The organism is Pseudoxanthomonas sangjuensis (genome assembly GCF_010211755.1).
Classification (GTDB): Bacteria; Pseudomonadota; Gammaproteobacteria; order Xanthomonadales; family Xanthomonadaceae; genus Pseudoxanthomonas_A; species Pseudoxanthomonas_A sangjuensis.
In genome coordinates, this window is record NZ_PDWR01000003.1 from 111,476 (window position 1) to 167,892 (window position 56,417).

General features: G+C 69.9%; 50 protein-coding genes and 2 tRNA genes (2 of these 52 running past the window's edge). 29 read left to right on the forward strand and 23 right to left on the reverse strand.

Annotated features, from left to right (window positions below; genetic code table 11):
- Positions 1-847, forward strand: the 3' portion of a protein-coding gene (locus CSC71_RS02460; protein ID WP_162372758.1) for a PhoH family protein. The gene continues 557 nt to the left of window position 1, outside the view; 847 of the gene's 1,404 nt are visible here — the last part of the coding sequence; its start codon lies off the left edge, out of view; the stop codon is at positions 845-847.
- Positions 848-924: 77 nt separating this feature from the next.
- On the forward strand, positions 925-1,173 hold the full coding sequence (locus CSC71_RS02465) for a hypothetical protein (protein ID WP_162372759.1): 249 nt from the start codon (positions 925-927) through the stop codon (positions 1,171-1,173).
- Between the two features lie 230 nt (positions 1,174-1,403).
- Here the strand turns inward: CSC71_RS02465 and CSC71_RS02470 are convergent, their stop codons facing one another.
- Positions 1,404-1,742, reverse strand: coding sequence for a hypothetical protein (locus CSC71_RS02470; RefSeq protein WP_162372760.1), 339 nt, complete (start codon positions 1,740-1,742; stop codon positions 1,404-1,406).
- Between the two features lie 214 nt (positions 1,743-1,956).
- Between CSC71_RS02470 and CSC71_RS02475 the strand changes: the two genes are divergently transcribed.
- The 5 genes from CSC71_RS02475 to CSC71_RS02495 are packed head-to-tail and all read left to right on the forward strand — an operon-like array spanning position 1,957 to position 6,330.
- Complete coding sequence (locus CSC71_RS02475; RefSeq protein WP_246191931.1) at positions 1,957-2,190, forward strand: helix-turn-helix domain-containing protein; 234 nt, start codon at positions 1,957-1,959, stop codon at positions 2,188-2,190.
- Positions 2,187-2,879, forward strand: coding sequence for a YoaK family protein (locus tag CSC71_RS02480; RefSeq protein ID WP_162372762.1), 693 nt, complete (start codon positions 2,187-2,189; stop codon positions 2,877-2,879). The genes CSC71_RS02475 and CSC71_RS02480 overlap by 4 nt, the downstream gene beginning before the upstream one ends.
- Positions 2,880-2,922: 43 nt before the next feature.
- On the forward strand, positions 2,923-4,650 hold the full coding sequence (locus tag CSC71_RS02485; protein WP_162372763.1) for a SulP family inorganic anion transporter: 1,728 nt from the start codon (positions 2,923-2,925) through the stop codon (positions 4,648-4,650).
- 31 nt (positions 4,651-4,681) lie between these two features.
- The gene (thiD, locus tag CSC71_RS02490) at positions 4,682-5,500 is read left to right on the forward strand and encodes a bifunctional hydroxymethylpyrimidine kinase/phosphomethylpyrimidine kinase (protein WP_162372764.1); all 819 of its coding nucleotides are present in this window, start codon (positions 4,682-4,684) and stop codon (positions 5,498-5,500) included.
- Positions 5,497-6,330, forward strand: a complete 834-nt coding sequence (locus tag CSC71_RS02495) for an alpha/beta hydrolase family protein (RefSeq protein ID WP_162372765.1) — start codon at positions 5,497-5,499, stop codon at positions 6,328-6,330. Before thiD ends, CSC71_RS02495 begins: the two co-directional genes overlap by 4 nt.
- Before the next feature lies 1 nt (position 6,331).
- Here the strand turns inward: CSC71_RS02495 and galE are convergent, their stop codons facing one another.
- The gene (gene galE, locus CSC71_RS02500; protein WP_162372766.1) at positions 6,332-7,351 is read right to left on the reverse strand and encodes a UDP-glucose 4-epimerase GalE; all 1,020 of its coding nucleotides are present in this window, start codon (positions 7,349-7,351) and stop codon (positions 6,332-6,334) included.
- Positions 7,352-7,546: 195 nt separating this feature from the next.
- Between galE and tviB the strand changes: the two genes are divergently transcribed.
- The 8 genes from tviB to CSC71_RS02540 all read left to right on the forward strand — a co-directional run bounded on the left by tviB (position 7,547) and on the right by CSC71_RS02540 (position 18,533).
- A complete protein-coding gene (gene tviB / locus CSC71_RS02505; protein ID WP_281351919.1) occupies positions 7,547-8,839 on the forward strand; it encodes a Vi polysaccharide biosynthesis UDP-N-acetylglucosamine C-6 dehydrogenase TviB in 1,293 nt (430 codons plus the stop codon).
- A 39-nt stretch (positions 8,840-8,878) separates the two neighbouring features.
- Entirely contained in the window at positions 8,879-9,886 is a 1,008-nt protein-coding gene (locus tag CSC71_RS02510; RefSeq protein ID WP_162372767.1) for an NAD-dependent epimerase, read from the forward strand.
- Between the two features lie 96 nt (positions 9,887-9,982).
- Positions 9,983-10,603, forward strand: a complete 621-nt coding sequence (locus CSC71_RS02515) for an XrtA/PEP-CTERM system exopolysaccharide export protein (protein ID WP_162372768.1) — start codon at positions 9,983-9,985, stop codon at positions 10,601-10,603.
- A 2-nt stretch (positions 10,604-10,605) separates the two neighbouring features.
- Entirely contained in the window at positions 10,606-12,198 is a 1,593-nt protein-coding gene (locus CSC71_RS02520; protein WP_162372769.1) for an XrtA system polysaccharide chain length determinant, read from the forward strand.
- An 85-nt stretch (positions 12,199-12,283) separates the two neighbouring features.
- Positions 12,284-12,991 (forward strand): P-loop NTPase family protein, encoded by a 708-nt coding sequence (locus tag CSC71_RS02525; protein ID WP_246191932.1) that lies wholly within the window; start codon positions 12,284-12,286, stop codon positions 12,989-12,991.
- A 19-nt stretch (positions 12,992-13,010) separates the two neighbouring features.
- Positions 13,011-14,342, forward strand: a complete 1,332-nt coding sequence (locus tag CSC71_RS02530; protein WP_162372771.1) for an outer membrane beta-barrel protein — start codon at positions 13,011-13,013, stop codon at positions 14,340-14,342.
- Positions 14,343-14,353: 11 nt separating this feature from the next.
- Positions 14,354-16,210, forward strand: coding sequence for a hypothetical protein (locus CSC71_RS02535; RefSeq protein WP_162372772.1), 1,857 nt, complete (start codon positions 14,354-14,356; stop codon positions 16,208-16,210).
- Positions 16,211-16,490: 280 nt separating this feature from the next.
- A complete protein-coding gene (locus CSC71_RS02540) occupies positions 16,491-18,533 on the forward strand; it encodes a heparinase II/III family protein (RefSeq protein WP_162372773.1) in 2,043 nt (680 codons plus the stop codon).
- Positions 18,534-18,581: 48 nt separating this feature from the next.
- Here the strand turns inward: CSC71_RS02540 and CSC71_RS02545 are convergent, their stop codons facing one another.
- The 8 genes from CSC71_RS02545 to CSC71_RS02580 are packed head-to-tail and all read right to left on the reverse strand — an operon-like array spanning position 18,582 to position 27,667.
- Positions 18,582-19,376: a glycosyltransferase family 2 protein gene (locus CSC71_RS02545; protein ID WP_162372774.1), complete on the reverse strand. Its 795-nt coding sequence runs from the start codon at positions 19,374-19,376 to the stop codon at positions 18,582-18,584.
- Positions 19,373-20,584 carry a hypothetical protein gene (locus tag CSC71_RS02550; RefSeq protein WP_246191933.1) on the reverse strand — a complete coding sequence of 404 codons (1,212 nt, stop codon included), beginning with the start codon at positions 20,582-20,584 and terminating at the stop codon, positions 19,373-19,375. Before CSC71_RS02550 ends, CSC71_RS02545 begins: the two co-directional genes overlap by 4 nt.
- 2 nt (positions 20,585-20,586) lie before the next feature.
- Complete coding sequence (locus CSC71_RS02555) at positions 20,587-21,228, reverse strand: polysaccharide deacetylase family protein (RefSeq protein ID WP_162372775.1); 642 nt, start codon at positions 21,226-21,228, stop codon at positions 20,587-20,589.
- Positions 21,225-22,361, reverse strand: coding sequence for a glycosyltransferase (locus CSC71_RS02560; RefSeq protein WP_162372776.1), 1,137 nt, complete (start codon positions 22,359-22,361; stop codon positions 21,225-21,227). Before CSC71_RS02560 ends, CSC71_RS02555 begins: the two co-directional genes overlap by 4 nt.
- A gap of 9 nt (positions 22,362-22,370) precedes the next feature.
- Positions 22,371-23,714 (reverse strand): phenylacetate--CoA ligase family protein, encoded by a 1,344-nt coding sequence (locus CSC71_RS02565; protein ID WP_162372777.1) that lies wholly within the window; start codon positions 23,712-23,714, stop codon positions 22,371-22,373.
- Positions 23,711-25,267 (reverse strand): oligosaccharide flippase family protein, encoded by a 1,557-nt coding sequence (locus CSC71_RS02570; protein ID WP_162372778.1) that lies wholly within the window; start codon positions 25,265-25,267, stop codon positions 23,711-23,713. Before CSC71_RS02570 ends, CSC71_RS02565 begins: the two co-directional genes overlap by 4 nt.
- Complete coding sequence (locus CSC71_RS02575) at positions 25,264-26,547, reverse strand: O-antigen ligase family protein (RefSeq protein ID WP_246191934.1); 1,284 nt, start codon at positions 26,545-26,547, stop codon at positions 25,264-25,266. The genes CSC71_RS02570 and CSC71_RS02575 overlap by 4 nt, the downstream gene beginning before the upstream one ends.
- A 34-nt stretch (positions 26,548-26,581) precedes the next feature.
- On the reverse strand, positions 26,582-27,667 hold the full coding sequence (locus CSC71_RS02580; RefSeq protein WP_162372780.1) for a polysaccharide deacetylase family protein: 1,086 nt from the start codon (positions 27,665-27,667) through the stop codon (positions 26,582-26,584).
- Between the two features lie 226 nt (positions 27,668-27,893).
- Here CSC71_RS02580 and CSC71_RS02585 point away from each other — a divergent pair, with 226 nt between their 5' ends.
- From CSC71_RS02585 to CSC71_RS02610, 6 genes are all read left to right on the forward strand, one after another.
- Complete coding sequence (locus CSC71_RS02585) at positions 27,894-28,559, forward strand: J domain-containing protein (protein ID WP_162372781.1); 666 nt, start codon at positions 27,894-27,896, stop codon at positions 28,557-28,559.
- 58 nt (positions 28,560-28,617) lie between these two features.
- The gene (locus CSC71_RS02590) at positions 28,618-29,229 is read left to right on the forward strand and encodes a class I SAM-dependent methyltransferase (protein ID WP_162372782.1); all 612 of its coding nucleotides are present in this window, start codon (positions 28,618-28,620) and stop codon (positions 29,227-29,229) included.
- Entirely contained in the window at positions 29,222-30,409 is a 1,188-nt protein-coding gene (locus tag CSC71_RS02595; protein ID WP_162372783.1) for a glycosyltransferase, read from the forward strand. The genes CSC71_RS02590 and CSC71_RS02595 overlap by 8 nt, the downstream gene beginning before the upstream one ends.
- A 2-nt stretch (positions 30,410-30,411) precedes the next feature.
- Positions 30,412-32,484 (forward strand): NAD-dependent epimerase/dehydratase family protein, encoded by a 2,073-nt coding sequence (locus tag CSC71_RS02600; protein ID WP_162372784.1) that lies wholly within the window; start codon positions 30,412-30,414, stop codon positions 32,482-32,484.
- Between the two features lie 120 nt (positions 32,485-32,604).
- Positions 32,605-33,726 carry a GNAT family N-acetyltransferase gene (locus CSC71_RS02605; protein ID WP_211367826.1) on the forward strand — a complete coding sequence of 374 codons (1,122 nt, stop codon included), beginning with the start codon at positions 32,605-32,607 and terminating at the stop codon, positions 33,724-33,726.
- Positions 33,723-34,823 (forward strand): GNAT family N-acetyltransferase, encoded by a 1,101-nt coding sequence (locus CSC71_RS02610; RefSeq protein ID WP_162372786.1) that lies wholly within the window; start codon positions 33,723-33,725, stop codon positions 34,821-34,823. Before CSC71_RS02605 ends, CSC71_RS02610 begins: the two co-directional genes overlap by 4 nt.
- 10 nt (positions 34,824-34,833) lie before the next feature.
- On the opposite strand, the gene CSC71_RS02615 is transcribed toward CSC71_RS02610, so the two are convergent.
- Together CSC71_RS02615 and CSC71_RS02620 are read right to left on the reverse strand one after the other, a co-directional pair.
- On the reverse strand, positions 34,834-35,460 hold the full coding sequence (locus CSC71_RS02615) for a hypothetical protein (RefSeq protein WP_162372787.1): 627 nt from the start codon (positions 35,458-35,460) through the stop codon (positions 34,834-34,836).
- Between the two features lie 46 nt (positions 35,461-35,506).
- The gene (locus tag CSC71_RS02620; RefSeq protein WP_211367828.1) at positions 35,507-36,538 is read right to left on the reverse strand and encodes an acyltransferase family protein; all 1,032 of its coding nucleotides are present in this window, start codon (positions 36,536-36,538) and stop codon (positions 35,507-35,509) included.
- 100 nt (positions 36,539-36,638) lie between these two features.
- Between CSC71_RS02620 and CSC71_RS02625 the strand changes: the two genes are divergently transcribed.
- The 3 genes from CSC71_RS02625 to CSC71_RS02635 are packed head-to-tail and all read left to right on the forward strand — an operon-like array spanning position 36,639 to position 40,812.
- Positions 36,639-37,823: a glycosyltransferase gene (locus CSC71_RS02625; protein WP_162372789.1), complete on the forward strand. Its 1,185-nt coding sequence runs from the start codon at positions 36,639-36,641 to the stop codon at positions 37,821-37,823.
- Between the two features lie 25 nt (positions 37,824-37,848).
- Positions 37,849-39,843 carry an asparagine synthase (glutamine-hydrolyzing) gene (gene asnB / locus CSC71_RS02630; protein ID WP_162372790.1) on the forward strand — a complete coding sequence of 665 codons (1,995 nt, stop codon included), beginning with the start codon at positions 37,849-37,851 and terminating at the stop codon, positions 39,841-39,843.
- Positions 39,844-39,870: 27 nt separating this feature from the next.
- Positions 39,871-40,812 carry a class I SAM-dependent methyltransferase gene (locus CSC71_RS02635; protein ID WP_162372791.1) on the forward strand — a complete coding sequence of 314 codons (942 nt, stop codon included), beginning with the start codon at positions 39,871-39,873 and terminating at the stop codon, positions 40,810-40,812.
- On the opposite strand, the gene CSC71_RS02640 is transcribed toward CSC71_RS02635, so the two are convergent.
- Entirely contained in the window at positions 40,809-41,984 is a 1,176-nt protein-coding gene (locus CSC71_RS02640) for a PQQ-dependent sugar dehydrogenase (protein WP_162372792.1), read from the reverse strand. The genes CSC71_RS02635 and CSC71_RS02640 overlap by 4 nt on opposite strands.
- 161 nt (positions 41,985-42,145) lie before the next feature.
- On the opposite strand from CSC71_RS02640, the gene CSC71_RS02645 reads away from it, so the two are divergent.
- Genes CSC71_RS02645 through CSC71_RS02660 form a run of 4 tightly spaced genes read left to right on the forward strand, consistent with a single transcriptional unit; the run spans position 42,146 to position 45,963 of the window.
- Entirely contained in the window at positions 42,146-42,394 is a 249-nt protein-coding gene (locus tag CSC71_RS02645; RefSeq protein ID WP_162372793.1) for an acyl carrier protein, read from the forward strand.
- Between the two features lie 12 nt (positions 42,395-42,406).
- Positions 42,407-43,915, forward strand: a complete 1,509-nt coding sequence (locus CSC71_RS02650; RefSeq protein ID WP_162372794.1) for a class I adenylate-forming enzyme family protein — start codon at positions 42,407-42,409, stop codon at positions 43,913-43,915.
- Complete coding sequence (gene nadE, locus CSC71_RS02655) at positions 43,912-44,910, forward strand: NAD(+) synthase (RefSeq protein ID WP_162372795.1); 999 nt, start codon at positions 43,912-43,914, stop codon at positions 44,908-44,910. Before CSC71_RS02650 ends, nadE begins: the two co-directional genes overlap by 4 nt.
- Before the next feature lie 3 nt (positions 44,911-44,913).
- Positions 44,914-45,963, forward strand: coding sequence for a GNAT family N-acetyltransferase (locus tag CSC71_RS02660; RefSeq protein WP_162372796.1), 1,050 nt, complete (start codon positions 44,914-44,916; stop codon positions 45,961-45,963).
- A 154-nt stretch (positions 45,964-46,117) separates the two neighbouring features.
- Here the strand turns inward: CSC71_RS02660 and CSC71_RS02665 are convergent, their stop codons facing one another.
- Complete coding sequence (locus tag CSC71_RS02665; RefSeq protein ID WP_162372797.1) at positions 46,118-47,167, reverse strand: polysaccharide deacetylase family protein; 1,050 nt, start codon at positions 47,165-47,167, stop codon at positions 46,118-46,120.
- Here CSC71_RS02665 and CSC71_RS02670 point away from each other — a divergent pair.
- On the forward strand, positions 47,139-48,050 hold the full coding sequence (locus CSC71_RS02670) for a glycosyltransferase family A protein (protein WP_162372798.1): 912 nt from the start codon (positions 47,139-47,141) through the stop codon (positions 48,048-48,050). The two genes, CSC71_RS02665 and CSC71_RS02670, sit on opposite strands and share 29 nt — an antisense overlap.
- Positions 48,051-48,076: 26 nt before the next feature.
- Here CSC71_RS02670 and CSC71_RS02675 read toward each other — a convergent pair whose 3' ends face one another.
- The 9 genes from CSC71_RS02675 to CSC71_RS02715 form a co-directional block, all read right to left on the reverse strand.
- Positions 48,077-49,474, reverse strand: coding sequence for a TIGR03013 family XrtA/PEP-CTERM system glycosyltransferase (locus CSC71_RS02675; RefSeq protein ID WP_281351921.1), 1,398 nt, complete (start codon positions 49,472-49,474; stop codon positions 48,077-48,079).
- 277 nt (positions 49,475-49,751) lie between these two features.
- Positions 49,752-51,398 carry a right-handed parallel beta-helix repeat-containing protein gene (locus CSC71_RS02680; RefSeq protein WP_162372799.1) on the reverse strand — a complete coding sequence of 549 codons (1,647 nt, stop codon included), beginning with the start codon at positions 51,396-51,398 and terminating at the stop codon, positions 49,752-49,754.
- 317 nt (positions 51,399-51,715) lie between these two features.
- Positions 51,716-51,792: transfer RNA gene (locus tag CSC71_RS02685), tRNA-Arg, on the reverse strand.
- A 66-nt stretch (positions 51,793-51,858) separates the two neighbouring features.
- A tRNA-Ser gene (locus tag CSC71_RS02690) sits at positions 51,859-51,951 on the reverse strand.
- Positions 51,952-52,073: 122 nt separating this feature from the next.
- Complete coding sequence (gene csrA / locus CSC71_RS02695; protein WP_162372800.1) at positions 52,074-52,286, reverse strand: carbon storage regulator CsrA; 213 nt, start codon at positions 52,284-52,286, stop codon at positions 52,074-52,076.
- A 185-nt stretch (positions 52,287-52,471) separates the two neighbouring features.
- Entirely contained in the window at positions 52,472-55,126 is a 2,655-nt protein-coding gene (gene alaS / locus CSC71_RS02700; RefSeq protein WP_162372801.1) for an alanine--tRNA ligase, read from the reverse strand.
- A gap of 160 nt (positions 55,127-55,286) precedes the next feature.
- On the reverse strand, positions 55,287-55,808 hold the full coding sequence (recX, locus tag CSC71_RS02705; RefSeq protein ID WP_162372802.1) for a recombination regulator RecX: 522 nt from the start codon (positions 55,806-55,808) through the stop codon (positions 55,287-55,289).
- Positions 55,805-56,209, reverse strand: coding sequence for a TfoX/Sxy family protein (locus CSC71_RS02710; RefSeq protein ID WP_162372803.1), 405 nt, complete (start codon positions 56,207-56,209; stop codon positions 55,805-55,807). Before CSC71_RS02710 ends, recX begins: the two co-directional genes overlap by 4 nt.
- Positions 56,210-56,220: 11 nt before the next feature.
- Positions 56,221-56,417 carry the final stretch of an MmcQ/YjbR family DNA-binding protein gene (locus tag CSC71_RS02715; protein WP_162372804.1) on the reverse strand. Its footprint extends 199 nt past the window's final position, so only the last 197 of its 396 coding nucleotides appear in the window; its start codon lies off the right edge, out of view — the gene reads right to left on this strand; the stop codon is at positions 56,221-56,223.

Genomic DNA, 56,417 nt, shown 5'->3' on the forward strand with positions numbered 1-56,417 from the left:
CGACCTGAAGTCGTGGACCGACAAGGGCGGGCGCACCAGCTACGAAGTCGCGGTCGGCAAGGACGAGGAGTGGCACCCGAACCAGTACCTGTACCTGCCGGGCGAGGACGAGGTGGAATTGCGCGTGGTCCGGGTCACGCCGGACGGCAAGGCGACGCTGGCCCTGGTCGACGATTTCCGCAGCGGCCAGCACGCGGTCTGGGGCATCACCGCGCGCAATCGCGAGCAGAACTTCGCGCTGAACGCGCTGATGGACCCGGAAATCGACTTCGTCAGCCTGCTCGGCACCGCCGGCACCGGCAAGACCCTGCTGGCGCTGGCCGCGGGACTGGCGCAGACGATGGACCAGCAGCGCTACCGCGAGATCATCATGACCCGCGCCACGGTCAGCGTCGGCGAGGACATCGGCTTCCTGCCCGGCACCGAGGAGGAAAAGATGACGCCGTGGATGGGCGCGCTGACCGACAACCTGGAGGTGCTGACCCACAACCAGGAAGGCGGCGCATGGGGCCGTGCGGCGACCAACGACCTGCTGGCGAGCCGCATCAAGATCCGTTCGATGAACTTCATGCGCGGCCGCACCTTCCTGTCGCGCTACCTGATCCTCGACGAGGCGCAGAACCTGACGCCGAAGCAGATGAAGACGCTGATCACCCGCGCCGGCCCCGGCACGAAGATCGTGTGCCTGGGCAACGTGGAACAGATCGACACGCCGTACCTGACCGAAACGACTTCGGGCCTGACCTACGCGGTGGACCGCTTCAAGAACTGGTCGCACAGCGCGCACGTGACGCTGCGTCGCGGCGAGCGGTCGCGGCTGGCGGATTACGCGTCGGAAGTGCTCTGACCGCCATCGTCGGCAAGGCGGGGAAATCCACGCCGTACTTTCGGGTCTTGCTCTCCGGCACCGGGATTTCATGCCGCATGGGAGATGATTCGGATCCGGCCATCGGCTTTTTTACGACGCGTGATGTGCACGCTGCAAACATCGAGTCAGCCGAGCGATTGGCGACAGATCAGGTGCTCACTCATTGGAAACCCGGCGGCGAATACGCAGCCGTCAATCAAGGTGGCATTCCATCGATCGCCATTGAGGAGTCATTCCAGATTGGCCTTCTTCGCGGCATTTTTGGCCGGAAACCGTCCGGATACACCTTCTACCTGCACGAATAGTGCGTAGCAACGCAGCCGGATAAGCGGGACGCCCTCTGGATTTCCAGCCGGATCTCAACCATTCCCGCCGCATGACGGAAAGTCCCTGGTGCGGCCGATAGCCTTGTCCCAGTCACGGAAGTCGCGGTCGACGATGCTCTCGCTACGCCGGACATGGCGGCAAGCGTGGCCCCAACCTATAAAGCTTTCTCGGGAGCGACAACCTTGCGTTGAGCTGGTTGTTCGTCGACTCAAATTCCCAGCTTCTCCGCGCACATCGTGTCGGCGATCTCTTCCGTACCCAGGATCGTCACGTACGGCTTGCCGTCGTCCTTCTTGCTGACCGTGCCGTAGAAACGCGTGGTGTTGGCGTAGCCGCAGACATGTTGCACCTTGCCCGACGGTTGGCCCTTGTCCTGGCCCACCACCACCTCGCGCAACTTCGCCGTGCCGCCATTGGCGTACTGCGCTTTCAGTGTTTCGCGGATGCTGCGGTATTCCGCGTCGGTCGCCGGCCGCACCGTCGCCGCGCCCGCGGCGGACAGCAACGATGCGAACAGGAAACAGGCCTGCGTCGTCCAGTGTTCCATGCGTTTCTCCATGGCAGCTACGAAGCGCCCGCCACGCTAGCCGGGCGACCGTGAGTCGACCGTCCATGCCGCGCCCCGCGGTTCATGCCACATTTCCTCAAATGATGCTTGAAACATCAATTTGACGGTGTGGTGATTGCATCTGCATGCCTCACGGGTACAAAATCCGGTCAGCAGACAGCCTTCCGCCGTACCGATGATCACCGCTGCGCAAATGCGGGCCGCCCGCGCCCTGCTCGGCATCGACCAGCGCCAGCTGGCCGAGATGGCCGGCGTGTCCCTGCCCACGATCCAGCGCATGGAAACCAGCAAGGGCCATGTGCGCGGCGTGGTCGGCACCCTGACCAAGATCGTCGAGGCGCTCGATGCTGCCGGCGTCGAACTGATCGGCAACGAGCAGCCCAGCCAGGGCCGCGGCCGCGGCGTGCGCATGAAGGAACCGGCATGACCGCGCCGGTGCGCCTGCCGCGCTGGGTCTGGATCGGCGTCATCACCCTCGCCTGCATCGCCGGCATGGTCAACGCGGTCGGCTACCTCGGCTTCGAACACCAGGCGGTCAGCCACATGAGCGGCACCACCACCCTGCTCGGCGTCGCCCTGGCCCGCGGCGACTGGCGCGGCGTCGCCGACCTGTGGGGCGTGCTGATCGCCTTCAGCCTGGGCGCCATGGTCAGCGGCCTGATCATCCAGGACAGCACCCTGCGCCTCGGCCGTCGTTACGGCGTGGTCCTGACCATCGAGGCCGGCCTGTTGCTGCTGTCGATCCCGCTGTTCGTGCGCGACCAGATCTGGGGCGCGCTGCTCGCCGCGATGGCCTGCGGCCTGCAGAACGCGATGGTCACCACCTACAGCGGCGCGATCGTGCGCACCACCCACCTGACCGGCATGTTCACCGACCTCGGCATCGGCCTGGGCCATTTCATCCGCCGCATGGACCTGCCGGTGCGCCGGCTGATGCTCAGCGGCCTGATCATCAGCGGCTTCCTCGCCGGCGGCATGCTCGGCGCCTGGCTGTTCCGCGCCCTGCACTACTACGCGCTGCTGATCCCCGCCGCGTTGACCGGCCTGACCGGGATCGGCTACGTGGCCTACCGCCACTGGACGCTGCTTCGCCTGCGCGAGGGCGCGCCCGCATGAGCGCCCGCTGAGCCGCCAACCGAACCGATCCGGAGACCGTCGCATGTCGCAAATCCTGCCGCGTGACTACTGGAAGATGTTCGAGCCGAAGCTGCTCACCGTGCTGCGCGAAGGCTACAGCGCCGCCGATTTCCGCCGCGACCTGGTCGCCGGCATCACCGTCGCCGTGGTCGCGCTGCCGCTGGCCATGGCGCTGGCGATCGCCTCCGGCACCACGCCCGAGAAGGGCCTGCACACCGCGATCATCGCCGGCTTCCTGATCTCCGCGTTCGGCGGATCGCGGGTGCAGATCGGCGGGCCGACCGCGGCGTTCATCCCGGTGGTGTTCGTCGTCATCGAGAAGTTCGGCTACGGCGGCCTGATCCTGTGCACCCTGCTCGCCGGGCTGATGCTGATCGGCGCCGGGCTGATGCGGCTGGGCACGCTGATGAAGTACATGCCGCAACCGGTGATCACCGGCTTCACCGCCGGTATCGCGGTCAGCATCTTCTCCAGCCAGGTCAAGGATGCGCTGGGCCTGCGGATGGGCGCGGTGCCGGCCGAGTTCTTCGAACGCTGGCGGGCGCTCCTGAGCCACTTCGACACCGCGCAGCTCGCCCCGATCTTCATCACCGGGCTCGGCCTGCTGCTGATCGGCGTGCTGCGCCATTACCGGCCGAACTGGCCGTCGTTCCTGATCGCGCTGCTGGCCTGCACGCTGTCGGCGCTGGCCTTCTCGCTGCCGGTGGAAACCATCGGCAGCAAGTTCGGCGACCTGCCATCGGCGCTGCCGGGCTTCGACTTCCCGCGCATCCCGTTCGAGCGCACCTTCGAGTTGCTGCCCAGTTCGTTCACCATCGCCTTCCTCGCCGGCGTCGAATCGCTGCTGTCGGCGGTGGTCGCCGACGGCATGACCGGCGGCCGCCACCGCTCCAACGGCGAACTGGTCGCGCAGGGCGTGGCCAACGTCGGCTCGGCGCTGTTCGGCGGCCTGCCCGCGACCGGCGCGATCGCGCGCACCGCGACCAACATCCGCTCGGGCGGGCGCACCCCAGTCGCCGGCATGCTGCACGCCGGCTTCCTGCTGGTGTTCATGCTGCTGCTGGCGCCGCTGATGCGCTACATCCCGCTGGCCGCGCTGGCCGCGGTGTTGCTGGTGGTGGCCTGGAACATGAGCGAGGTGGAGAATTTCAGGAACACCATGTCGGCGCCGAAGGGCGACCGGCTGGTGCTGCTGCTGACCTTCTTCCTGACCGTGTTCTTCGACCTGACCGTGGCGATCCAGGCCGGCATCGTGGTGGCGGCCTTCGTCTTCATGTTCCGCATGGCCGAGGCGGTGGAAGTCAGCTCGGGCGTACGCATCATCGACGACGACCTGCAGAACACCGACCCGGCGCGCGCCGCCGACGCCAACCAGCGCGCGCAGTTGCCGAAGGGCGTGGAGGCCTACCAGATCAGCGGGCCGCTGTTCTTCGGCGCGGCCAACCGCCTGGACAACCTGCTCGACCAGTTCCTCGCGCCGCCGAAGGTGTTCATCCTGCGCATGCGGCTGGTGCCGGTGATCGACGCCAGCGGCGTGCACGCGCTGAAGAAGCTGGCCGAGCGCTGCGAGCGCAAGGGCATCGTGCTGGTGATTTCCGGCCTGCAGGAACAGCCGAACCGGGTGATCGCCAACATGCAGCTGGCGCACCATGCCGGCGAGGTGCGCTTCGCCTCCGACTTCGAGCACGCGGTCCGGCTGGCCCGCGCGATCGCCGACCACCCGGTCACGGAACGGAGCGCCGCCGACTGACCGGACGCCGCAATCCGGGCACAATGGCGGGATGCCGCAACTCCCGCATCCCGCAGTCACGTCCGCGCTGACGATCGCCGGCTCCGATTCCGGCGGCGGCGCCGGAATCCAGGCCGACCTGAAGACCTTCGCCGCGCACGGCGTGCACGGGCTGTCCGCGATCGCCGCGCTGACCGCGCAGCACACCCGCGGGGTCGTCGCCGTGCACGTGCCGCCCGCGGCGTTCCTGCGCGCGCAGATCGACGCCTGCTTCGACGATTTCGACATCGGCGCGGTCAAGCTGGGCATGCTGGCGACCGCGGAGATCATCGATGCCGTCGCCGACGCGCTGGAGCATTACCGCCCGCGCTTCATCGTGCTCGATCCGGTGATGGTCGCCACTTCCGGCGCCAAGCTGCTCGAGGACAGCGCGCTGGATGCGATGCGCGCGCGGCTGCTGCCGCTGGCCAGCGTGGCCACGCCGAACATCCCCGAGGCCGAACTGCTGCTCGGCCACGCCATCGACGACCTCGCCGCGATGCGTTCGGCGGCAGGCGAGCTGCTCGCACTGGGCGCGCGGTCCGTGCTGCTGAAGGGCGGGCACCTGCGCGGCGACGGCGACGTGGTCGACATCGTCGCCGATGCGCAGGGCCGGCACGAGATCGCGCACCCGCGCCTGCGGCTCGAAGCCCACGGCACCGGCTGCACGCTGGCTTCCGCCGTCGCCGCCAACCTGTGCCTCGGCAGCGGCCTGCGCGACGCCTGCACCGCCGCCGCCGGCTACGTGCATCGCGCGCTGCGGTCGGGTTACCGTCCCGGCCGCGGCGACGTGCTCGTACTCGATCATTTCGGAGCTTCTCCCCGTCGATGACCACGCAAACCGAAATCCCGCTGTCCGCCGACGACGGCCACCGATGGAACCTGCTCGCCGTCGTGCCCGGACAGCCGCGGGCCGCATTGCTGTGGCTGCCGGCGCTGGGCGTGGCGGCGAAGCACTACCTGCCGTTCGCGCAGGCGCTGGCCGGGCGCGGCATCGCCGTCTACCTGCACGAATGGCGCGGCAACGGCAGCAGCAGCCTGCGCCCGGACAAGGCGCACGACTGGGGCTACCGCGAAATCCTCACCCTCGACCTGCCGCACAGCAGCGAAGCGCTGATGCAGGCGCAGCCCGGCGTCGCCCATTACATCGGCGGGCACAGTCTGGGCGGGCAGCTGGCGTGCTGCCACGCCGCGCTGCACGCCAGCGCGTTCCAGCAACTGTGGCTGGTCGCCAGCGGCACGCCGTACTGGCGCACCTTCCCGGCGCCGCGGCGCTGGCTGCTGCCGCCGACCTACCAGTTCATGGCCTGGCTGGCGAAATTCCGCGGCCGCCTCAACGGTCGCCGCCTCGGCTTCGGCGGCATGGAGGCGCGCAGCCTGATCCGCGACTGGGCGCGGGTCGGCCTGAGCGGGCGCTATGCCGCCGCCGGCCTGGACGTCGACATCGAAGCGGCGCTGTCGCGGCTCGCCATTCCCACGCACAGCGTGCTGTTCGCGAAGGACTGGCTGGCGCCGCGCGATTCGCTGGTCGGGCTGACCTCGAAACTGGCGCGCGCGCAATCGAAGACGATCGGCCTCAACGCCGCACAACTGGGCACGCGCGCCGACCACCTCGCGTGGATGAAGCAGCCCGACAGCGTGGTCGACTGCCTGCTCGAATGAACTATGCGGCGGCGTAGCCGTCCGGATTCATCGACTGCCAGCGCCATGCGTCGCGGCACATCGCGTCGACGTCGAACCGCGCCTTCCAGCCGAGCAGCCGCTGCGCCAGGGTCGGGTCGGCGTAAACCTCGGCCACGTCGCCGGCGCGGCGCCCGACGATCCGGTACGGGATCTCTCGGCCGGAAGCCTGCGCGAACGCGCGCACCAGCTCCAGCACGCTGACGCCGCGGCCGGTGCCGAGGTTCACGGTCAGGCTGCGGTCCTCGTGCTGCAGGAAATCCAGCGCGTCGGCGTGCGCGCGCGCCAGGTCCATCACGTGGATGTAGTCGCGCACGCCGGTGCCGTCCGGGGTCGGCCAGTCGCCGCCGAACACATCGAGGCAGTCGCGCCGGCCCACCGCGACCTGGCAAATGTACGGCATCAGGTTGTTCGGCACGCCGCACGGGTCTTCGCCGATCAGCCCGGATTCGTGCGCGCCGACCGGGTTGAAGTAGCGCAGGTTGACCGCGCGGAACGACGGCTCGGCTGCGCAAAGGTCGCCGATCAGCTGTTCCATCACCAGCTTGCTGCGGCCGTAGGGATTGGTCGCGCGCAACGGCGCGTCCTCGCCCACCGGCACCCGCTCCGGGTCGCCGTAGACCGTGGCCGACGAACTGAACACCAGCCGCCGCACGCCGGCGCGGCGCATCGCCTGCAGCAGGGTGATGGTGCCGCCGATGTTGTTCTCGAAGTAGTCGAGCGGGCGTTCGCAGGATTCGCCGACCGCCTTCAGCGCGGCGAAGTGCATCACCGCATCGATCGGTCGATCGCCGGCGAACAGGCGGTCGAGCGCGACCCGGTCGCGGATGTCGATGCGGTGGAATTCGAACGGCCGGCCGACCACCCGCTGCAGCCGCTGCAACGCCTGCGGCGAACTGTTGCACAGATTGTCGGCGACCACGACTTCATGGCCGCGCCCGGCCAGCACCACGCCGGTGTGTCCGCCGATGTATCCCGCCCCGCCGCACAGCAGTATCCGCATCCCCGCGACCCCGAACGTCAGCCCCCGCAGACCACCGCGATCGGCGGCGATCACCCGGGTAAACGCGAAGCCGGGGCATCGCCGGACACGCCCGCCTTCGCCAGTGCGTTGTCCTGTCGGCCGTCGTTTACGCGTTTCCCGGCTTGCACCCGCTAGACTCTTGGCGGCGCTTCCAACACAGGGGACGATAGCCTGATGAATTCCGCTGCACTGCCTGGGCTCGACCAGGCCCGGATCGCCGTGATCGGCCTCGGTTACGTCGGCCTGCCGCTCGCCGCCGCCTTCGGCCGGCACTACCCCACCCTCGGCTTCGACATCAACGCCCAGCGCATCGCCGAACTGCGCCGCGGCCACGACCACACCCTCGAGGTATCGGAAGAGGAACTGCGCGGCGCCGCGCAACTGCAATTCAGCGACGACCCGGAAGCGCTGAAGGGCTGCAACGTCTTCATCGTCACCGTGCCGACGCCGATCGACGAATACAAGCGCCCCGACCTGCGCCCGCTGGAATCGGCCAGCCGCACCGTCGGCCGCGCGATCGGCAGGGGCGGCGTGGCGGTCTACGAATCCACCGTCTACCCCGGCGCCACCGAGGAAGTGTGCGTGCCGATCATCGAGCGCGAATCCGGCCTGAAGTTCAACTCCGACTTCTACGCCGGCTACAGCCCGGAGCGGATCAACCCCGGCGACAAGCAGCACCGCCTCGAAACCATCACCAAGGTGACGTCCGGTTCCACGCCGGAAGCCGCCGACTTCGTCGACCGGCTGTACGGGTCGGTGGTTTCCGCCGGCACCCACAAGGCCTCGAGCATCCGCGTGGCCGAGGCCGCCAAGGTCATCGAGAACACCCAGCGCGACGTCAACATCGCCCTGATCAACGAACTGGCGCTGATCTTCCACCGCCTCGGCATCGACACCCACGAGGTGCTGGAGGCGGCCGGGACCAAGTGGAACTTCCTGCCGTTCCGCCCCGGCCTGGTCGGCGGCCACTGCATCGGCGTGGACCCGTACTACCTGACCCACAAGGCGCAGCAGATCGGCTACCACCCGGACGTGATTCTGGCCGGGCGCCGCATCAACGACGGCATGGGCGCGCACGTGGCGCGGCGCACGGTCAAGCTGATGCAGAGGCGCGGCATCCAGACCGCCAACGCCGACGTGCTGATCCTCGGGCTGGCGTTCAAGGAGAACTGCCCGGACCTGCGCAACACCCGCGTGGTCGACATCGTCGCCGAATTGCGCAGCTACAACGCCAACGTGCACATCCACGACCCGTGGGTGAGCCCGGACGAAGCGCTGGCGGAATACGGCCTGCCGCTGGTCGGTGCGCCCGAGCCCGGCAAGTACGACGCGATCGTGCTGGCGGTATCGCATCGCGAGTTCGTCCAGCTGGGCGCGGACGGCATTCGCGGCTACGGCAAGCCCGGCGCGGTACTATTCGACGTCAAGCGCGCATTGCCGCGCGCCACGGTCGACGACACCCTGTAGCGTCGCCGCCGCCCCCGCCCCGAATCGTCGAAGGTCAACATGCGCGTACTGGTCACCGGCGCCGCCGGCTTCATCGGCTTCCACCTCAGCCAGCACCTGCTGGCGCGCGGCGACGAGGTGCTGGGTTACGACGACCTCAACGCCTACTACGACCCGACGCTGAAGCAGGCGCGGCTCGACCAGTTGCTGCCGCAACCCGGTTTCCGCTTCGTGCGGGCTTCGCTGGAAGACGACGCGGCGCTGCAGGCCGCGTTCGAGTCGTTCGGGCCGCAGCGCGTGGTCAACCTGGCCGCGCAGGCCGGCGTCCGCTATTCGCTGGAGAACCCGCGCGCCTACATCGACAGCAACATCGTCGGCTTCCTCAACGTGCTCGAGGCCTGCCGCCACCGCGGCGTCGAGCACCTCGTGTATGCGTCCTCGAGCTCGGTCTACGGCGCCAACCGCAAGCTGCCGTTCGCGGTCGAGGACAGCGTGGACCACCCGGTCAGCCTGTACGCGGCCAGCAAGAAGGCCAACGAGCTGATGGCGCACACCTACAGCCACCTGTACGGCCTGCCGACCACCGGCCTGCGCTTCTTCACCGTGTACGGCCCGTGGGGCCGGCCGGACATGGCGCTGTTCCTGTTCACGAAGAAGATCCTGGCCGGCCAGCCGATCGACGTGTTCAACCACGGCAGGCACAGCCGCGACTTCACCTACGTCGACGACATCGTCGAAGGCGTCATCCGCACCCTCGACCGCGTACCCGGCCCCGATCCGGACTACGACCCGCTGGATCCCAATCCCGGCACGTCCAGCGCCCCGTACCGGGTCTACAACATCGGCAACCACAAGCCGGTGCAGCTGTTGCGCTACATCGAAGTGCTGGAGCAATGCCTGGGCCGCAAGGCGCAGATGAACCTGTTGCCGATGCAACCCGGCGACGTGCCCGACACCGAGGCCGACGTGTCCGCCCTGCAGCGCGACACCGGCTATTCGCCGGACACGGGCATCGAAACCGGCGTGCGCCGCTTCGTCGACTGGTACCGGGCGTTCTACCGGGCCTGAACTCCGCTGCGATTGCGCGATCGCGTTCGCGGCTGTCCGGATTTCCCCGCCGCCCGCGTTAGACGGGGCAAGTATCACCCACAGGGGGATTGCCCGATGAATCGCTTCCTTGCCGGCCTGGCCGTGCCGTTCCTGGCCCTGCTGTTGTCCGCCTGCGCCGGCGGATCCGCCTTGCAGGCGCCGCCGCCGCCGCAATCCACGGTCGCCGTCGATGCCTACCAGATCGGTGTCGACGACATCGTCCAGGTCACGGTGTGGCGCAACCCCGAACTCGGCATCACCGCGCCGGTGCGCCCCGACGGCAAGATCTCGGTGCCGCTGGTGGGCGACGTCGACGCGGGCGGGCGCACGCCGCAGGAAGTGGCCGACGACATCAAGCAGAAGCTGGCCACCTACGTGCGCGACCCGCAGGTCGCGGTGATCCTGACCGACCTGCGCAGCCACGAATACCTGTCGCGCGTGCGCGTGACCGGCGCGGTCCGCCAGCCGGTTTCGCTGCCCTATCGCCCCGGCATGACCGTGCTCGACGCGGTGCTGGCCGCCGGCGGCGTGACCGAATTCGCCGCCGCCGACCGCGCCGAACTGCACCGCAAGAACGCCGGCGAAGTCCGCGCCTATGCGGTACGCCTGGACCGCATCCTCAACGACGGCGATCTGGGCACCAACCACACGGTCTCGCCCGGCGACGTCATCACCGTGCCCGAACGGACGTTCTGAGGATGAACAACAACAATCTCCCGGTGCGCCGCGCTGCCGCCGCCGCGCCGAAAAGCAGCGCCATCGCGCTGACCCCGAACGAACTGGTTCCGATCCTGATCGGCGAAGCCAGGCGCCACCGCCTGGCCATGGCCTGCATCTTCGCCGCGATCGCGCTGCTGGCGCTGGTCGTCGGCCTGGCCATGCCGAGGAACTACGCCGCTTCCACCACCATCCTCGCGCAGGAGAGCGACATCATCCAGCCGCTGCTGGAAGGCCGCGCCGTGGCGACCGAAGTGACCGACCGCGCCGGCATCGCCCGCCAGGTGATCTATAGCCGCAGGGTGCTGGAGGAGGCGCTGAAGACCGGCGGCTGGCTCGACGACAAGCCATCGCCGCTGAAGCAGGACCGGCTGATGGAGGAACTGAAAGGCCGCATCGTCGTCACCAGCCCGCGCCCGAACCTGATCCAGATCGCCTACCGAGACAGCGACGCCAAGCGCACCTACGACGTCACCGAGCGCCTCAGCGCGCTGTTCATCGAGGAAAGCCTGGCGGCGAAGGAACGCGAGAGCCGCGAGGCCTACGAATTCATCGACAGCCGGGTGAACGACTACCACGCCAAGCTGACCGAGGCCGAGGACAAGCTGCGCGAATACCGCGCGGGCAATTCCGACGCGCAACCCGGCAGCGTCACCGATTCGAACACCCGCATCAGCTCGCTGCGCACGCAGGTCGAGCAGACCCGCATGCAGCTGATGGAACAGCGTTCGCGCGTCGGCGCCATCTCCGCGCAGCTGTCCGGCGAATCCGCGGTGACCGCGGTGCAGACCCGCGAGAACCTGTATCGCGCGCAGTTGATCGAACTGCAGTCGCAGCTGGACCAGTTGCTGCTGAACTACACCGAGCAGCACCCCGACGTGCTGCGCGTGCGCCACCAGATGGCGGACCTGCAGCGGGCGCTGGTCCAGGAACAGCAGCGCCGCGCCGCCGCGCCGCAGGGAACCAGCCCGTTCGACCAGGCGCAGATGAACCCGCTGTACCAAGAGCTGCGCAGCCAGCAGGCGCAGGCGCAGCGCGAGGCCGCCGCGACCCAGTCGCGCCTGTCCATCGCCGAGTCGATGCTCAACGAAGAACTGGCCCGCAGCCACCGCATCGCCGAATCGGAGAGCGCCCTGGCCGAGCTGACCCGCGACTACGAGGTCAACCGCGACATCTACCAGGACCTGCTCAAGCGCCGCGAAAACGCCCGCGTGTCGATGGAGCTCGACCGCGAGAAGCGCGGCCTGACCCTGCGCGTGCAGGACCCGGCCACGATGCCTTTGCGCCCGACCGGCCTGCGCTTCCTGCACGTCGCCGGCGCCGGCCTGCTCGCCGCGATCGCGGTGCCGATGGGCCTGCTGTTCCTGCGCGCCCGCTTCGATCCGCGCATCCTTTCCGCGCGGCAGCTGCAGCAGGCCACCGAGCTGACCCTGCTGACCACGGTGCCCACCTACCACTCGCCGCGCGACCGCCGCCTGCTGCTCAAGCGCAACGCGCTGAGCATCGCCATGCTGGTCGTCGTCGTCGTCGCCTATGCGGCGGTCTTCGGGTTCAAGCAACTGGCCGCCGCGTGAGGACCAAGACATGCAACGACAAGCCACGCTGGAACAAGTCCCCTTGGATACGCTCGTGAACCAGGACAACGGATACCCGCACGGCATGCCCGATCGCGCCCAGGCGGCCCGGTCGCTCGCGCTGCTCGACGAACCGAAGGCGCTGACCCCGCGCGAACTCGAGGACCGGCGCCTGATCCACCGCAACGATTCGGTGCGCGAGCGGGCCGACGCCTTCCGCGAACTGCGCACGCGCCTGCTGGCGCTGGGCGGCGACACCAACTTCGTCACCCTGGTGGCGCCCATCTGCCACGGCTGCGGCGGCAGCTTCGTCGCCCGCAACCTGGCCGCGGCCTTCGCCTTCGACGACAGCAAGACCGCGCTGCTGGTCGACTGCGACGCGCTGCACCCGTCGCAGCACACCGCGCTGCACGTCGACGCCAGCCAGGGCGGGCTGATGGACTACCTGGACGAGCGCCAGACCGACGTCGCGCGCATCCTCTACCGCACCGGCGTCCCGCGCCTGCGCCTGATCCCGTGCGGCAGCCAGCGCGAAACCAGCGGCGAATCGTTCAGCTCGTTCCGGATGCGGGCGATGGTCGATTCGCTGCGCAGCCGCTACCCCGACCGCTACCTGATCCTCGATGGCCCGCCGGTGCTGGGCTCGCCCGACGCACGCATCCTCTCCGGCCTGGCCGACCTGGTGGTGCTGGTGGCGGGTTACGGCAAGGTCACCCCGCAACAGATCGAGAAGGCCGTCGCCAGCTTCCAGCCCGGACAGGTGGCGGGGGTCGTGTTCAACCAGACTCCCTGAACGCGCAAGGAGCAGGCAGATGCCGATCAAGTACGTCCGTGCCTCGGTCATCACCGCCGCCGCGCTCGCCGGCGCCGCCACCGATGCGTGGGCGGCGCGCGTCGACTACACCGTCGACGTGGGCGTGGAAGACAACGACAACGTCACCTACTCGGCGGTCGATCCGATCGCGCAGCGCTACCTGCGCGCGGGCCTGGGTTTCGCCATCACCGAGAATGTCTCCGCGTGGCAGATGAGCCTGACCGGCCGCGCCGAGTACCGCGACTACCGCGACGACTTGTTCGGCAGCACCGTGGACGGCGAGCTGGCCGGGCGGGCGAACTGGGTCGCATTGCCCGAACGGCTGTTCTTCACCGTCGAGGACAGCCTGGCGGTGCAACCGGTGAACGTGCTCGCCGCGGATGCGCCCGGCAACCGCCAGCAGGTCAACGTCTTCGCGCTGGGCCCCACCCTGCTGTTCAACATGCCCGCGGCGATGCAGGGCCGGGCCGAGCTGCGCTACGTGAACAGCGACGCCGAGGTCACCGACGAATTCAACTCGCAGCACGTGGCGCTGGCGTTGCGCGCGATCAGGGAACTGTCCCCGACCAGCCGCCTGTCGATGAACGCGCAGGTGCAGCGGGTCGACTTCGACAACGACGTCGTCGCGCGCGACTACAACCGCTACGACCTGTTCGCGCGCTACTCGCGCAGCCTGGCCCATTTCGAACTCGGCGCCGACCTCGGCTATTCGCACATCGACTACCGGCGTGGCGAGTCGCGCTCGGACCCGTTGCTGCGGCTGGACGCCGAATGGAACCCGACGCCGAGCAGCCAGTTCACCGCGGCGGTGGCGCGCCAGTTCTCCGACACCGCCACCGACGCACTGCGCGGCGTGGAAACGGCGGCCCCGTCCGGCGAGCCGGCGGACACGCCGGCCGAAGTGCCCGGCCAGGTGCTGACCGGCGACGCCGTGGTCAACGCTTCGCCGTACGAAGTGCGCAGCGCCGACCTGGGCTACGCCTACACCGGCCCGCGCCTGCACTTCGCCATTTCGCCCTACCTGCTGAAACGCAACTACATCGATTCCGACGAATTCGACCAGAAGGGCCATGGCGGGCGCTTCGACCTGGAGTGGACGATCCGGCCGCAGCTCACGCTGGGCACCTACGCGACCCACGAGAACCTCGAGTACACCGTGCTCGAACGCGAGGACAAGACGCTGCGCCTGGGCGTCCTGCTGCGCTACCGCTGGACCCGCCACCTCGGCGTGAACCTGCAATGGGAGCGCTACAAGCGCGAGAGCACCGAACCGGGCCAGGACGTCGAGCAGAACATCGTCTACCTGAGCCTTTCCTACTCCAACCGCTGAGGAGGCGCCGGATGCGCGCCGAGCCGCCGCCGAACGCCCGAACCGGCCGCAACCGCCCCCATGCCTGGCCAGGCGCGGCGCTGTTGACGCTGGCGCTGCTGGCCACCGCCATCGGCCAATGCAGCGAGAACCGCGCGGAACCGGCCGCGCAGGCCGTCGCCGCGCCCCAGCCGGGGCAGGACGCCGCTGCGCCGGCGTCGGCGCCGGCGGGCGCGGCGAAACTGAACTTCGACCTGGCGCAGGTCGACCGCAGATCGCCGGCCTACTCGCGCTTTCGCAATTGGGTGGACAGCGCGGTGTCCGGCAACCCGGGCTATGCGTTCGCCGCCAGCGACGCGGCGCTGATGGCCCTGCTCGACGGCAACCGCAAGTACTGCGAACTGGCGGTGCGCATGGTCGAGCGGCAGGTCGCGGATGCCGAGGCCGCCATCGCTTCCGGCGGACGCCCGGAGATTTCCGGCGATTCCTACCTGGAAGTGGGCCCGATGATCGCCGACCTGGCGACGACCCTGCACGCCTGCCCGGCCGGCATCGACGATGCGCAACGCAAGCGCTGGTCGGCGTACGCCGAGCAGGCGGTGTGGAACGTGTGGCATCCGTCGGCGGCGCAATGGGGCGGGCGCCCGCATCCGTGGAGTGGCTGGTCCACCGACAATCCCGGCAACAACTATTACTACAGCTTCCTCGAAGCGACCATGTACTGGGCGCTGGCCAGCGGCAGTTCGACCTGGATGCGGGAACTGCGCGAACGCCGGCTGCCGCCGCTGAAGAAGTACTTCGCCGCATTGCCCGGCGGCGGCAGCCGCGAAGGCACCGGCTACGGCGCGGCGCAGATGCGCCTGTTCGGCCTGTACCGACTGTGGCGCGACAGCACCGGCGAAGACCTCGCCGCGGCCAGCGCGCATGCGCACGACAGCATCGCCTACTGGGTGCACGCGACCGTGCCGACGCTGGACCGCTTCGCGCCGATCGGCGACCAGTCGCGCAATTCGGTGCCGGAACTGTTCGACTACCACCGCCGGCTGGTGCTGGAAGCGCGCCAGTTGACCGACCAGCCGGAAGCGCTGGCGATGTCGTCGTGGTGGCTCGGCCACATCTCGGTGCCGCGCATGGGCCAGGGTTTCAACAGCCGCTACGACCTGCTGCCCGCCGGCAAGGACGGCGCCCCGCCCGCGCAGCTGTCGTACTTCGCCGAAGGCACCGGGCATTTGTTCGCGCGCAGCGGCTGGGACAAGGATGCGATGTGGCTGTCCTTCACCGCCGGCCCCTACGACGAAAGCCATGCGCACCAGGAGCAGGGCTCGTTCACCCTGTTCGCGCGCGACTGGCTGGCGGTGCCGGAAAACATCTGGAGCCACAGCGGCATCCAGCAGGGCACCGAAGTCCACAACGTCGTGCGCTTCGAACGCAGCGACCGCGACGCGCCGCAATGCGCCGCGCCGCGCGGCGACGCGGTCGTGCACCAGTGCGAATCGCCGCAGTCGCGGCCAAAACTGGAAGTGGCCACGCACGCGGACGGATCGCTGACCGCCAGCGCCGACCTGACGCCGGTCTACCGCGGCAATCCCGCGCTGGGCGGCTGGCAGCGGCAGATCGACTTCGGCGACCGCAAGCTGACCGTGCGCGACCGCTTCCGCCTGGCGCCGGGCACGCGCGCGATCTTCCAGGTCAACGTGCCCGTGCAGCCGCGCATCGAGGGCAACGAAGCGCAGGCCGGCAGGCTGCGCATCCGCGTGCTGGAACCGGCCAACGCGGTATTGCGCGCGCACGACTGGCGCAGCGTCGACGCGCAGGAGTTCCGCAGCGGCTGGCGGCTCGACGTCGAGGGCGGCCAGGACGGCTATCTGGTCGAATTGAGCGAACGCTAGCGGTTGCCCTTGCGCAGCGGAGCCCGGTGCCGCAAGGCACGGACCGCGCCTGTCCCTGTCCGACTCCCAGCTGAACAAAAAAGCTTAGGGTTTCGCCGCGACGGCCGAAAATCACATTTCTCCACGTTACTGAACGCCCATAATCCGCGCGCCGTTGCGAGGATCGATGTGGCTGGGGGGAGCCGCAGCGGAGCGATACCGCCATCCGGGTCGCTTTCTTTGGAGTTCAGACCGCTGTCTTGACGTTCGAGCGCACGGCTTCCTTGTCCAGGAGTCCCCCATGCCGCTCGCTACCCCGTCCACCGCCCGCCTGCCGCGACTTTCCAGCCGATGGCGCGGCCGCCTTCCGTACCTGCTGTCCGCCGCGCTGATGCTCGCCGGACTCGGCGCCGCCAGCGCCGCCGGCCTGCTGGGTCCGCGCATGGAATGGCGCGCGGAGCGCGCCTGGCAGGACACCTACCGCGCCATGGCGCGCGGCGTCGCCCTCGCCCGCCTCCGCTTCGCGATCCTGGCGGCACGCCGGGAAGCGATCGCGAACCGCTCCCCCGCGCCGGCACCCGCCGCGGGAACCGGCGCCAGTGCGGCCAAGGCAGGCCGCCCGCTGCCGGCGCCAGCGATGCCCGCAACCGGCGCCGCCGCGCCCAGCGCGCCGACCACGGCCACGGGCGGGACGTCCTATCCGTCCAGCGCGCAGCAGCCGCGACGGGTCGGCCTGCCCTCCGCGCTGATGTACGCGGACAAGAACACGACCGCCTACACCCGCTTCAAGAGCTACGTCGACAGCAACGTCAGCAGCAGCGGCGGCAGCTACGGCTTCCGCGCCGCCGACGCGGCGCTGATGTACGAACTGTCCCCGGAAACGAAGTACTGCACGCTGGCGGTCAACCTGGCCGAGCGCCAGGTCGCGGCTGCCGAGTCGCGGATCGCCAGCGGCCAGAACCCCGAGGTCGCGGGCGATTCCTACCTCGAAGCCGGCGACATGATCGGCGACGTCGCGACCACCTACCACACCTGCGCCAGCTTCATCACCGCATCGCAGCGCAGCCGCTGGTCCGCCTATGCCGAGCAGACGGTCTGGAACATCTGGAACTACGGCAGCGCCAAGTGGGGCAACCGTTCCGCCCCGTGGACGGGCTGGTCGACCAGCAACCCGGGCAACAACTACTACTACAGCTTCCTCGAAGCGACGATGACCTGGGCGCTGGCCAGCAACAGCAGCACGTGGCTGAACTTCCTGCGCACCAACAAGCTGCCGGCGCTGCAGGCCTATTTCGCCAAGCTGCCCGGCGGCGGCAGCAGCGAAGGCACCGGCTACGGCACCTCGCACATGCGCCTGTTCTCGCTGTACCGGCTGTGGCGCGACGGCGCCGGCGTGGACCTGGCCAACACCAGTCCGCACGCCACCGACAGCATCTACTACTGGATCCACGCGACCGTGCCGACGCTGGACCGCTTCGCGCCGATCGGCGACCAGTCGCGCAATTCGGTACCGGAACTGTTCGACTACCACCGCCGGCTGGTGCTGGAGGCGCGCCAGGTCAGCAACACCCAGGGGGCGCGCAACCAGGCCACCTGGTGGCTGCGCAACATCTCTGTCGCGCAGATGGGCCAGGGCTACGACTACCGCTACGACCTGCTCCCGGCCGGCGCCACCCCGGTCGCGCCCACCGACCTGATCTACCACGCCAAGGGCGTCGGCCACCTGTTCGCGCGCACCGGCTGGGACCGCAACGCGATGTGGGTGGCGATCGTCGCCGGCCCCTACAACGAGAGCCACGCGCACCAGGACCAGGGTTCGTTCACCCTGTTCGCCGGCGACTGGCTGGCGGTCACCGCGAACATCTGGAGCAGCAGCGGCATCAACCAGGGCACCGACGTGCACAACCTGGTGCGTTTCGTCCGCAACGGCTCCGTCGCCCGCCAGTGCGAATCCACCACGCGCGCGTCGACGCTGACCGTCACGCCGGGCAGCGGCGGCGCGTTCACCGCCAACGCCAACCTGACCCCGGCGTTCTGCGACAACACGGCGGTGACCTCGTGGCAGCGCCAGTTCACCTTCGGCAACCGCAAGCTGACCATCCGCGACCAGTTCTCGATCGCCAGCGGCACCACCGCGACCTTCCAGATCAACGTGCCGGCGCAGCCCAGCTGCAGCGGCCGCGAGGCGACCGCCGGGCGCCTGCGCGTGCGCGTGCTCGAGCCGTCGAACGCGACCTTCAGCCTGTGCGGGCCCGGCAATTACGTCGAAGGCGGCGGCCGCTACCGGATCGATGTCAGCGGCGGCACCTCCGGCTATCTGGTGGAGCTGAGCGAAGCCAGCTGACGCCCCGTTCCGTCGACTGCGGCGGGACCGCCCGCCGCCCGCCCCGGTTCAGCCCGCGATCGCGCTGCGCTTGCGCAGCGCATGCCCGGCGTACTGCAGCATGTACCAGACGGCCGCCGGCAGCGACAGGCGCTCGACGTCACGGTAGATGCGCCATTGCCAACCGGCCGCGCGCAGCTTGTTCGCCGACACCGAGCCGTTGCGCACCAGGTAGAACGCCAGCGGCTCCGCGGCTGGCACGCACACCGCCTTGCCCGCGCGCCGCACCCGGTCCAGCCAGAACACGTAGTCCTCGTGGCCGATGCGCTGGAACTCGGCGTCACCCAGGCGCCGGTCGTACATGCCGGTCAGGTTGCCGATGTGATTGCTGCCGAGCATCTCGCGGTATCCGACCTCCGCCGGCGGCGTCACCATGGACAGCGCGCGACCGTCCTCGGCGACGCGCTGGTAGGCGGCGTAGCTGACCAGCGCGCCGCGCCGGCGCATTTCCGCGAGCTGCAGTTCCAGCTTGCGCGGCGCCCACCAGTCGTCGCTGTCGAGGAAGGCGACATGGCTGCCGCGCGCCGCGGCGATGCCGGCGTTGCGCGCCGCGGCGACGCCGGCGTTGGCCTGGCGCAACGGGCGCACGCGCGGATCGGCCGTGGCGTATTCGGCGATGATCGCCGCCGAGCCGTCGCGCGAGCCGTCGTCGACCGGGATCAGTTCCAGCGCCGCGAAGCTCTGCGCCAGCACCGATTCGATCGAACGCCGCATCGTCGCTTCGGCGTTGTAGACCGGCATAATCACGCTGACCAGCGTGTCGCCGGCCGTTGCGGTGCCCGCGGCGGCATTGGCGGGGCTCATGCGTGGTTGCGGCCCGACCCGGCCCACGACGACTTCGGCGGCGGCAGCACGAAGTCGCGGTAATCGTGCGGGTTGCCTTCCCTGCCCGCCTCGGCCGCCTTGGCGATGTTGTAGGCCTCGCGCGCGCTGACGTAGTGCAGCGCGTAGCGCTTGCCGTCGTTGTAGGCGCTTTCCAGGTGCGCATGCATCGCGTCGGCCGGCGCGCCGAGCAGCGTGTCCATGTCGGCCTCCTGCGTGCCATGGGTATGCACCTTGACGAACACCCATTCCGGACGGCCTTCGACATGCACGCCGGTGCGTATCCACGCATCGACGCGATCGGGCGTCGGCGGTTGTCCGCCGCGCACGTCGGCGTTCTCGATGCGCGGGACCACGCCGAAGCGGCGGTCGCGCCAGTTCAGTCCCAGCGGCCCCTGGATCAGCATCAGGTCGCCCACCGGCGCGCCGCCGACGCGCACCGGCGTACCGCTGTCGTGCGACTTCGGCGCGTGCGGATCGTCGGTGGCGTAGTAGATCGAATTGATCGTGCGGGTCTGCGTGTCGCTGGGCGCCGACGGCAGGGTGAAATCGGCGTAGCAGCCGAGCTCGCGCAGCAGGACCAGTTCGTTGTTTATGCCGCACCAGCGCCCGTCCGGGCGCGAGTTGTCCAGGCACCAGTTGCCGTGGATGAAGCCGAAGCGCAATTCGCCGCTGGCCGGGTCGCGCGGCAGCGCGCCGTGGCGTTCGTGCAGGATCCTGCAGAAGTCGCTCATGCCGGCACGGAAGTTCGCTTCGGTGTCGTTGTCGTGGTGCAAGTGCACCTCGATTTCGCCGTAGCCGTCGGCGCACAGCTCGGCCAGCTTGTCGAGGTATTCCGGCGCGTACTCCTCGGCCGGATAGAAGAAGCTGTGCTGCGGCGGACGGCCGTCGGCGTCGCGGTGGCGCGAGGCCAGCGCGCGGTAGTCGCGGCACCAGCGGTCGACGCGCGCGCGCTGCGTGGCGACGTCGGCGCCATGCCACATCGGCTCGAAATGGTCGACAAAGCAGAACATCACGTGCACGGTGCGGTCGTCGACCCGCGGCGGCCGGCGCCGCAGCCAGCTGCCGATCCAGATTTCCATGTTGCGCGCGCGCAGCAACCGCCACACCAGCAGCGCCACCACGCCTGCCGATGCCAGCGCAGCCAAAAGCACGATCGCCACGACGTGGATGCCCGTTCCTCCGGCCATGTTCATGCTTCCTGTGGCAACGCACGCAGTTCGAAGCCCTGCGACTTCCACTGCGGCAGCAGCGTACCCAGCAGGTCCAGCGCCTGGCCGCCGTCGTCGTGCATCAGCACGATGTCGCCGCTGCGCAACGGATGCCGCCGGATCAGCGACAGCAGGTGCTCGGCCGGCTGCCGGCTGTAGTCCAGGGTGTCGTAGGACCAGTAGCTGATGCGCCGGCGTTCGCGGATGCAGCGCGCCAGCATCGGCAGCGGCAGCACGCCGCGCGGCGGACGGAACGCATGGCGCCGCCTGCCGTCGATCGCCGACAGCAGGCGGTCGGTGCGCCCGATCTCCTCGAACTGCTCGGCCAGCGACAGGGTTTCGAAGCGTGGGTGCGAATACGAATGGTTGCCCAGCGTGTGTCCCGCCTGCGCGATGCGCCTGGCCAGATCGGGATGCTTCTCGACCTGCTCGCCGATCAGGAAGAAGCTGGCCCTGGCATCATGCCGCGCCAGCAGGTCGAGCAGCGGCTGCGTGTGCTGCGGGTGCGGGCCGTCGTCGAAGGTCAGGTACAGGCTGCGCCGGTCGGTCGGGCCGGCGGTGGTCAGCCACGCGTCCGGAATCCAGCGCAGCAGCTTCAGTCGTCGCGGACGCGGGTTAGTCATGCGGCCTCCGGCGCCAGGCTGCCGGCCCGGCCGTTCCCGGCGTACAGGCGCTCGTAGCGCGACGCCATCGTGCGGAACGTGCCTTCCGCGAACACCCATTCGCGCCCGACCCGGCCCATCGACCGCGCACGGTCTTCCGACGCGAGCAGGTCGCGCAGCGCGCCCGCCAGTGCGTCGGCATCGCCGGCGGCGACCAGGCGGCCGTTGCAGCCGTCGCGCACGATCTCGCGGTTGCCGCCGACATCGGTCGCCACGATCGGCAACGCCGCGGCGCAGGCCTCGAGCAGGGCGATCGAATAGCCCTCGCTGCGCGAAGGCAGCGCGAACGCCTCCATGCCCGCGAGCAGGCGCGGCACGTCGTCGCGGTCGCCGAGGAAACGCACCCAGGGGCGCAGGCCGAGTTCGTCGGTTTCGCGCTCCAGCTCGGAACGCATTTCGCCGTCGCCGACGATCGCCAGCACCGCCTGCGGCAGCGTGGCGCGCAACGCACGCAACGCATGCAGCAGCAGCCGCTGGTCCTTCACCGGATGCAGCCGCCCCACCGTGCCGACGATGCGGCTGCCGGCCGGCCAGCCCAGTTCGGCCGCCAGCGCCGCGCGCGCTTCGATGCCGGCGGCGGCGAAGCGTTCCACGCGGATGCCGTTCGGGATCGACAACAGGGCCGTGCGCGGCTGCACGCCCTGCCTGGCGAAGCGTTCCCGCGCGGCCTCGCAGACCGCGATCACGTAATCGGTCGCGCCCATGCTGCGGCGGTACAGCCATTCCTTGCGGCGGCCCGGATCCGCCGCGCCCATGCCGTGGCGGGTGTTGACCACGCAGGCCAGCGGCAGGCCCCACGCGGCCGATACCGCGTGGTAGTGCGCGCTTGCGTTGTGGGTGTGCAGCACCGCGCCGGGGTTGCGCCGCAGCAGCGCGCGCGCGCGCCGCATCGCCTGCCAGTCGAAGCCGGTGCGCTTGCGGCAGGCCTCGACCTCGACGCCCTGCGCGGCCAGTTCCGCGGCCAGCAGGCCGGGTTCGAACAGGCAGACCACGCGGCAGTCGTGCCCGGCATCGCGTTGCGCGGCGATCAGGTCGATCACGGTCCGCTCGAGGCCGCCGCGCTCCAGGTTTTCGACGAAGTGGATGATTCGCATGGTCGGGGTTTATTGCAGTTCGGAAACGGTGACGCGGTGCTTGCCGGTCGGCGTCGGCGGGATTTCGTCGGCGAAGCGGAAATCCAGCGCAACGCCGTCGCCGACCACCTTCTTCAGCTCGTCGCTGACCAGGCCGACCACCGACGCATCGAAGTCGCGGTCGCGGACCAGGGTGATCTCGAAGGCGTCCAGCCGCTTCTGCACCACCTGGTAGCGGCGGATCCCGGTGGCGTGCAGGAAGGCGTAGACGACGTATTCGCCGGGAACGTAGCGCCCGTCCGGGGTGCGCAGCGCATCCAGCTTGCGCCCGTCCACCGAAGCAAGCAGCGGCAGGCCGCGCCCGCAGGTGCAATGTCCGCGACCGGGGCTGGCCAGGTCGCCGTTCGCGTACCGCAGCAGCGGCATGCCGTAGTTGTGCAGGTCGGTGACGACGACCTCGCGCGGCCCGTCTCCCCCCTGCCCGATCGACTCGCCCAGTTCCACGCACAGGTGGTCGGCGGTGACGTGCAGGCCGCGGCGGTGTTCGCATTCGGCCGCGATCAGCATGAATTCGCGGCAACCGTAGGTGTTGTAGGCGGGGCAGCCGAATGCGCGCTCGATGACGTCGCGCTGGCTTTCGTGCAGCGCCTCGGCCGCGCCGAGCACGCGCTGCGGCCGCCAGGGCTTGCGCTTGTTCGCGAGCAGCCACTCGGACAATTCCACGACCGGCGCGACGTAGGAGACGATGGTCTGCGGACGGAAGCGGTCGATGGCGTCGGCGTACTCCGCCATCCGCGCCTCGCTCATCTCGAACGCGCTGCGCATGCGCCGGTTGAATGCGGCCTGGTACAGCCGCTCCTTCGGCTTCTGCCTGCCCGGGGCGATGCCCCACAGGTACAGCGTGCGTTCTCCCAGGCGCGCGCCGGCCCAGCCGTAGCCGCGCCACATCACCGCCAGCCGGCGTTCGTAGCTTTCGCGCGTGTAGCCGAAGCGCAACGGTTCGCCGGTGGAGCCGCCGGTGGTCTTGTACAGCAGGCCGTCGCGATGGTCGTCGGCGATCAATTGCCCGAAGTTGGCGCGGATCGCGGGCTTGTCCAGCACCGGCAGGCGCGCGTAGTCGTCGAGGCCACGGATGTCCTGCGGGCCGGCGATGCCGAGCTTCGTCCACTGCTGCCGGTAGTACGGCACGTGTTCCCAGCAATGGCGCAGCAGGCGCTGCAGCTTCTGCCACTGCAGGTGGCGGATCGCGTCTTCGTCGAGCCACTGGTTGCGCTCGTATTCGTCCAGGTGGCGCAGGGTCTTGCGCCGCCGCAGTCCCGATTCGTAGAGCGGGAACAGCACGCGCCGGAACAGCGGTTCGTACAGGCCGCTCATGGCGCGTCCTCGGCGGGCGCGCGCCGGCTGGCCCATTCCAGGAAGCGGGCGCCCGCGCGCGGACGGCCGGCGGCGAAGCGCTGGTGCAGGTGCTGCAGGTGTTCGATGTCGCCGCGGCCCCAGCAACCCAGCAGCAGGGTCAGCAGCGCGTAGACCAGCACCAGCAGCGTCCCGCCGAACAGCACCGGAACCAGCGGCTGCATGTGCCCGCGCAGCGGCGAAGCGACGATTCCGGCCAGCGCGGCCGCCAGCAGGATGCGCGCCAGCCTGCCCCACTCGGGCTGGGCATGGCTCGCCCGGATCGCGATCGCGGCATAGCAGACCGCGCTGACGCAGGCCACGCTGAGGAAGGCGAACGCCGCGCCGTACAAGCCGAAGTGCGCGATCAGCACCGCGTCCAGGCCCAGCTTGATCAGGCCGCAGACCACCACCAGCAACAGGATGCTGCGCTGGCGATCGGCGCTGACCAGCAGGCTGGAAGCGCCGGCGGTCATCGCCGCCACGCAGGTCGCGGTCAGGCAGATCGCGAATACCGGCCCCGCCGGGGCGTATTCGGCGCCGTACATGAAGCGGATCGCATCGCCGCCGAACGCCATGCCGAACGCGATCAGCGGCGCGGCCAGCAGGGTCAGATAGCTGGTGGTGCCGACGAAGCGGCGCGCGGCGACTTCGCGCCCGCGGCTCAGCGCGCCGGCCATCATCGGCAGCAGCAGCGCGCTGAACACGCCCGGCACCAGCGTGGCCGCGCCGATCGCCAGCTGGTAGGCGACCTTGAACTGGCCGGCGGCGTGGCTGCCGGCGTACATGTTCAGGAACATCACCTCCACTTCGCTGGCGGCGAAGAAGCCGACCGACACGGTCAGCGCGGTCCAGCCCATGTGCCGGCGCACGCGCGCCAGCAACGGCGCCGGCAGTTCCAGCCCGGCGCGGCGCGGCGGCAGCAGCGGTGCGATCTGGCGGAAGGACATGCCGAAGAACACCACGCTGGACACCACGAACACGGCCAGCAGCCATTCCACCGGCGCGTCCAGCCACATCGCCAGCAGCACCAGCGCCAGATTGATCGGCGTCGACACCAGCGCCACGGCCGCCGTCGCGCGGAAGTTCTCGAAGCCCTTGGCCACGCCGATGTTGAACATGTACGAAGCGCGCAGCGCCACCGCCACCACCAGGAAGCCGAGCAGCAACCGGTGGTTCATGCCGGGCGCGATCTTCTCCCCCGCGAACACGAACGTCGCCGCGCCCGCCAGCAGCACCACCAGCAGGAACAGCCGCTGCGCGCGGCGCAGGTAGTCCAGCAGGTACGGGATCAGCTCGGTGCGCTCGCCGCCGCGCAGTTCGGCGACGAACTTGATCGCGGCGCTGGCGGTGCCGGAATTGGTGATCGCCACGCCCAGCCCGACCAGCCAGATCACCAGACTGTACGCACCGAAACCGTCCGGGCCCAGGTGCCGGGCGATGACGATCGACGTCAGCATGCCCAGCACGTACTCGGTGTACATGCCGACCGACGAGAAGAAGGTGTTGCTGAGCGTGCGCGAGCGTTGGTTCATGCCATTGCCAGGAGGACCTTGACCAGGACGTACAGCACGACGGCGCCGATCACCGCGTAGATCGGCCAGCGCAGCAGGTCCTGTTCCAGGCTGAAGACGGGAAGACTGGGGTATTGCCGGCGCAGCCGCGTGTAGTGCGCCACCACGATCGCCACCAGCAGGTAGAGGATGACCACGTAGCTGCGGCTGAGGAAGAACGCCGCGGTGAAGAACCCGCTGAGCGACATCAGCAGGGTCAGGGTCAGCGCGCGGTCGGTGCGCCATTCCGCCAGCGCATCCTCGTCCGGGACCTCGGGCGGCACGTCGTCGATGATGTCGTCGCCGCGGCGCAGCGGCGCCAGCATCATCCGGAAGCTGTAGCCGACGATCGCCAGGAACACGGTGAAGCCGACGATGCCCAGCTCGGCCAGCACCAGCACGAACGAGTTGTGCGCGGTGAGTTCGTTCAGGTCGGAATAGCCGCCGGCGCCGATGCCGAAGATCGGGTTGGCGATGAACATGTGGACGCCTTCGTACCACGACTCCACGCGCCCCATCGCCGAAGCTTCCGACACGTCCATCTCCTGCAGGCGCGACGGCAGCATCATCAGCCCGGCCAGCGCGCCGACGCCGAGCAGGCCGGCGGCGAAGATGCCGCGCTTGCGCCAGACCCAGACGCCCAGCAGGGCCACCAGCGCCAGCAGCGTGCCGCGCGAATTGGTCAGGTAGCAGCCGTAGACCAGCAGGCCGGCGACCGCCAGCCAGAACAGCCGGCGCAGGCCCATCAGGCCGCCGCGACCGCTCAGGTAGAACGCCATCGGCAGGCACATCACGAACAGCAGGCCCAGGTCGTTGGGGTCGTTGAAGATGCCGACGTACTGGATGCGCGTGCCCTGCGAAAGCTCCACGCCGGTCCAGCCGATGCCGGTCGACGCCTGCTCCACACCGTGCAGGGCCAGCACGGCGGCGCAGACCGTCAGCACCGCCAGCACCGCTTCCAGGCGCTTGCGGGTATCGGCGGCGTTGGCCAGCAGCACGTAGGCCAGCAGCACCGGCGCGAACACCGCGAACACGAACAGCGCGCCGCCCATCCAGCCGTTCACCACCTTGGAGACCATCGCCACCAGCAGCAGGATCGGGATCAGCAGGTATTGCGGCGCAGAAAACGACTTGCGGGTCGAGAACAGCCACAGGCCGGCCGCGCCCAGCAGGGCGATCGACTGCCACGGCGGCCCCGGCGATTCGGCCAGCACCGGATAGTCCTGGGGCCGGATGATCACCAGCGCCAGATACAGCAGCATGAAAACGAACATCGGCCCCTGTCGCCTCGCTCACTCAACCCGTGCGTAACCGCGACGCGTAGCCGAACACCTCCGGCATCGCCACCATCGCCTCGAACCACGCGCGATCCATCTGCCGCTCCACCGGCAGCCGCGGCAGCGCATACAGCGTGCGCGGCGCGACGATGCCGGCGCCGGAGACGTAACTGCAGGCCATGCGGAAGCCGGCCGCGCGCACCGCCTCCACCGTCGCGTGGTCGAAGGCGTCCGGGCCGCCGACCGGGTACGACAGCACGTCGACCGGCGCGCCGAGTTCGCGTTCCAGCGTCGCCTTCGATTCCTTCACCTCGGCCACCATGCGCTCGCGCGGCAGCTTGGCCAGCATGCGGTGGTGCACGCCGTGCGAGCCCACCTCCATGCCGTCGCGATGCATCTCGCGCAGTTGCTCCCAGGTCATCGGCCGGCAATCCGGGTGGCCCTGCCGGCGCGGCATGTTCCATTCGACTTCCAGCCGCGCGATCAGCGCCGCCTGCCGCTCGTCGCGCAGGCCCTTCAGCCGGTCCAGCAGTTCCGCCGCCTGCGCGCGCCGCTCCGCCAGGGTCGCGCCCAGCGCCCGGTCGAGGCCCAGTTCCGGCGCCCGCAGGCGATCGGCGCGGGTCGAGCAGATCATGTGCACCAGCCAGTCGTATGCGTACGGCCGGCCGCTGTCGATGTGCCCGGTCGAGACGAAGAACATCGCCGACATGTCCAGTTCGCGCAGGATCGGGAACGCGACCCGGTAGTTGTCGTCGTAACCGTCGTCGAAGGTCACCAGCACCGCATCCTTCGGCAGCGTGCGCCCGCGCTCGATCCGCTCCAGCACCTCGCCGAAGCGCATCGGCGAAAAATGCCGACGCAGGTGCGCCATCTGCTCTCGGAACGCATCGGCCGAGGCGCTGATCAGCTCGGTGTCGAAGCTGAAACCGTGCGGCTCGGTCGATTCCAGCACGCGGTGGTAGGCCAGCACCCGCAGGTCGTGGCGCGAAACCCCGCGCAGCCTGCGCAGCAGCGGCAGCATGCCGGTGCGGTGGCACCAGCGCGCCAGCAACTGGCGGCGGCCCGCGCGTCCGTTTGCCTGCGTCGATATTCCCCTGTCCGCCATTGCTCCGACCGGCAGCTGCCCGATGCAACGAACAACGCAGGATCCGCCGCGCAGCGGCCATGCGCCGGCATGGCCGTTCGGCGGCGCGGATTGCGTAATCCAGTGCAAGTGGACGGCTGCCTGCAGGCTCCGCGAACCGCACGATTCCGCCGGCAGGGCAATACTCGCGGCTTGGAAAAAGCACAGGACGTGCGTTTTTCGACAATCCACCAGGGGAAAATCTCGCATGTCGGATAAAACCGACTTCGTCGCGTTGTACGAAGAGCTGGGCCTGGACGCCGAATGCAGCATGGATGATTTCAAGCGCGCCTATCGCCGGCGCGTCTCGCAGCTGCACCCGGACCATACCGGGCGCGGCAGCGACATGCCGCGCCTGCAGCGGCTCAACCACATGTACGAAACGGCGCTGGAATTCCACCAGGCGTACGGCCGGCTTCCCGGCGCGGCCTCGCCGCGCCCGCAGACCGCGGCGGGGGCGCGGGCGGCCGCGATCGACGCACGCGAAACCGATGCGTCGGAAAGCGAGGCGCCAATGGCCGGTTTCATGCACCGGCGGCGTTATCTGGTGTTGTTGGCGCTGTTCGCGCTGCTGCTTTACTGGATGGGCGTGCAGCGCAGCAGTTCGCCGACGCTGGACCCGGCCGGTCCGGGCGACGAAGTGGCGCCGGGCCTGTTGGCGCCGCAGGCGCCGCGGCTGGCGCTGGGCATGGACCAGGCGCAGGCGCGGCGCATCCTCGGCGAGCCGGACGACGAGCGCGCCGCGCGCTGGGACTATGGCCCGTCGTGGGTCGAGTTCCGGTGCGGCAAGGTGATCGGCTGGTACAACTCGCCGCTGCGGCCGCTGCGGGTGGGCGAACAGGACGCGCACGCAACGGCAACGCCGCAGTGCTAGCGGGACGCACCAGCCAGACGTGTTGGCCAGGAAGGGATCACAGGGGGAAGACGCAGGCATGCTCGCCGGCACCGCAACACTGCTGAGGAAGGCGCAACGCCGCCTGTGGATGAAGTACGCGCTGCGCGGCGTCGGCGGCAGCGACAACCATGCGCGGCTGGACCTGGCCTATCGCATGGAAGACCCGTGGAACATGGACTCGGCGCTGGAGCGCGCGCGCTTCGAAGCCACCAACCGGGTGATCGAACGGGCTTTCGGCAAGGTCGGATCGGTGCTGGAGATCGGCTGTGGCGAAGGCCACCAGACCGAATGGCTCGCGCGCCTGAGCGAGCGCCAGTACGGCATCGACGTCAGCCCGCACGCGGTGGAACGCGCGCAGGCGCGGCTGCCGCAGGCGCAGTTCGCCGCGGTCGACCTGTTCCGGCAGCCCTGGGGCGACCAGCGCCACCGCTTCGACCTGGTCACCGCCTGCGAAGTGCTGTACTACCTCAGCGACCCGGCGGCGACCCTGGAGCGGATGCGCCATCTCGGCCGCAACGGCCTGGTCACGTTCTTCGCGCCCGCCTGCGGCCGCGTCGGCCCGCATCTGGAGAAGATCCCGGGCCTGCACAAGGACTGGATCTTCCATGGCGGCACCGCGTGGCTGGTCGGATGGTGGCGCGATGACTGACGCCGATACCGCCCTGCGCGGGCTGGGCGTGGTCTATTTCGGCAACGACTGGAACGCGGAGAACCGTACCAGCAGCCACCACGTCGCCGTCCGCCTGGCGCAACGCATGCCCGTGCTGTACGTCGATTCGCCCGGCATGCGCGCGCCGAACGCCTCCGGGCGCGACCTGAAGAAGGCGTGGCGCAAGCTCGCCGCGATGCTGCGCCGGCCGGAACCGATCCGCGAAGGCTTCTGGCGCTGCACGGTGCCGCAGCTGCCGTTCCGGCGCGTGCCCGGCGTCGATGCGTTCAACCGCCTGTTCGGCCGCTGGGCGGTGCGGCGCGCGCTGCGCAGCGTCGGCATCGGCCGGCGCATCTCGTGGTTCGTGGTGCCGCATCCCGGCTTCCTCGCCCGGCGCCTGGACGAAGAGCTCTGCGTGTACTACTGCATCGACGACTACGCCGCGCATCCCGGCGTCGACGCCGAGCTGATCGGCCGGCGCGACGACGCGCTCAGCCGCAGCGCCGACCTGCAGTTCGTCGCCCCGCCGGCGCTGCTGGAACGCAAGTACGTGCTGAACCCGCAAACCCACTATTCGCCGCACGGCGTCGACGTCGACCTGTTCCGCCGCGCCAGCGAACCGGCCACCGAAATCCCCGCGCAGGCGCGCGCGCTGGCCGCACCGGTGGTCGGCTACATCGGCTCGCTGCACGAGTGGATCGACTTCGAACTGATCGCCTGGCTGGCGAAGCAGCGCCCGCAATGGAACTTCCTGCTGGTCGGCCACGTCGCCACCGACCCCGGCGAACTGCGCGCGCTGCCGAACGTCGTGCTGGCCGGCGCGCAGCCCTATCCCACCTTGCCGCAATGGGCCAGGGCCTTCGACGCCGCGATCATCCCCTACCGGCTGAACCGCCAGGTCGCCAACGCCAACCCGCTGAAGCTGCGCGAATACCTGGCCACCGGCAAGCCGGTGGTCAGCGTGCGCAACGCCGAGATCGAGAAGTTCTCGCGCTGGGTGCGCATCGCCGACGACCGCGAAGGCTTCCTGCAGGCGCTGGAACAGGCGCTGGCCGAGGACGATCCGCGGGCCGCCGCCGAACGCATCGCCGCCGTCGCCGACCAGACCTGGGACCATCGCGTGGAGGCCGTGCTGGCCACCGTCGCGCAGGCCCTCGAACGCCGTACCGGAAATCCCTGACCATGCTCACCTCCACGCCGAACGCCCTTTCCACCCGGCTGCGCATCGCCATCGTCGGCGCCGGCTACGTCGCCACCCACCATGTCGCCGCGCTGAAGCAGCTGGATTTCGTCGACGTCGTCGGCATCTGCGACAGCAACCTCGCCGCGGCGCAGGCGCTGGCCGCCCGCTTCGGCGTGCCGCGCACTGCGGCTTCGCTGGCGGAACTGGCCGACGCGCAACCGCAGGCCGTGTACGTGCTGACCCCGCCGTCCTCGCACCCGGCGATCGCGCTGGCGGCGCTGGACATGGGCTGCCACGTGCTGGTCGAGAAGCCGATGGCCGACAGCGTGGCCGATTGCGAGGCGATGATCGCCAAGGCGCAGGCGCGCGGCCTGCTGCTCGGCGTCAACCACTCCGACCTGTTCGACCCGGTGTTGATGCAGGCGCTGCAGGCGGTGCGCGACGGCCGCATCGGCGAGGTGCTGTCGGTCGACGTGACCCGCAATTCCGAATACCCGCCCTACGCCGGCGGGCCGCTGCCGGCATCGGTGACCCAAGGCTCGTATCCGTTCCGCGACCTCGGCGTGCATGGCCTCTACACCATCGAGGCCTTCCTCGGCGCGGTCGAACGGCTCGACGTGTCGTTCCAGTCGCGCGGCGCCGACCCGAACCTGCACTTCGACGAATGGCAGGCGCAGGCGCGCACCGCGAAGGGCGTGGGCCGCCTGCTGCTGTCGTGGAACGCGCGACCGATGGAGAACCGCGTGTTCGTACGCGGCACCCGCGGCACCATCGAGGTCGACCGTTTCCTGCAGACCTGCCGCATCCATCGCGTGCTGCCGGGGCCGAAGTTCATCGGCATCGTCGCCAACGCGTGGATCAGCGCGGCGAAGGACGTGTTCCGCATTCCGTGGAACGTGGCCCGCTTCGCCACCGGCCTGCTGCAGCCCTCGCCCGGCATCCGCCGCGGCGCGCAGGCCTTCGCCGAGGCGGTGCGCAACGGCGGCGCACCGCCGTTCGGCGGCGACGACGCGCTGCGCATCGCGAAGCTGCTGGAACCGGCCTGCGCCGAACCCGACCGGCAGCGCCTGGCGCAACTGGAAAGCCGTTGCGCCGAACTGCCGCCGGCCGACGTGCTGGTCACCGGCGCCGCCGGTTTCCTCGGCCGCAAGCTGGTGGCGCGCCTGCGCGGCGAAGGCCGCAGCGTGCGCGTGCTGGTGCGCAGGCCAGTGGCGGACTACGCGGACGACGCCGGCATCCAGACCGTGGTCGGCGACCTCGGCGACCCGCGCATCGTCGCGCATGCGGTGCATGGCACCGGCGCGGTCTACCACGTCGGCGCGGCGATGCGCGGCAGCGTGCGCGACTTCGAGGCCGGCACCGTCTGGGGCACGCGCAACGTGGTCGAAGCCTGCCTCGCCAGCGGGACGCGGCGCCTGGTCTACGTCAGCTCGATGAGCGTGTACGACCACGCCGGACGCGATCCGGCCGCGGCGATGAACGAAACCTCGGCGTTCGAACCGCATCCCGAATGGCGCGGCGCGTACACGCGGACCAAGCTCGAGGCCGAGCGCTGCGTGCGCGACGCGATCGACAGGCATGGCCTGCCCGCGGTGATCCTGCGCCCCGGGCAGATCTTCGGCCCCGGCGCGGAAAAGGTGACGCCGAACGGCGTGATCGCGCTCGCCGGGCGCTGGATCGCGGTGGGCAGCGGCACGCAGGCCCTGCCGCTGGTCTACGTCGACGACGTGGTCGACGCGTTGCTGCAGGCGGAAACCGCAGCGCAGGCGGGCGGCCATACCTTCAACATCGTCGACACCGCGGTGGGCACCCAGGAGGCCTACCTGCAGCACGCGCAACACAAGCTGGGAAGCGAACTGAAGCGCCTGCGGGTACCGGCCTGGACATTCATGCTCCTCGGCTTCGGTGTGGAAACCCTGGGCAGGCTGCTGAAACGCGACGTGCCGCTGACGCGCTATCGCGTGCGCTCGCTGCGGCCGCTGGCGAACTTCGACACCCGCGCCGCGCGCGAACGGCTCGGCTGGACGCCACGGGTCGGCGCGGCCAGGGGCCTGGAGGAGACTTTCGGATGAGCCATCGCCTGCCGGCGCCGGACGGGCGCGGGCAGGCAACGCAGGACCGCGAAGGAACGCGGGAAACGGCAACGAACGACGACGGCATCGGCAACCAGGGGGGAGCTACCGTTGATGGGCATGGCGCGGCGAGCAGGCCGCATCCGCGTGAAGCTGGCGGCCCTGCCGCCGCTGGAACACCTGCAGTCGCTGTGGCTGGAACTGGAGTCGCGCGCCGAACCCAGCTTTTTCCAGAGCTGGGCCTGGATCGGGCCGTGGCTGCGCCTGATCTGCCCCGCGCGCATCGCCCGGCTGCTGACGGTCAGCGGCGACGGCCGCCTGCTCGGCATCGGCGTGCTGACCACGCGCCGGCGCTTCCTCGGCCTCGGTCCGCGGCACCTGCGCCTGCACGAAACCGGCGACTCGGCGCTCGACGACCTCACCATCGAATACAACGGGCTGCTGGCGGAAAAGGGCCTCGAGCGCGAAGTCCTGGCGGCGACGGTGTCGTACCTGGCCCGCGCGCACCCGCGCTGGCTGACCCTGAACCTGCCGGGCATCGCCATCGACGACGCCCTGCTGGCGCGCTTGCGCGGCATCGGACTGGAAACGCGCCTGCGCAAGTCCGACACGCACCATGTCGACCTCGCCGCGCTGCGCTCGGCGGGCAGCGCCTACCTGCCCGCGCTGCGCAGCGCCAACACCCGCAGCACCCTGCGGCGAACGGCACGCAGGCTGGCCGGCCGCCACGGCGCCGTCCGCCTGGTCGCGGCCCGCGGCGCGCGCGAGCGCCTCGCCTTCTTCCGCGACATGGTCGCCCTGCACCAGGTCCATTGGACCGGCAGCGGCAATGGTCGCGGCGCCTTCGCGGATCCGCGCATCCTGCGCTTCCATGAACGGCTGATCACCGAATCCGGCGAGGACGCCGGCGCGCAATTGCTGCGCCTGGACGCCGGCGACGCGACGGTGGGCTACGCGTACAACCTGGTCCGGCGCGGCACGGTCTACTTCTACCAGGCCGGGATCGACTACGCCCGTTTCGGCGACTGCGGCAGTCCCGGCCTGCTGCTGCTCGGCGAAGCCATCCAGTGGGCACTGGAACGCGGCCACGACCGTTTCGAACTGATGGCCGGCGACGGCCGCTTCAAGCGCAGCCTGGGCATGGCCCGCGGCGAAATGGCCTGGCTGTCGCTCGACCGCCGCGGCTGGCACTCGCGGTTGCGCAAGGCCTGGCGGTCGCTGCGGGGCAGCGCACCGGCATGAGCGCGACGTTGCGCTGGCGCGCTCCCGACGGGCTCGACGCCGGCGACATCGATGCCTGGACCGGATTGGCGGCACGTGCCGGCCCGCACCCCAATCCGTTCGCGATGCCGCAATTCGTGCTACCGGCCGCACGCTGGCTGACGCCGTCGAAGCCGCCGCGGATCGCCTGGATCGAACGCGGCGGCCCGCATTCGCCAACCCTGATTGCGGTGGGCGCCTTCGCCTTCGCACGCCCCGACCTGTTCGTGCCGTTGCCGCACCTGTGCGACTACCGCACGCCGCACACCTTCCGCGGCGGGCTGCTCGTCGCCGCGGGCGAAGAAGGCGCCGCCATCCGCGCGTTGCTGTCGTCGGCGCCGAATGGCCGGCGCTGGCGCGCGCTGGATGTGCGGAACCTGCCGCTCGACTGCGCCGAACTGGAATCCGCGCGGCACCTGGCCGGATCGGAGGGCGGCGACTGGTTCCCGCGCCGCGTCTTCGCGCGCCCCATCCTCGACGTGCCTGCCGGCGACACACCAGTGCTTCCCGAATCGAAGGACCGCCGCCGCCACCGGCGCCGGTTGCAGCAGCAGGGCGCGCTCGAGTTCCGCCTGCTGCGCGGCGCCGAAGTCGACGGGCCCGCGATCCGTGCGCACCTGGCGCTGGAACACGCCGGCTGGAAGGGCGGACGCGGCAGTTCGCTGCTGTCCGCGCCCGCACAGGCCGCGTTCTTCCGCGAGATGATCGCGGGCTTCGCCGGCATCGGCGCGGCGGTGCTGATGGAAACGCGGCTCGACGGCCGCGTCATCGCCTCGTCGAGCAACCTGCTGCTCGGCGATACCCTCAACGGCTTCAAGATCGGCTGGGATCCGGAATTCGCCGACTGCGGCCCGGGCATCCTCGACGAAGCCGCGCTGATCGCGGCGTTGCCTGCGCAGCTACCCGGCGTGCGCCGCTTCGACAGCCAGGCGCAGCAGGATTCATACCTGGCGCGGTTGCTGCCGCAGCGGATGCGGATGGCGACCGGCACGCTGGCGCTGGACCGCAACGCGGCGCGGGCGATGCGTGCCGCGCGCTGGCTGCGTCCGCTGGCCTGGCGCCTCGAACGCGACGGCTAGGGCGTGCCGCTCAGGCGATCTGCGCGCGGTGCCAGTCGCGCTCTTCCGGGTTCAGCCACAGCCAGCGTTGCGCCGTGCGCAGGCCGTTCGGCACCGGCAGGCAGGCGGGAGGGCGGCTGCGCAGCAGCAGCGGCCCGATCCGCAACGACTGCACCGTCGCCAGCCGCCTGAAGCCGAGCGCCGCATGCGCACGCAGCGAAAGGAAATTGCCGGCGCTGACGTCGGACAGGAAGAACCGCGGCCGCCGGTCCAGCCGGGTGGCCGCATCCATCATCGCCACCAGCATCCTGCGGCCGCGGCGATCCGGGGCGACGAAGGCGTCGCGCGCCCAGACCAGGCTGTGGTCCAGTTCGAACAGCCAGGCCAGCTCGTCCAGGTAGCGCGGTATCCCGTGCATGACCCAGAACCAGGCGACCAGGCCACGCTCCTCTTCGACCGCGAAACAGCGGAAGCCCCGCCGGAACCGCCGCAGGATGCGCTCGCGGTCGCCGCGCCGGCCGTACGCGCGATAGGTCCCGACGATGCGCTCCACGTCGTCGGCCAGCAGCTCCACGAAGCGTTGGTCCGCGGCCAGCGCGACCGATCCGTCGCTGCCCGCTTCGCGCCCCAGCAGGACGATGCGGTTCCATTCGATCACGTGCTCCCCCCGTTCTCGCCGAAAATCGCGGCGCGCGCATCCGCGCCTACGCCAGTTCCATGCGCGTCCTGCGCCGCCGCCACTCCGCGCGTATCCAGTTCATCGCCGGCTTCTCGACCCGATAGCTGAGCAACGCGGCCAGGGCGAACGCCAGCGCCATCGCCAGCGGCACCGCCGCCCACGCCGGCACGCCGGCCCGTTCCAGCCGCCAGATCGCCGCGAAGCCCACCGACTGGTGGATCAGGTACAGCGAGTAGGAAATCGCGCCGAGGAAGGCGAACAGCGGCAGGTTCAGGAAACGCAGCCAGCCCAGGCTGAACAGCGCGAAGATCGCGCAGCAGACGCCGGCGACCAGCAGCAGGACCGGCGGCTGGCCGATGCCGATCGACAGCAGCGCCAGCCCGATCATCGCCGCGTCCAGGCGCCGTTCGGCGGCCCGCGTGCGCATCCGGTAGAACAGGATGCCGATCGCGAAGAACGGGATGTAGCGCAGGATCAGCAGCTCGCCCAGCGTGTACGAGAAGTGCCAGCCGGACTTCTGGCACCACCCCGCCAGCGCGGACAGCAGCAGCCAGCCGGCGATGACCCAGCGGATGCGCCCGAGCAGGCCGAGCGCGAACCAGAACAGCATCTGCGCATAGAAGAACAGTTCGATCTGCAGGGTCCAGTAGGAACCGTCCAGCTCCTGCGCGCCGAGGAAGTCCTGCACCATGGTCGCGTTCAGCAGCAGGTCGCGCAGCGGTATCCGCTGCTGCGGCAGGCCGACCGCCCAGACCACCGCGGCGGTGATCGCCATCGCCGCCCAGTACCCGGGGAACAGCCGCGAGAAGCGCGAGACCACGAAATCCATCCCGGTGCGGGTCCGCTCCAGGGTCATGAAGATCACGAAGCCGCTGATCAGGAAGAACAGGTGCACGCCGTACATGCCGACGCTGAAGTCCAGCGGCAGCCGGCCGGCATGGCCGACCACCTCCGCGTATCGCGTTGTGTAGTGGTAGAGCATCACCGCCACGGCGGCGATGCCGCGCAACGCGTCCAACTCCACCACCCGCGCAGATGACGAAATCCCCTGTTCCACTTCAGTCCACGGCCACGGTTGCCTGCATGGCCGGTATAACGCCGGCCACCGCGTGGACAGGCCATTCCGCACGCGCCGACAACGGCATCCGGGCGACCCCATGCGCCTGCTGATCGTCACCTCGCAATTCCCGATCGCCGGCGAGCCCAACCGCGGCCGCCCGGTCTACCAGACCGTGCGCGAACTGTCGCGGTTGGCGCAGGTGCGCGTGCTCAGCCCGGTCGCCAGCTACCCGCGCTGGGCGCAGCCGCGCAGCTACCTGTACCGCGCCCCGGACGACGCGCAGGTGGCCCCGGGCTGCGACACCCAGTACGTCCGCTATCCCGCGCTGCCGGCGCTGAGCCGTCCGTTCAACGGCCGCCTGTGCGCGCGCGCGCTCGAGGGCCCGTTGCGCGCGTTCGCGCCGGACCTGGTGCTGTCGTACTGGCTGTATCCCGATGCCCACGGCGCGATGCTCGCCGCGCGCGACGCCGGCGTGCCGCTGGTGGTCGGCGCGCGCGGCTCCGACCTGCGCGTGCGCGACGCGGTCAGCCGCCGCCTGACCAAGCCCGTGCTGCGCGCCGCGCAACGGCTGCTGGTGGTCAGCGACGACCTCGGGCGCGTCGCCGCGTACGACTACGGCGCCGATCCCGACCGCATCCGGGTCATCCCCAACGGCTGCGACGCCTCGATCTTCCATCCTTCCATCCGCAACCATGCGCGCCGGCTGCTCGGCCTGGACCCGGACGCGGAGATCGTGCTCTACGTGGGCCGGCTGGTCGCGGAAAAGGGCCTGCGCGAACTGCTCGCCGCCGCCGGCCGCCTGCAGGCGTCGCGGCCGCGCCTGCAACTGGCGCTGGTCGGCGAAGGGCCGCTGCGCGCGGAACTGGAAGCGCTGGCCGCGACGGCCGGCGTCCCGGTGCGCTTCGCCGGCGCGCAACCACCAACGGAGGTGGCGCGCTGGATGGTCGCCTCCGACGTGGTGACGTTGCCCAGCTATTCGGAAGGCCACCCGAACGTGCTGGTCGAAGCGCTGGCCTGCGGCCGGCCGGTGGTCGCCACGCCCGTCGGCGGCATCCCCGAAGTCGTCGACGCCGACAACGGCGTGCTGGTGCCGGCGCGCGACGCCGCTGCGCTGGCCGGCGGGCTGGCGCAGGCATTGCGCCGCGACTGGAACGAAACCGCGCTGGCGCGGCGCTTCTCGCGCGACTGGCGGCAGGGGGCGCAGGAAACGCTGGCGGCCTGCGAGGAAGCGCTGGCGGAGGCGCGCGGCCTGCGCGCGGTCTACATGGCCGGCTCGGCCTGAGCGGCAACGGGGGATACGAACGGACATGTGCGGAATCGCAGGCTTCAGCGGACCCGATGTCGACGCCGCGGCGGCGCGCCCGCTGCTGCAGCGGATGATCCGCACGCTGGCGCACCGCGGCCCCGACGGCTACGGCTTCCACGCCGAACCCGGCGTGGGCCTGGCCCACGCGCGGCTGTCGATCATCGACCTGTCGACCGGCGACCAGCCGATCCGCAACGAGCGCGGCAGCGCGTGGACCGTGTTCAACGGCGAGATCTTCAACTACGTGGAGCTGCGCCGCGAACTCGAGGCGCAGGGCCACCGCTTCTACACGCAGTCGGACACCGAAGTGATCGTGCACCTGTACGACCGCTACGGCGACGATTTCGTGCAGCACCTCAACGGCCAGTTCGCGATCGCGATCTGGGACGGCGCGCGCCGCCGCCTGGTGCTGGCGCGCGACCGCGCCGGCATCCGCCCGCTGTACTACGCCAACGCGGGCGGGCGAACCTGGTTCGCCTCCGAGGTCAAGGCGCTGCTGGCGGGACTGCCGGAATGCGCGCGGCTGAATCCGCTCGCGCTGGCGCAGACCCTGACCTACTGGGCGCCGGTGGACCCGGACACGCTGTACGAAGGCGTGCGCAGCCTGCCGCCGGGCTGCCTGCTCGCGATCGAGCACGACGGCCGGCAGACGCTGAAGCGCTACTGGGACTGGGCCTTCCCCGACGCGGAAGAAACTTCGCCGTCGCGCCATCCGCTGACCGTCGGGCAGGCCACCGCCGAACTGCGCGAACTGCTGGTCGATGCGGTGCGCCTGCAGCTGCGCGCCGACGTGCCGGTCGGCGCCTACCTCAGCGGCGGCTTGGATTCGTCCGGCATCGTCGCGCTGATCCGCGGCTTCACCGACACCCCGGTGCGCACGTTCTCGGTGGCGTTCGAGGACGGCGAATTCGACGAAAGCGAACACCAGCAGGCGATGGTCCGCCACCTCGGCACCGACCACACCACCCTGCGCTGCGGCCGCCGCGACATCGGCGAGGCGTTCCCGCGGCTGATCCGCCACACCGAAACGCCGGTGCTGCGCACCGCGCCGGTGCCGCTGATGCTGCTGTCGGGCTGCGTGCGCGAGCACGGCTACAAGGTGGTGCTGACCGGCGAAGGCGCCGACGAAGTGTTCGGCGGCTACGACCTGTTCAAGGAAGCCAAGGTGCGGCGCTTCTGGGCGCGGCAGCCGGATTCGCGGTTCCGCCCGCTGTTGTTGCAGAAGCTGTACGGCTACCTGCGCAACTCGCCGGTCGGCCACGCCGGTTTCGCCCAGCAGTTCTTCGGCCAGGGGATGGAACACCTGCAGCGCCCGGTGTTCGCGCACGTGCCGCGCTGGACCACCTCGCAACGCGCGCTGTCGTTCCTGTCGCCGGAATTGCGCGCCGCGACCGCGGGCTGGGATCCGCTCGACGCGTACGAGCGGACCCTGCCATCGGGAATCGCCAGCTGGAGCCCGCTGGCGCGCGACCAGTACGTCGAGGCCAAGTCGCTGCTGGCCGGCTACCTGCTGTCGTCGCAGGGCGACCGCGTGGCGATGGCCAATTCGATCGAAGGCCGCTTCCCCTACCTCGACCACCGCGTCATCGAATTCGCCAACCGCCTGCCGCCCAGCTTCAAGCTGCGCGGCATGACCGAGAAATACCTGCTGCGCCGCGCCCTGGCCGACCTGCTGCCGCAGGACATCGTCAATCGCACCAAGCAGCCGTACCGCGCGCCGGACAGCCAGAGCTTCTTCTTCGACGGCCGGCCGCTCGACTACGTCGCCGACGCGCTCGATCCGCAGCGCATCCGCGATGCCGGCTACTTCGATGCCGCCGCGGTGGGCCGCCTGTTCGAGAAATGCCGGCAGGGCCGTGCCGCCGGCTTCGCCGACAACCAGGCCTTCGTCGGCATCCTCTCGACGATGCTGCTGCACCGGCAGGTCGCCGGAACGCATCCGGCACCGCGGGAGGCGGCGGTCGACGATGCCACCGCGGTGATCGCCGCCTCCTGACCACCAATCCGGGCGAACGGAATCGTCATGCACTGGCGCATCAAGGGAACGGTCCAGAAAGTGCTCGGTTACGTGCCGGGCGGCGACGCGCTGCACTTCCACCTGCAGCGCCGTTTCGGCGGACTGCAGCGCTTCGAGCGCGAGCTGGCCATGAAGATCGACGACTGGGCGATCATGGCCCGCCACCTGCGCAACGCCGGCGTCGGCTTCGCCGGCATGCGCGGCTTCGAGATCGGCACCGGCTGGTACCCGACCTTCCCCTTCGCCTGCTACCTGGCCGGCGCGGCGCGGATCGACACCTGCGACCTCAACCCGCACCTGCGCGCCGACCTGACCCGCGACTGCGTCGAGGCGCTGGAGCGGTTCCTGCCGACGATCATCGACGCCGGCGGCGCGGACGCGGACGGCGCGTGGCAGCGCTACTACCGCCTGCGCGAGCTCATCCTCGCCGGCGCCGGCCTCGAAACCGCGAGCGACGGCGCGATCCGCTACCGCGCGCCGGCCGATGCGACGCGCACGACGCTGGCCGACGGCGAGATCGGCGTGGTGTTCTCCAACAGCGTGCTCGAGCACGTGCCGGCGGACGTGGTCGAGGCGATGTACCGCGAAGCGCGGCGCATCCTCGCGCCGGGCGGGGTCATGTTCCATTCGGTCAACTGCGGCGACCACTACGCCTACGTCGACCGCAACATCCACCAGCTGCACTACCTGCGCTATTCCGACCGGCAATGGCGGCGCTGGAACAACGCCTTCCTCTATCAGAACCGGCTGCGCGCGCACTACTTCGTCGACGCGGCGGCGCGGCAGGGTTTCCGCATCGAGCTGAACACCGCCGCCGCGCGACCCGAGCGGCTGCAGCAGCTGGCGGAAACACCGGTGCATCCGCAGTTCGCCGGCATCCCGCCGGAGAAACTGTGCATCACCAGCGTGGATTTCATCGCGCGCAAGCCACTGCCGGCGGCGGGCTAAGGTGCCGGGGCGATCCGCAGCAGCCTGCCGTCGTCCTCGTCGGTCAGCACGTACAGCGCGCCATCCGGCCCTTGCCGCACGTCGCGGATGCGCTGGCCGAGTTCGGTCAGCAGGCGCTCCTCGTGCACGACCCTGTCGCCGTCCAGTTCCAGCCGGATCAGCTGTTTCGCCGCCAGTGCGCCGAGGAACAGGTTGCCCTTCCACTGCGGCAGCAGGTCGCCGGTATAGAACGCCATGCCGCTGACCGCCGGCGACTTCTCCCAGACGTAGTGCGGGTCCTGCATGCCCGGCACGCTGCGCCCGCGCGAACCGGGCATCGGCTTGCCGTCGTAGTTGATGCCGTGCGTGGCGAGCGGCCAGCCGTAATTGGCGCCGGCGTCTTCGATGTTGATCTCGTCGCCGCCCATCGGGCCGTGTTCGCTGGTCCACAGCCGGCGCGTCCGCGGGTGCAGCGCCGCGCCCTGCATGTTGCGATGGCCATACGACCAGATTTCCGGCCGCGCGCCGGCGCGCCCCGCGAACGGGTTGTCGTCGGGGATGCGCCCGTCCGGCCAGATCCGCACCAGCTTGCCCTGCAGCTTGTCCAGCTCCTGCGCGGCGGCCGCGGCGACGCGGTTGTCGCCCTGGGTGACGAACAGGTGGCCGGCGTCGTCGAACACCAGCCGCGACCCCACATGGGTCCCGGCCGACAGCTTCGGTTCCTGCCGGTAGACCACCTCGACATCCTGCAGCACGCCGCCCTGCAGGCGCCCGCGCGCGACCGCGGTGCCGGCCACGTTGCCGCGCAGGTTCGGCTCGGCGAAGGACAGGTAGACCAGCCGGTCGCGGACGAAATCCGGCGACAGGGCGACGTCGAGCAGGCCCGCCTGCCCTTCGACGAACAGCTTCGGCAAGCCCGCGATCGGTTCCGAAACCCGCCCGTCGGCGCCGATCCGGCGCAGGCGGCCGGGGCGCTCCGTCACCAGCATGCCGCCCTCGGGCAGGAACGCCAGCGACCACGGGTGGTCGAGCCCCGCGACCAGTTCGGTGACGGCGTAATCGCCCTTCTCCGAAGCGTGGACACTCGGCACGGCATCGCGCACCGCATGCGGCGGCGTGGCCGGGGGCGGCGCGTCGCCGGAGCGGCAGGCGGCCAATAACGGCAGCAGCAGTACGAACAGCGTGCATCGCATGGCGAATCTTTCCTTCCGGATGGGGGGGTCCCGGCGGCGACGTCGCGCCGCCCGCCCGACCCCATCCACCCACCTACAAACGGAAGAGCGGATGCTGGCCGGACGCGCCCCCGGTTTCCGTATCCACAGAGTGCACGACACAGTGTCGGGGGATCCCTTAAATGCAGCAAAGGCAACAGATCAAACGGTTCATCCTGGAGAACTTCCTGTTCTCGGACGACCCTTCCGCCATCGGCGACCAGGATTCGCTGATTCGCGGCGGCATCATCGACTCGACCGGCATCCACGAACTGATCTTCTTCCTCGAGGACCAGTTCAAGTTGCAGATCGTGCCGGAAGAGATGACCCCGGCGAATTTCGACTCCATCCAGACCGTCGACGAATTCGTCAGCCGCAAGCTCGCGGGCTGATCGCTGCGCGCCATGGACAGCCTTCCCGCCCGTGTCGAACGCGTGGCCCTGCGCGCACCGGAGCGCACGGCCATCGTCGACGGCGAGCGCCGCATCGGCTACGGCGCGTTCTGGCGCCAGGCGCACCGCTTCGCCGCGCACCTGCGCGCGGACGGTCTGCAGGCGGGCGATCGCGTCGCCATCGTCATGCCCAATCGCATCGAGGCCGCGGTCGCCTGCTACGGCGCCTGGCTGGCCGGCGGGGTGGCGGTACCGCTGAACGCGCAGGCTCGGCAGCGCGACTTCCTGCCGTGGCTGCGCCATTGCGGCGCGCGCCATGTGGTTTACGAACGAGGCAACCGCGACGTCGCCGAGGCCATCGCGCAACTGCAGCCGATGCCGTCTTCGACGGCCGCCGAGGATGCGCAACCGCTGCTGCCCGACGACGGCGGCGAATCCGGCCACGTCGCCCACGCGGCCGCGCCGGGCAACCTCGCGCTGATCCTGTACACCTCGGGCACCACCGGCGACCCCAAGGGCGTGATGCTGACCCACGCCAACCTGCTGGCCAACGCGGAATCGATCGTCGCCTATCTGGGATTGACCGAAGACGACCGCGCGCTCAGCGTGCTGCCGTTCTATTACGCCTACGGCGCCTCGGTGCTGAACACCCACCTGATCGTCGGCGGCTGCGTCGTGCTCGGCCCCAGCCTGATGTTCCCGCAGCTGGTGCTGGACGCGATCGAGCGCGAACGGGCGACCGGTTTCCCGGGCGTGCCGTCGACGTTCACCCTGCTGCTGGAAGCGTTGGCGCAGGGGAAGCACGCCCTGACTTCGTTGCGTTACCTCACGCAGGCCGGCGGCGCGATGTCCCCCGCGCTGACCCGCCGCCTGCGTGAGGCCTTGCCCGCGCCGCGGCTGTTCGTGATGTACGGGCAGACCGAGGCGACCTCGCGGATCAGCTGGCTGCCGCCGGAGCGGCTGGAGGAAAAGCTGGGCTCGGCCGGCATCCCGATCGATGGCGTGCAATGGAAGATCGTCCGCGAGGACGGCAGCGACGCCGCCGCCGGCGAAAGCGGCGAAGTCTGCGTGCGCGGCGCCAACGTGATGCCGGGCTACTGGAACAATCCTGCGGCGACCGCGGCGGCGCTGCGCGACGGCTGGCTGCACACCGGCGACATCGGCCACCTCGACGCCGACGGCTACCTGTTCCTGCAGGGCCGGCGCAGCGACATGATCAAGACCGGCGCGCACCGCGTACACCCGGCCGACGTCGAGGAAGTGATCGCCGAGCTGCCCGACGTGCGCGAAGTCGCGGTGGTCGGCGTCGACGACGAAGTGATGGGCCAGGTGATCAAGGCCTTCGTCGTCGCCGGCGAAACCCTGCCGCCGCGCGCCGCAGACCGGATCAAGGCGCACTGCCGCACGCGCCTGGCCCCGTACAAGATCCCCCGCCACGTCGCCTTCGTCGACGCCCTGCCGCGCACCGCGTCGGGCAAGGTGCGTCGCGTCCAACTGATGGAGCAGACCGCAAACCCATGAGCCGCCTCGACCAGCCCGCCATCCTCGGCCCCAGCGTCCTCGACCTCGACTACGAACAGGAAGCCGACCGCATCGCCGCGCGGCTGCGCGAGATCGTCGCGCGGCAACTGCACCGGCGCGGGCTGGTCGTCGCCATCTCCGGCGGCATCGACAGCTCGACCAGCATCGCCCTGGCGGTGCGCGCGCTGGGCCCGGACCGCGTGTTCGCGCTGATCTTGCCCGAGCGCGACTCCTCCGACGACAGCGCGGCGCGCGCGAACATCCTCGCCAGTCATCTGGGCGTGCGCACCGAGACCGTCGACATCGCCCCGGCGCTGGAAGCGATCGGCTGCTACCGCGCGCGCGACGCGGCGGTACGCAACACGGTGCCGGAATACGGCGACGGCTGGAAGTTCAAGATCGTCATCGACGGCGGCACCGAAGGCCGCATCAACCGCTTCCGGCTGGTCGCCGAAACGCCGGCGGGCGAACTCGTCGAACGCGACCTGGCGCTGGCCGACTACCTGGCCATCGTCGCCGCGACCAACTTCAAGCAGCGCATCCGCAAGACCCTGGAATACTTCCACGCCGACCGCCTGAACTACGCGGTGGTCGGCACGCCGAACCGGCTGGAATACGACCAGGGCTTCTTCGTCAAGAACGGCGACGGCTCGGCCGACGTCAAGCCGATCGCCCACCTGTACAAGTCGCAGGTGTACGCGATGGCCCGCCACCTCGGCCTGCCCGAGCGCGTCTGCGCCGCGGTCCCGACCACCGACACCTACAGCCTCAGCCAGGGCCAGGACGAGTTCTACTTCGCCCTGCCCTACCAGCAGATGGACCTGGCGCTGTGGGCGCTGAACCACGACCGCCCCGCGAGCGAACTGGCCGCCGCACTCGGCATTTCCGAAGCGCAGGCCGAAGCGGTCTACGAGGACATTCGCAACAAGCGCCGCACCACCCGCTACCTGCACATGCCGCCGGTGCTGGCCGGCGACGTGCCGGAGCTGGATTGACCGATGGGCCAGGCGTCGCCGCCGCCGCAGTACGTCGTCCGCACCGGCGACCCGTTGCACGACCGCGACACCGTGCTGTCGGTATGGTGGGGAAACCTGGGCCGCGAGGACCGCATTGCGGCGAAGTACGACTGGTTCTACCTGTCCGGCCCGAACGGGCCGCCGCTGCTGCAACTGCTGCTCGAGGCCGCCAGCGGCGACTTCGTCGGCACCGCCTGTGCGGGCCGGCGGCGCATGCGCTTCCGCGGCCAGGACCTGCACGCCGGCGTGCTGGTCGATCTGGCGGTGTTGCCCGCGCATCGCTCGCTGGGCCCGGCGCTGATGCTGCAACAGGGCCTGATCGACGCGGGCAGGCAGCAACTGGACCTGCTGTACGGCTTCCCGAACCCGAAGGCCGCCGCGGTGTTCAAGCGGATCGGCTACAGCCAGCTGACCGAAATGGTCCGCTACGCGCGCGTGCTGCGCTACGGGCACTACCTGCGTGCGCGACTGCCCGCATGGCTGGCGGTACCGGCCGGCTGGGTGCTGGATGCGGCCGTCGCCGTGCGCGACGGCTGGCAGCGCTTCCACGGCCCGCGCCTGCGCCACGAATGGCGGCCGCGCGCGGATGCGCAGATGGACGCGCTGTGGAACGCCTCGCCGCAAGGCGACGGCGTGCTGTCGGTGCGCGACAGCCTGCAGGCGAAGTGGCGCTTCGACGAATCGCCGCTGGCGACCACGCGCTATCTCTGGCTGGTCCCGAAGGGCGGCGGCGAGGCGCAGGCCTGGTTCGCCGTGCAGGCCAGGGACAGCGCGCTGCACGTCCTCGACTTCTGGTCGGACAACGGCGTGCACGGCATGTCGCGGCACCACGTGCTGGCCTTGCTGGCCGCCGCGCGCGCCTGCGGCTACGCCTCGGTGTCGGTGGAGATCGCCGGTACCGAAGCGCAGTTGCAAGGCTGGAAGGAATGCGGCTTCAGCGCACGCGGCCGGCGGCCGGTGTTCGTGCGCTGGAACCGGACGATGGCGACCGAGCCGGAGTGGTTCCTCACGTCGGCCGACGAGGACGAGTAGGAGCGGCTCGACAGGATCGAGCGGAGGGGAGCGAGAAGCGAGGGGATCCCAGGCGGCGGCTGTTGCTCGCTCCTCACTCCTCTCCGTTCATTCCCCAATTGCGGGAAAGGCATCGCGGCTTGAACAGACATTCGCCTGTTAAAAACCGCCGCTCCTACGCCAGCCGTTGCGCCGGCTTGCGGAACAGGTAAAGCGCCAGCCAGTCGGGACGGAAACGGCCGCGCGCATCGACCACCGCATCGGTTTCGAAACCCGTGCGCCCGAGCAGCCAGCCGACCTTCGGCCGCACCGGATTCAGCACCGGCACGCTGGTGAATACCAGTTCGTAGCCCGACTCGCGCGCGCGCTGCGCGATCGCGTCGGCGAACGAACCGTGCGGGAACGACATCGACTCCGCGTCCGGCCCGCCCCGGCCCAGGCATTCCGCCAGCGCGGCGCGCGCGCCGGACAGCTCCGCATCGAGGTCGACCGCCTGCTTCATCGGCGTATGCGTCTTGCCGTGCAGGCCCAGGGCGACGCCGCCGGCCTGCAACCGCTGCAGTTCCCCGACGTCCACCATGTGCCGCAATCCGTCGTCGAGCGCGGCCATCAGCGGCGCCAGCACCGCGTTCCTGCGCTCCGCGGGCAGCGCCTCGAGCCGGGCGATGGCCTCGCGCAGTTCGCCGATCGATTCGCCGGCGGGATGCCATTCCGTCCCGGGCAGCGCCCGCATCGCCTGCGCCAGTTCGGCCACCTTCAGCGCGCCGCGGCGCCAGGCCGCGATCAGGCGTTCCTGGAAGAACGGCTGGCGGGTCCCTATCGCGTCCGCGACCACGAACAGCAGCGCCGGCAGGCCCGCTTTCCGCAACTCGGGCAGCGCGTAATCGGCGTTGTCCGCCCAGCCGTCGTCGAAGGTGATCAGCAGCGGCCGCGGCGGCAGCGGCGCGCCGTCGCGCCGCGAGGCCAGCACCTGCGCCAGCGACACCACGCTGTAATGCTTCTTGAAGAACGCCAGCGACTCGGCCAGCCAGCGCGTCGACAAGGTGTAGTCCGGATCGCAGCTGCGCCAGCGCGGATCGTCCGGACTCAGGGTACGATGGAACATCACCACGGTCAGCCGGTCCGCATTGCGCAGGCGGTGGTACAGGCCGAGCAGGCCGCTGGCGTACAACAGTTTCTTGGAGAGATCCTTCAGCATGTCGTCCGTCGAGGTTTCAGCGATCATCCCCACCTACAACCGGCGGGACCTGGTGGTGCGCGCGATCGACACCGCGCTGGCGCAGACCCGCCGCATCGACGAGATCGTCGTGGTCGACGACGGCTCCAGCGACGGCACCGGCGACGCGCTGCGCGCACGCTATGGAGAACGCATCCGCTACGCGTGGCAGGCCAATGCCGGCGTCTCCGCCGCGCGCAACCACGGCATGCGCATCGCCCGCGGCCGCTATTTCGCCCTGCTCGACAGCGACGACGAATGGCTGCCGGAAAAGACCGAACGCCAGCTCGCGCTGCTGGAAGCGCGCCCCGACCTCGGCATGGTCCTGTGCGACGTGCAGCGCGTCGACGCTTCCGGCGCGCCGATCGACGTGTTGCGCCGCCGCGACACGATCCACGAGGACGGCCCCGCGCTGCGCTGGGTGATCCACAACCCGGCGCTGGCCCCGGCCTCGGCGATCCTGCGCCGCGAGGTGTTCGACGACATCGGCGGCTTCGACGAAAGCCTGCGCACCGCCGAGGACATCGATTTCCACCTGCGCGTGGCGCGGCGCTGGCCGATCGGCGTGGTCGAGGCGCCGCTGGTCCGCGCGATGCGCGGCCACGACGGACTTTCCGCCGAATCCAGCACCTACGACGACTACGTGCGCGTGGTCGAACGCGCGATCGGCGACGCGCGCGGACTGGTCGACGACGGCGAACTGGATCGCGCGCTGGCTTCGACCTACGCGCGCAACGCCCGCGGCATGCTGATCCGCGGACGCTGGTCCGACGCGCTGCACCTGGCCGGGCGCGCGTGGCGGCTGGCGCCCGATACCGGCGCGCGCCGCGAAGTGCTGCAACTGGCGCCGTTCGCCGCCCGCCGCATGCTGCGGCAGCTGCTGCCGCGCTAGGCCCCGCGCCGCCCCGGCCACCGCCTTCAGCGCGCGCCGCGCCCGAACATCACGACCTCGACCGTCTGCAGCAGGATCATCAGGTCGAAGACCAGGCCGTGGTTCTTCACGTAGAACAGGTCGAACTTCAGCTTCTCCTCGGCGTCGCGCACCGAGGCGCCGTACGGATAGCGCAGTTGCGCCCAGCCGGTCAGGCCCGGCTTCATGCTGTGGCGCACGCCGTAGTAGCGGATCTCGCCGCAGAGCATGTCGACGAACTGCGGGCGCTCGGGGCGCGGCCCGACGAAACTCATGTCGCCGCTCAGCACCGCGAACAGTTGCGGCAGTTCGTCCAGACGCGTCTTGCGGATGAACTTGCCGACGCGGGTGCTGCGGTCGTCGTCCCTGCTGGCCCAGACCGCCACCCCGTCCTTCTCCGCGTCGATGCGCATGCTGCGGAACTTGGTCAGGGTGAAGTGGCGGCCATGTTCGCCGACCCGCACCTGCCGGTACAGCACCGGCCCGCCCGATTCCAGCCACACCGCCAGCGCCACCAGCAGCATCAGCGGCCAGGTCGCCAGCAACAGCGTGCCGGCCGCGACCAGGTCGAAGAACCGCTTGCTGAGGCGGCGCGGCGTCGAATAGTCGAAGCCGCCCGAGAACACCAGCCACGACGGATCGACCACGTTGAGCTGGATCATCCCGGCTTCGCGCTCGAAGAAGCTCGACAGGTCGACCACCGAAACGCCGTGCTGCACGCATTGCAGCATGTCCTCCATCGGCAGGCCGCCGCGGCGCTCGTCAGGCGCGATCACCAGTTCGTCGATCTGCAGGCGCTCGACCAGTTCGGCCAGGCCGGCCTCGCCGGGCCGCACCAGCAGGTCCTCGCGCACCAGCTGCGGCTGCCCCGGCACCGGGACGAAGCCGACCAGGACGAAGGTACGCCGGTCGCTTTCGCGCCGCAGCCGCGAATTGATCAGGTCGGCGTTCTTGCCCGCGCCGACGATCAGCACGCGCTGTTTCAGGGTTTCCGACTGGAACACCCGCACCCACAGCACGCGCACCAGCACCACGCCGACCAGGCCGGCGGCCAGCGACATGGCCAGCACGCCGCGGCCGATGTAGGCGGGCGGGAACAGGTAGTAGAGGACGGTCAGGGCGATGCCGCCGAAAGCGAACGACAGGGCCATCCGCAGCAGGAAGTCCAGGCGGCTGTGGCGCATGTGCACCTGGTACAGGCCGAAGGCCGCCATCGCACCGGTGATGAACAGCGCCACCAGCGCGGCGCGGACCGGCGCCTGTTGGGCGAACAGCACGTGGTACTCGGGATCGCCACGGAAGCGGATCCACGCGGCCGCCAGCACCGCGGCGACCAGCACCGCGGTTTCGAGTATCCACAGCATGCGCGCCGCGTTGCTCTTGCGGCTGGCGCGACTGGACTTCATGGCCGCCTCCCCGCCACGCGGCAACCCTGCGTACGACGATGCGCCATGCACGACGCCCGACCCTGTCCGGGCGCGTTCAACGAATGTTCCATACTGCCCCTGCCCCCTGTCCGGGCCTTCGCCCACCCTGCGCCCCCTCGGCGCGCCATTCATCCCGTTTCTGCGGATACCGGTCGTTCCCGCGGTATCACTTCCACCAACGCGAAGGCAGGAGGCGACCGGACAGGTATCGGACGAACGGTCGGGGGCGGCTTCCCGGCGCGTCCGGGCATGCGGATCAGGGTTTGACGACCCCGCGGCGGAAACGCTTGAACGGGCCGGCACGGAAATACCGCGCCAGGACCGCCGGGTCGCTGGCGGCAACCGGCAGCATGCGCGGATTGGCGGCCCGGGGCGCCGGTGCGGATATCGCGGCATCGGCATCGCCGGCGGCGGCCGGAGCCGCACGCGGACCCACGACCTGCTGCGATGCCGGCGTGGCCGAGGAAGAAGGGGCCTTGCCGGGAATCTTCGGCTGCGCGCCATCGGCCCGGATCGGCTGCGCCACCTCGTCTATGTCGAGCCGCTCCAGGGCGCCGATGCCGATCCTGCCGTGCAGCACCAGCCGCGGATGCGCGTCGCCGATGGCCAGCTTCGTCGCCAGCGGCGGATCGTAGGCGGGCAGCGGTTGCGGCGACGGGAACGGGAACGCCGCGGGCGTCGCCGGATTGTTGTTGCCCGCGGCCAGCAGCGGGCTGCCCTGGCGCGGCCGCAGCCTGCGCTGCGCCACGTCGGCGAACTGCGGGTCGCTGCCGCGCAGCGTGCCGGTCCATTCCGCCGGCACCAGCGTCGCGCTGGTCTGTACCCAGTTGTTGCTGCCGGCCACCTTGCGCCCGTCGGACCAGGGTTCGCGGCTCTGCGGCTCGCAGGCGTCGGGCTGCCCCACCTCGCTGGCCGGGTTCTCGCGGACGATCGCCGGCGCGCTGCCGGCCGCGGTCTGGTAGACCACGTTGTTGTGCATTTCCAGCGAACCCGCGCCCAGTTGCACCATCACCGCATTGGCGGCGCCGGAGCGGGCGAAGACCACGGTGTTGTTGACCAGCCGCACCCGCCCCTGGCTGCGCCCGTCCAGGTCGCCGCCAATGCGTATCGCGTTCTGCCAGCTGTTGGTGTGCACCAGCACGTTGCCGACCACGTCGGCGTCCTCGCGGCGCAGGTTGGTCGTCCAGCCCGCCTTCTGCGTGTCGCAATCGGGGCCGATCAGCTCCATCTCGCCGTAGACCGAGTTCTCGATCCAGTTGTAGTAGATCTCGCTGCGCTGGTGCCGCGTGCGCACCAGCACGCCGCCGTTGCCGTCGTGGATGTAGTTGTAGCGCATGCGGAACACGGTATCGGGGAAGGTCACCTCGTCCGATTGCATGTAGATGCTGTGCCGCGTGGTGCCGGCGCCGGCGCGGGCGATCTCGCTGTATTCCAGCGTGAAAGAACCCGAATTCTGGTCGGCGCCGAGGATGCCGTGCGAGGGGCAGTCGTGCACGTACGCGTCGCGCACGGTGACGTTGTGCGCTTCGCTGAAGATGCAGGTGCTGGAGCCGCCGGTGACCTCGAAACCCTCGAACACGACATTGTTCGACTGCTCGAACTTGATCGTGTGGGTGCCCCCCGACAGGCGCGGCCGGGTCGCGCCGGCCACGCGGCGCCAGCGGATGGTCACCGGGTTGGACGGGCTACCGCCATCGTCGTCGCCGACCACGATGTTACCGTTGTAAGTCGCGTTGCCGTCCACCTCGACGATGTCGCCGGGGGCGAGGTCGACGCTGTTGAACAGGGTGGACAACTGGGTGTACTGGCGCCCCGAGGGGCCGACCGTATAGGTCGCGGCGGTTGCCTGCAGCGGCAGCATCGCCAGCAGCCCCAGCCCGAGCATGGTTTTGGACGGACGCATCAGAGAAGGAACCCCCAGTGTTCTGCCGCCATTCCCCTGTGAGGGGAATTTTCGCAACCGCAGCGTGAAATCCCCGCTAAGGTTGGCACGGGGATCCGCCCCGGATGGCGCCGGAATCCTTAGGGTTTGAATATTTGCCGCGATCGCCGCGGTTTCGGCAGCCGGGCGGCAGGCTGCGCGGCGATGCGGAGTCTTCGGCCCATTCCCGACGCAAGCGGCGACGCGAGGCGACCGCCGCAACGACCCGGGGCCCATGCGGCATGGAAGCCGACCAAAAGAAAAGCCGGCAAGTTTCCTTGCCGGCTTTCCGTCGTGGATGGCGCGCCCGGAGAGATTCGAACTCCCGACCGCCTGGTTCGTAGCCAGGTACTCTATCCAGCTGAGCTACGGGCGCGTGAAAGAAGCGGAATTTTGCCTGAGGACCCGATCTTCCGTCAATCGTCCCAAGTAATTCCGACACTGGCGGAGTGAGAGGGATTCGAACCCTCGATAGAGCTTTTGACCCTATACTCCCTTAGCAGGGGAGCCCCTTCGGCCTCTCGGGCATCACTCCGGGCGTGTCGGCCGCGGTTGCGCCGCGACACAAGCGACTAGGATACCGGATGGGCCGTACCCGCGGCAATCCGCGCATTGGATCGCACGGTGCGGAAGGATTCGAATTGGTACCGGGCCGGCTCAGTCGGAAGCGCTGGCTTCCGTGGCGGGCTGGGCGGCGTGGTTGTCCTCGCCGCGCTGGATGCGCTGGTAGATTTCCTCGCGATGCACCGCGACGTCCTTCGGCGCGGTGATGCCGATGCGCACCTGGTTGCCCTTGACGCCGAGAACGGTGACCGTGACCGAATCTCCGATCATCAGGGTTTCACCGACGCGGCGGGTCAGAATCAACATGGTCGTTCTCCTTGATCCGGCAGGGTAATGCCGGGGGGCGCCCCGATCGGCAACTCGGTTGCCCGGGACGCTTCCAGATTTCGTACATAAACGTGAAGCATGGTAGCGGGGGTATGGAGCCCCCGCAAGCACGGGGGTCACGGCCTATTCCCCCCTGTTGGAGCACGCCGCAGCCCCGGATGGATTCAGTGCAGGCGCTCGGAAACCCAGCCCTGGACACCCTTCAGCGCAGTCGCAAGGGCGGGCCCGTCCTCGCCACCACCCTGGGCGAGGTCCGGGCGGCCGCCGCCCTTGCCCCCGATCTGACCGGCGATGTGCGACAGCAGTTCCCCGGCCTTGACCTTGCCCGTTGCGGTCCCGTTCACGCCCGCGACCAGCGCCGCCTTGCCGTCGCTGGCGCCGGCCAGCACGATCACCGCATCGCCCAACTGCTGCTTCAGGCGATCCACCGCCTCGCGCAGCGCCTTGGCGTCGAAGCCTTCCAGCCGCGCCGCGAGCACGCGCACGCCGCCGACATCGACCGCGGAACCGGCCAGGTCGGCGGTGGCGCCCGAGGCGACCTTGGCCCTCAGGGATTCCAGTTCGCGCTCCAGCTTCTTCTGGTTTTCGGTGACCTGGCGGATCTTGTCGACCACGTCGTTGGCATTGCCGCCCAACAGCGCGGCCGCCTGGCGCAGGCGGCTTTCCTCGCCGGCGACGTGGTCCAGCGCCCCCTGCCCGGTCACCGCCTCGACCCTTCGCACGCCGGCGGACACGCCGCCCTCGCTGACGATCTTGAACAGCCCGATGTCGCCGGTGCGGCCGACGTGGGTGCCGCCGCACAGTTCGGTCGACGTCGGGCCGAAACGCAACACGCGCACGCGCTCGCCGTACTTCTCGCCGAACAGCGCCATCGCGCCGAAGTCCAGCGCTTCCTGCATGCCCATGTGCCGCACCTCGCCCTCATGGTTGGCGCGGACCTCGGCGTTGACGCGGCGCTCGACCTCGGCGATTTCGGCCGCGGTCATCGGCTGGAAGTGCGAGAAGTCGAAACGCAGGCGGTCGGGCGCGACCAGCGAGCCCTTCTGTTGCACGTGCGTGCCGAGCACGCCGCGCAGCGCGGCGTGCAGCAGGTGGGTGGCCGAATGGTTGAGCACGATGCGCGCGCGGCGCTCCGCATCGACCGAAGCGACGACGTGGTCGCCGAGCTTCATGCCGCCCTTCGCGACCCTGCCGACGTGGCCGAAGAACTGGCCGGCGAATTTCTGCGTGTCGGTCACGTCGAATTCGACGCCCTTCTCCGCGAGCACGCCGGTGTCGCCGACCTGGCCGCCGGATTCGGCGTAGAACGGGGTCTTGTCGAGGATCACCACCGCTTCGTCGCCCGCGGAAACGGAATCGACCGGGCGGCCGTCCTTCAGCAGCGCGACGACCTGCAGGCCGCCGGCGTCGAGGTGTTCGTAACCGAGGAATCCGGTCGGCGCGAGCTGCGCGACCAGTTCCGCCGGCAAACCGGTGTTCGACGCGAACTTGCCGGCGGCGCGCGCGGTTTCGCGCTGCTGCTCCATCGCGTCCTGGAAGCCGGAAACGTCGACCACCAGGCCGCGCTCGCGCGCGATGTCCTCGGTCAGGTCGAGCGGGAAACCGTAGGTGTCGTAGAGGCGGAACGCGTCGTAGCCCGGGATGATGCGGTCGGCCCTGGCGGCGACCTCGTCGAAGATCTTCATGCCGGAATCGAGCGTCTCGGCGAAACGTTCCTCCTCGGCCTTCAGCGCGCGCTCGACCGTGGCCTGCGCCGCCGGCAGTTCCGGGTAGGCCTCGCCCATCAATTCGACCAGCGTGGGCACCAGCTTGTGGAAGAACGGTTCGCGCGTGCCGAGCATCCAGCCATGGCGCAGCGCGCGGCGGATGATCCGGCGCAGCACGTAGCCGCGGCCCTCGTTCGACGGCAGCACCCCGTCGACGATCAGGAACGAGCAGGCGCGGATGTGGTCGGCGATCACGCGCAGCGACTTGTTCTCCAGATCGGTGGTGCCGGTCAGCTCCGCCGCCTTCTTGATCAGCGTCTGGAACAGGTCGATCTCGTAGTTGCTGTGCACGTGCTGCAGCACCGCGACCAGGCGCTCCAGGCCCATGCCGGTGTCGACGCACGGGGCGGGCAGCGGCACCAGCGTGCCGTCGGGCTGGCGGTCGAACTGCATGAAGACGTTGTTCCAGATCTCGATGAAGCGGTCGCCGTCCTCGTCGGGCGAGCCCGGCGGGCCGCCCGGGATTTCCGGACCGTGGTCGTAGAAGATCTCGGTGCACGGCCCGCACGGGCCGGTGTCGGCCATCTGCCAGAAGTTGTCCGAGGCATACGGCGCGCCCTTGTTGTCGCCGATGCGGATGATGCGCTCCGGCGGCAGGCCGACCATCTTGTTCCACAGCTCGTACGACTCGTCGTCGGTCTGGTAGACGGTGACCAGGAGGCGTTCGGCCGGCAGCTTCCACACCTGGGTCAGCAGCTCCCACGACCAGGCGATGGCCTCCTTCTTGAAGTAATCGCCGAACGACCAGTTGCCGAGCATCTCGAAGAAGGTGTGGTGGCGCGCGGTGTAGCCGACCGAGTCGAGGTCGTTGTGCTTGCCGCCGGCGCGCAGGCAGCGCTGCACGTCGGCCGCGCGCACGTAGCTGCGCTTCTCGGCGCCGAGGAACACGTCCTTGAACTGGACCATGCCCGAGTTGGTGAACAGCAGGGTCGGATCGTTGCCCGGCACCAGCGGCGCCGACGGCACGATGGTATGGCCCTTCGAGGCGAAGAAATCGAGGAAGTCCCTGCGGACCCGGGCGGTGGTGAATTCTGGCGTCTTGTCGCTGGTCATCTGGCTGGCGAGGTCTGGCGGGCAAGGGGGCATTGCCGATACCGTCCAGATGCGGACGAAGCAGCGGGCCGTCAACCCGGAAAAGGCCGTCAAGATTACCAAACCGGGCGGTCCCGCGGGCCCGGGATGCCCGCTTCCGCGGCCGACCGCGAAGGCGGCCCTATTCCGCGTCCCCGCGCAATGCCGCGCGGATGCTGTCGCCATCGAAGCCCCGCCGGACCAGGAGGTCGCCGGCCTTGCGCCGTTGCGCCGCATCCCGTGGCCCGGCTGCGCCGAAACGGCGGCGGACCAGGTTGCGGGCGATCACGAGCCAGTCGCCATCGAAGGCGTCCATCGCAGCGGCGATGGTTTCCCGGTCCAGGCCGTGCATGGCCAGTTCGGCACGGATATGCGCGGGGCCGTAACCATTGGCGGCACGGCTGCGGACCAGGAACTCGGCGAAACGCGCGTCGTCCTGCCAGCCTTCGCTGCTCATCCGTTCGACCGCGGCCGCGGCTTCGGCGGCATCGACGCCACGCGCGGTCAGTTTGCGGGTCAGCTCCTTGCGCGAATGCTCGCGGCGCACCAGCAGGCCGAGCGCGCGCTGCGCCGGCGTCGGCTCGGGGCGGCGCTTGCGTTGCCGGCTGGTCGCGGCGGTCTCGCCCTCGCCGGGAAGGCGGCCGAATTCGTCGCTGCCATTCATTTCCGTGTCGGCTTCCCGGCGGGCCCGGCGGTTGCCTTGCCGGCGACCTTGCCCGGCGGCTTGGTCGACCCGGCGGACTTCTTCGCCGGCCTGGGCTTCGGCGCCGGCAATGCGTCGGCGGTGGCCTGCAGTATCCGCTGCAGCAGTTCCGTGTCGTCGAGGAATTCGTCCAGTACGTAATAGTCCTTCGCCTCGGGATACGGCTTGCCCAGCGCGACCGTCGGCAACAGCGCGCGCCCGGCTGCGGTCGGTTTCAGCAGCAGGCTGTTGTCGCAGGCGAAAGCGACGACCTTGCCATCCAGGTACAGCCCGTACTCGCCGAACATGCGCTTGTACGCCAGCCGCGACCCGAAGCCGGTCTGTTCGTGCACGTATTCGATGTAGTCGCTGTCGGTGGCCATGGTCGCTCTCCTTATCGGTTCCCCGGTCCGCGCCCTGGCTCCACGGCGGCGGCGGCCCGCACCTCCGCCTGCCTGCGCTTCGGCAGGCCGGCCAGCGCCTTGTCGTACGACCAGCCAATCAGCTCCTTCAGGTAATCGGCCGGGACCGTGCGCACGTCGACGATGGTGACCCAATGGAAACGACCCATGTAACGCGCCGGCTTGATTC

Bases quoted from the DNA above. Each gene is read 5' to 3' on its own strand.
- CSC71_RS02570 (WP_162372778.1), bottom strand. From the start codon at position 25,267: ATGAACCAACGCTCGCGCACGCTCAGCAACACCTTCTTCTCGTCGGTC.
- nadE (WP_162372795.1), top strand. From the start codon at position 43,912: ATGAGCCGCCTCGACCAGCCCGCCATCCTCGGCCCCAGCGTCCTCGAC.
- CSC71_RS02590 (WP_162372782.1), top strand. From the start codon at position 28,618: ATGCTCGCCGGCACCGCAACACTGCTGAGGAAGGCGCAACGCCGCCTG.
- CSC71_RS02475 (WP_246191931.1), top strand. From the start codon at position 1,957: ATGCGGGCCGCCCGCGCCCTGCTCGGCATCGACCAGCGCCAGCTGGCC.
- CSC71_RS02510 (WP_162372767.1), top strand. From the start codon at position 8,879: ATGCGCGTACTGGTCACCGGCGCCGCCGGCTTCATCGGCTTCCACCTC.
- CSC71_RS02525 (WP_246191932.1), top strand. From the start codon at position 12,284: ATGCCCGATCGCGCCCAGGCGGCCCGGTCGCTCGCGCTGCTCGACGAA.
- CSC71_RS02595 (WP_162372783.1), top strand. From the start codon at position 29,222: ATGACTGACGCCGATACCGCCCTGCGCGGGCTGGGCGTGGTCTATTTC.
- CSC71_RS02480 (WP_162372762.1), top strand. From the start codon at position 2,187: ATGACCGCGCCGGTGCGCCTGCCGCGCTGGGTCTGGATCGGCGTCATC.
- CSC71_RS02605 (WP_211367826.1), top strand. From the start codon at position 32,605: ATGGCGCGGCGAGCAGGCCGCATCCGCGTGAAGCTGGCGGCCCTGCCG.
- tviB (WP_281351919.1), top strand. From the start codon at position 7,547: ATGAATTCCGCTGCACTGCCTGGGCTCGACCAGGCCCGGATCGCCGTG.
- CSC71_RS02520 (WP_162372769.1), top strand. From the start codon at position 10,606: ATGAACAACAACAATCTCCCGGTGCGCCGCGCTGCCGCCGCCGCGCCG.
- CSC71_RS02470 (WP_162372760.1), bottom strand. From the start codon at position 1,742: ATGGAACACTGGACGACGCAGGCCTGTTTCCTGTTCGCATCGTTGCTG.
- CSC71_RS02530 (WP_162372771.1), top strand. From the start codon at position 13,011: ATGCCGATCAAGTACGTCCGTGCCTCGGTCATCACCGCCGCCGCGCTC.
- CSC71_RS02565 (WP_162372777.1), bottom strand. From the start codon at position 23,714: ATGAGCGGCCTGTACGAACCGCTGTTCCGGCGCGTGCTGTTCCCGCTC.
- CSC71_RS02665 (WP_162372797.1), bottom strand. From the start codon at position 47,167: ATGATCGCTGAAACCTCGACGGACGACATGCTGAAGGATCTCTCCAAG.
- CSC71_RS02585 (WP_162372781.1), top strand. From the start codon at position 27,894: ATGTCGGATAAAACCGACTTCGTCGCGTTGTACGAAGAGCTGGGCCTG.
- thiD (WP_162372764.1), top strand. From the start codon at position 4,682: ATGCCGCAACTCCCGCATCCCGCAGTCACGTCCGCGCTGACGATCGCC.
- CSC71_RS02465 (WP_162372759.1), top strand. From the start codon at position 925: ATGGGAGATGATTCGGATCCGGCCATCGGCTTTTTTACGACGCGTGAT.
- CSC71_RS02635 (WP_162372791.1), top strand. From the start codon at position 39,871: ATGCACTGGCGCATCAAGGGAACGGTCCAGAAAGTGCTCGGTTACGTG.
- CSC71_RS02515 (WP_162372768.1), top strand. From the start codon at position 9,983: ATGAATCGCTTCCTTGCCGGCCTGGCCGTGCCGTTCCTGGCCCTGCTG.
- CSC71_RS02535 (WP_162372772.1), top strand. From the start codon at position 14,354: ATGCGCGCCGAGCCGCCGCCGAACGCCCGAACCGGCCGCAACCGCCCC.
- galE (WP_162372766.1), bottom strand. From the start codon at position 7,351: ATGCGGATACTGCTGTGCGGCGGGGCGGGATACATCGGCGGACACACC.
- alaS (WP_162372801.1), bottom strand. From the start codon at position 55,126: ATGACCAGCGACAAGACGCCAGAATTCACCACCGCCCGGGTCCGCAGG.
- CSC71_RS02625 (WP_162372789.1), top strand. From the start codon at position 36,639: ATGCGCCTGCTGATCGTCACCTCGCAATTCCCGATCGCCGGCGAGCCC.
- CSC71_RS02670 (WP_162372798.1), top strand. From the start codon at position 47,139: ATGTCGTCCGTCGAGGTTTCAGCGATCATCCCCACCTACAACCGGCGG.
- CSC71_RS02560 (WP_162372776.1), bottom strand. From the start codon at position 22,361: ATGCGAATCATCCACTTCGTCGAAAACCTGGAGCGCGGCGGCCTCGAG.
- CSC71_RS02640 (WP_162372792.1), bottom strand. From the start codon at position 41,984: ATGCGATGCACGCTGTTCGTACTGCTGCTGCCGTTATTGGCCGCCTGC.
- CSC71_RS02610 (WP_162372786.1), top strand. From the start codon at position 33,723: ATGAGCGCGACGTTGCGCTGGCGCGCTCCCGACGGGCTCGACGCCGGC.
- asnB (WP_162372790.1), top strand. From the start codon at position 37,849: ATGTGCGGAATCGCAGGCTTCAGCGGACCCGATGTCGACGCCGCGGCG.
- CSC71_RS02545 (WP_162372774.1), bottom strand. From the start codon at position 19,376: ATGAGCCCCGCCAATGCCGCCGCGGGCACCGCAACGGCCGGCGACACG.
- CSC71_RS02495 (WP_162372765.1), top strand. From the start codon at position 5,497: ATGACCACGCAAACCGAAATCCCGCTGTCCGCCGACGACGGCCACCGA.
- CSC71_RS02575 (WP_246191934.1), bottom strand. From the start codon at position 26,547: ATGCTGCTGTATCTGGCGCTGGTGATCATCCGGCCCCAGGACTATCCG.
- CSC71_RS02580 (WP_162372780.1), bottom strand. From the start codon at position 27,667: ATGGCGGACAGGGGAATATCGACGCAGGCAAACGGACGCGCGGGCCGC.
- recX (WP_162372802.1), bottom strand. From the start codon at position 55,808: ATGAATGGCAGCGACGAATTCGGCCGCCTTCCCGGCGAGGGCGAGACC.
- CSC71_RS02645 (WP_162372793.1), top strand. From the start codon at position 42,146: ATGCAGCAAAGGCAACAGATCAAACGGTTCATCCTGGAGAACTTCCTG.
- CSC71_RS02540 (WP_162372773.1), top strand. From the start codon at position 16,491: ATGCCGCTCGCTACCCCGTCCACCGCCCGCCTGCCGCGACTTTCCAGC.
- CSC71_RS02660 (WP_162372796.1), top strand. From the start codon at position 44,914: ATGGGCCAGGCGTCGCCGCCGCCGCAGTACGTCGTCCGCACCGGCGAC.
- CSC71_RS02485 (WP_162372763.1), top strand. From the start codon at position 2,923: ATGTCGCAAATCCTGCCGCGTGACTACTGGAAGATGTTCGAGCCGAAG.
- CSC71_RS02550 (WP_246191933.1), bottom strand. From the start codon at position 20,584: ATGGCCGGAGGAACGGGCATCCACGTCGTGGCGATCGTGCTTTTGGCT.
- CSC71_RS02650 (WP_162372794.1), top strand. From the start codon at position 42,407: ATGGACAGCCTTCCCGCCCGTGTCGAACGCGTGGCCCTGCGCGCACCG.
- CSC71_RS02555 (WP_162372775.1), bottom strand. From the start codon at position 21,228: ATGACTAACCCGCGTCCGCGACGACTGAAGCTGCTGCGCTGGATTCCG.
- CSC71_RS02680 (WP_162372799.1), bottom strand. From the start codon at position 51,398: ATGCGTCCGTCCAAAACCATGCTCGGGCTGGGGCTGCTGGCGATGCTG.
- CSC71_RS02675 (WP_281351921.1), bottom strand. From the start codon at position 49,474: ATGAAGTCCAGTCGCGCCAGCCGCAAGAGCAACGCGGCGCGCATGCTG.
- CSC71_RS02600 (WP_162372784.1), top strand. From the start codon at position 30,412: ATGCTCACCTCCACGCCGAACGCCCTTTCCACCCGGCTGCGCATCGCC.
- CSC71_RS02710 (WP_162372803.1), bottom strand. From the start codon at position 56,209: ATGGCCACCGACAGCGACTACATCGAATACGTGCACGAACAGACCGGC.
- csrA (WP_162372800.1), bottom strand. From the start codon at position 52,286: ATGTTGATTCTGACCCGCCGCGTCGGTGAAACCCTGATGATCGGAGAT.